The organism is Thermoactinomyces sp. CICC 10523, from assembly GCF_016055105.1.
GTDB classification, from domain to species: Bacteria; Bacillota; Bacilli; order Thermoactinomycetales; family Thermoactinomycetaceae; genus Thermoactinomyces_A; species Thermoactinomyces_A daqus.
On record NZ_JAECVX010000004.1, the window covers coordinates 114,611 to 172,281 of the forward strand.

Consider the following 57,671-nt stretch of genomic DNA (forward strand, 5'->3'; position numbering starts at 1 on the left):
ACCCAATCCGCCGCCGCGGCGTTTCAGTTCCATGATCAGCGTCAACAAAATTCTCGCTCCGCTGGCGCCGATCGGATGGCCCAAAGCAACCGCGCCTCCGTTTACATTGAGCTTTCCGGGATCGATTTCAAGCAGTTTGCTGTTGGCCAGCGCAACCGCAGCAAACGCCTCGTTAATTTCAAACAGATCGATTTGTGCGACGGTCAGCCCGTGCTTTTTCAGCAGTTTCTTGATAGCATAAGCGGGGGTGATCGGAAAATCCTTCGCTTCCATCGCCACCGCTGCGTGACCCAGGATGCTTGCCAACGGCTTGATCCCCAATTCCTGTGCTTTCTCGCTTGAGGCCACCACCAGAGCGGCTGCACCGTCATTTACCCCGGGCGCATTGCCGGCGGTAATCGTGCCATCCTGGAGATAAACCGGTTTCAACCCGGACAGTTTTTCCAGCGTGGTATCGGCGCGAACGGCTTCATCGCGGTCAACGACGATCTCCTGTTTCTTTACTTTGACGGTTACCGGAGTGATCTCATCGGCAAACCGCCCGTGATTAATGGCTTCAAGCGCCCGCTGATGGCTGCGAAGCGCCCATGCATCCTGCTCTTCGCGCGTCACGTTGTATTCCTTGGCCGTATTGCTGCCGTGGACGATCATGTGCACATCGTGAAAAGCGCACCACAAACCATCATGAATCATGAGATCGACCATTTTCCCGTCACCCATGCGCTGGCCAAACCGCCCCGACGGCAAAATGTAAGGAGCATTGCTCATGCTCTCCATCCCGCCGGCCACCACCACCCCGGCATCTCCCGCACGAATGATCTGATCTGCCAGGGTAACACTGCGCAACCCGGAAGCACATACTTTGTTAATCGTTTCCGTGCCGACTTCCCATCCCAAACCGGCAAGACGTGCCGCCTGGCGCGAAGGGATTTGCCCCGCTCCCCCTTGGAGCACCATCCCCATGATCACTTCATCGACCATTTCCACTTCCACCCCGGCTCGTTCGAGAGCGGCCCGGATCGCCGTCCCCCCGAGCTCGACTGCTGGAACGTCTTTCAATGCACCGCCAAATTTGCCAAAAGGCGTTCTTGCCCCGCCTAAAATTACCGCTTTCACCATTGGTCACTCTCCCTCACGCATTGTTCTACCGAGCGTTCGTTCACATCGCCTCCAAATGAAAGCGCCTCCAATTTTAGATTAACTGAAATCCCTACTCTTAACAATAGTAAATCTCATTCCATTATTTCGATTAAGTATTTTATTCATATTTTTTGGCATTCATCCAATCCAATTCACATTTAAAAAGACGCTCTCACATCATACCTGAGAGCGTCTTTTTCTCCCGCTTAGTGAATGCCTTCCACCACATCTGCTTCGTCCTCAAAATTGATGGAGAGAGCGAGGATTTCGGCGACATCCATCGTTTTCACTCTGTCTTCCACTTCTTTGGCCTTGGTCCCGTCGGACAACATGGTCAGGCAGTACGGGCAAGCACTGCCGATCAGAGTCGGATTTACTTCCAGCGCCTGCTCGGTTCGGGCCACATTGATGCGCACGCCCTCGGTTTCCTCCATCCACATCATTCCTCCACCGGCGCCGCAACACATGCCGTTTTCCCGGTTCCGCTTCATCTCCACCAATTCCAGTCCGGGAATGTGCTCGAGAATATAGCGCGGCGGATCGAATACACCGTTGTAACGCCCGAGATAACAGGAATCATGATAGGTGATCCGCTCTTTCACCTCTTTGACCGGCTTGATGCGGCCCTGTTTGATCAGATCCGCCAGCACTTCGGTATGGTGGTACACTTCCGCCTCAAGCCCCAAATCCGGATATTCATTTTTCAGGACATTATAAGCGTGCGGGTCGATGGTAATGATTTTCTTCACGTTATGCTTTTCAAACAATGCGATATTGTCGGTGGCCAGCTGTTGAAACAAAAACTCATTTCCCATGCGGCGGGCCGTATCTCCCGAGTTTTTCTCCTTGTTTCCGAGAATGGCAAACTTCACGCCGGCGTGATGCAAAATTTTCACCAGCGCCCGGCTGATTTTTTGGCTCCGGTTATCATAGGAGCCCATCGAACCGACAAAAAAGAGATATTCAAACTCTTTTTCCTCTTTTACCGTCGGCACCGGCACATCGGCCCCTTCTGTCCATTTCGCCCGATCCTTCCGGCTGATCCCCCACGGATTGCCCTGGCGTTCGATATTGGAGAAGGTACGGGAAGCCTCGGGACTCATCTTTCCTTCCGTCATGACGAGATAGCGCCGCATGTCAATGATTTTGTCCACATGTTCGTTCATCACCGGGCAAGCATCTTCGCAGTTGCGGCATGTGGTGCAGGCCCACAGTTCCCGTTCGGTGATCACATCGCCGATCAGATTGACCGGGTAATCGATCTTTCCGGAATCATCCCTGCTCGCAGCCGTTTCCATCAGTGCTTTGTTGGCACTGGCGAAGGCGATGGAAGGCATCCAGGGTGTTTTGGAAGTGATGGCCGCTCCTTTTGCTGTCAGGTGATCCCGCATCTTTACGATCAAATCCATCGGCGACAGCAATTTTCCCGTTCCAGCTGCCGGACAGACATTCGTGCAGCGCCCGCATTCAACGCAAGCATACAAATCGATCAGCTGTTTTTGGTTAAAGTTTTCGATCCGGCCTACCCCGTACTCTTCTGCCGATTCATCCTCAAAGTCGATGAGCGACGGTTTTGCCGGCGGCTGTTGCCGTTTCAAAAAGACATTGATCGGAGCCACGAACAGATGGAAGTGCTTCGATTGCGGCACATAGACAGCAAAGGAAAAGAGCACCAGCGCATGCATCCACCAGAATACGTAAAACACCGCCTCACCTGCACTTTGGCTCATCCAGCCTGCAAACGGCGCGGAGAGCACGGAAGAAACAGGCGTATACCAGTTCGCCGGGTGGCCCAGCCAGATTTTCTCAAAGGCAGCCGAAAGTAAAATCGATGCCATCAGCAACGTAAGGAAGATAATGACCAGCCCTGCTTTCCATCCCCGTTTGAGACGGGCGATCTTCTCGATATAACGGCGGTAAAAAGCATAGATTGTGGCCAACAAAACGAGAAACGTCGTCAGCTCCTGCAGGAATTGAAAGAAAGGATAGGCCGGCACCGGGAGATGATGCCCGGGGGCCAGACCTTTGATAAAAAGATCAATGGCACCAAACTGGATAATGATAAACCCGTAAAACATGACGACGTGCATCAGGCCGCTTTTTTTGTCCTTCAGCAGCTTTTTCTGCCCGAAAACATTGACCAGCACCTCATTGATGCTCTTTTTCATATCCAGCTTGAAATCAGCCGGCTTCCCCAGTTTCACATACAGATAGCGCTTGTAAATGACACTGACAACCAAGTACAGAGCATAAGCGGCGACTGCCAAAAAGGCGATCAGGTTGAACACTTGCAAAAACGACATGATCTTCTCTCCTTTCTCTCATTTATGTTAATTCAGAAAATGACAATTGCAAAGAAAATGAATGAATTCGCTTTCAAATGAATTTCGACACTATTTTAACATAAACTGAGCAGTCATTCATTTATTTTGCAACAAAAAAATCATCGGCAAATATTCAGACTCCCAAATGTTAATATAATCTCAATTCGGGCGTGTTCAACCCAATCTATGAAAGTGGCGAGTGGAGATTAGGAACACAGGGCTCCTGCCGCCTGACCGGAAAAGACCTGGTGAGTGACATGACATGAAAGGCAGATTGATTTGCAGGAGGTAACCATGAAAAGACAAACACTGACCCTTCATCTTCAGAACTGGCAAAGAGAATCCTTTTCCCGTATGGAAGACCCCGCCGGTATTCACTTTTTTCGTTTAAATGAAGTTCATGACACGGATGAGACAAGACACCGCCTTTACCGGCTCGTACGCGAAGGCGTTCTCGACGAACCGGGACACGACGGGCCGTTTGAGTCGTTTTCCGACTTCTGCGAAAAGTTGTTTTATCGATATTACTGGCAACATCGCCACACTCAATTCATTGCCCGTTGCAATGAGGAGTGGGTGGGTCTCAGCAGCGTCAGGATCATCTCCCCGGAAACTGCCGAATGCGGCCTCACCGTTGTGAAAAAATCGTTTCGCGGGATGGGGATCGCAACTTCGCTCAAACTTCGCGCTATCTCTCATTGCCGGGATCAGGGGGTCAAGATGATGTGCACCCATGTGAATGAAGCCAACCAGCCCATGTTATCGATCAATTTCAAACTGGGCTTTCGGATCACAGATGGAGAAAAGTGAAAGACAAACGAGATGTTCAATCTTGGAATGTGCTTTGGTTTTTGGCGGGAAAACATCTTTGTTTTGATGAATAATTCATTTTTTATATAAATATTTCTATATAAATACCGCTTTAATCCCACTATAATGGACAGTAGTCCGTACAATGTATCACTCATCGCATTTTTGTGTACTTTTGTACGGACTTCTGCCCTCTCTTTTTTATATTATGACGACCGAAGTACTGACTGCTGTCATCATTTAATGAAGTTCTGTGACAACAGTCATGACATTCGTCTTCAACATTGGGAAGGTGGTTCAAGCATGTTGGTCGCAGTTGATGCCGGGCGGGCCTATGTCAAAACCATTACCGGCAACAGAAAATTCTCGTTTCCGAGCAAGGTGTCAAAAGCCCGGCAACGCACATTTGTGCAGACGCTGGAGGAGGATATGGAGATCCGTTATCAGGGGAAGGACTATTTTATCGGGCAGCTTGCGGAAAGAGAAGGCTCGTTTACAAGACAGATGATGACGGAGAGCAAGGTGAACATAGAGACGGTGTTGCTTGTTCTGACGGCACTGTTTCAGGCAGGGGCAATCGGCGAGGTCAAACTGGTGACAGGTGTGCCGATCAATATGTATAAAGAGGATGAACGTGCACGGCTGCGGGCGAAGTTGGAAGGTGAACATGAAATTATTTTAAATGGTACATATCGCAAACTGCATATCACAAAAGCGGCGATTACAATTGAGGGAGGAGCGGCCTACTGGGTGCACCGCCGGATGGGAACGGTGCGCATCGTCGACCCGGGGGCACGAACGACCAACTACGCCACGTTCAAAGATGGCATCTTCATTGACCGCGAGAGCGGAACAATCCCCAAAGGCTGGGACAACGTGCGGGAAGCGGATCCCGAGGAAATGGCCTCCATGATCGTCGGCCATTTGGGCGGGATGTGGAATATTACCGATGTGGTTGAGCTGATTGGGGGAAAGGCACACGATTTGGTAGAACCGTTTAAGCGTGTCGGCTTCCAGTTTGCCACAACGTTTGAAGACCCCCAATTCGCCAATGCTCTCGGCTATTATGCGCTTGGAAAGGAGACGCTCGGCGAATGAGAGACTACAAGAAACGGGAACGGCGCCAGGTCTCCTTTAATACGGAAGATGCGGTCGAATTGGAACTTCTCCGGTTTGCCGACCGGGAGGATATCAATTTTTCCGGATTGGTGAAAAATCTTTTGTTCGCTTATTGTATGGGACAGCTAAACCCGCAACCCCTTTCGGCATCCGCTTCTCCGGCCAATCCCTCCGTGGGCGCGGCACCCCATCTATCCGTGGCCTTTGAAAAGATCAAGGCGAGCGGCATGCCCTTTGATTTTTAGAATGAAACATATAACGGGAGGAGAACAGCATGAAACCTCATACGTTAAGCATTCCATATTCGGTTGTCGACAAACTTCCTGCGGCGGAACGCTTCGTCTATTATGAACTGTGCCGTCTCGCCGCCTACGAGGACATGACAGACGAAGATTTTAAAATTCCTCTTTCCAAGGGAGAATTGGTCACCTCCCATTACCGTCTCGCCAAAGTACTTGACTATCCTTACTCAAAAGCGGCGCTGGCGATTGAGAGCCTGGAGAAAAAAGGGCTGATTGAGATTTCCATGATCAATGATCCCGAATTCAAGACCTATTATGTCGTCCACATCAAGAAAATTGTCCCTGATGATCAACCGATCGAAAATGAAGTGCCTTATGCCAACCAAGACTTCTACTGGGACATGAAATAATCCCGTCGATTTTCGTCAAACCTGGGAATGGTTCTCTTCCCAGGTTTTGTCTTCTTCATTTTGCTTCAATCCCCCTTGTCATCCGGTTATGGATTTCCTGCACAAAGTAAGAAGCCACCTGCGGCGCCAGCGTACCCGGCCCGAACCCGGCGTCATAGCCTAATTCCAGCGCCAGTTCATGAGTGATGCGCGGACCTCCGCAGATCAGGATAAACCGATCCCGCAATCCTTCCGCTTCGACCAGCTCCACCAACTCGGTCAGGTTGGTGATATGGACCCCCTTTTGCGTGACAATCTGCGATACGAGCAACACATCGGCATTTAACTCCAGCGCTTTTTCCAGCAGCACCTCATTTTCCACCTGGCTGCCGAGGTTATAGGCGTCGATTTCAGGATATCGCTCCAGTCCGTATTCCCCGTTATACCCTTTCATGTTCATGATGGCATCGATACCGACCGTATGGGCATCGGCACCCGTACAGGCTCCGACCACCACGATTTTGCGCCCGATCCGCTCCTTGATGAACCGATTGATTTCGTAAAAGTCCATTACCTCGCTTTTCACCTTTGCCACCTTAATCGATGTGAAATCGATGTGATGCCGGCATTTGCCATAAACGATGAAAAAGGTGTATCCCTCGCCCAAATCCTTCATATGGTAGACCTGAGGTTCATCCAGCCCCATTTTGGCGGTGAGCCGGCGGGCAGCTTCCCTCGCCTCTTCGCCACAGGGAACGGGCAGGGTGAAGCTCAGCTGCACCGCACCGTCGTCCAGTGTATCCCCGTAAGGTTTAACCCGTGTAAAATCCACGCTCATCACGATCCCCCTCCCTTGCCTGCAAACCGAGCCGCGCTCTCAGTTCCTCTTCAAACGGATTGAAATAACCCTCCGCCTTTTCGAGTACACCGGCCAGCCCTTTCCCACCGGTAAAAGAGCGCTTCACATCGGCGAACATGCCTTGTTCCAAAGCAGAGAACAACCCGATCTCCTTCACTTCCCCCAGCATTTTCGCCGCCTTGTACAGCACCTCCTGCGCCCGCCGTTCCAATCTCCCCCCTGGCTTAAAGAGAATCTCCTCGCCGAGATGGCGGGCGTTATGAAAGATATATTGCGCATTTTCTATCGCCAGCTGCCGGTCGTGGATGTGCGGGGTGTGCATCGCTTCGGTCATCATTCCGAGCAACTGGACTCCCTGCCCGGTCATAATGCTGACCAGGTTGAACAACGCATCCTGAATATGCCCTTTAAAAATATTTCCGGTCATATGCTTGGTCGGGGGCATATATTTCAGCGGGGCGTCGGGGAAAATCTGGCGGGCCATCTGCGCCTGCGCCAGCTCCATGAGAAAGCCGTCCTCCAGATCGGGGTTCATCTCAAAGGCATGACCCAATCCCATCTGCTCCGGAGGCAGTCCGGACAAAAGCGCCAGTTGCTCATTGATAAACTGGGAAGCAAGTACCGTATGCGCCGCTTCGACCGCATCGGCCGTAGTCAGGTAATTGTCTTCCCCAGTATTGATCATGATGCCGGCATAACTGTTGATCATTCGTGAAAAAGCCTGATCAATCAACGTCCGCTGCATATTGATATCGCGGAACAAAATCCCGTATAGGGCATCGTTCAGCATCACATCCAGCCGCTCCATCGCTCCCATCGCGGCGATCTCCGGCATGCACAGCCCGGAGCAGTAATTGCACAAACGGATATAACGGCCCACTTCCTCGCCAACTTCATCGAGCGCCTGGCGCATGATGCGGAAATTTTCCTGGGTGGCATACGTACCGCCGTACCCTTCTCTGGTCGGGCCATACGGAACATAATCGAGCAAACTCTGCCCCGTGCTGCGAATGACGGCAATAATATCCGCTCCCTGCCTTGCCGCGGAACGCCCTTGCACCACGTCCTCATAAATGTCGCCGGTGGCCACGATCACATAGATATACGGCTTTTTCCCTTCTCCCAGCCGCCGGATCAGCTGATCCCGTTTCAAGCGGTTGTTCCGAATCCGGTCGAGGCATTGCTGCGCCAGCTGCCTTGCAGCGTCCCTGATCCGGGCCGGTTCCGACTGCCCGATCGCCGTCAGGTCCAGGGAACCGCATGCCACTTTTTCCGCCACGTCACACGGGGACAGACCCAACTGGAGCGAGGCATTCACCACCCATCCGGACGCCCCCAGCTCCAACACTCCCTTTTCGAGCAGGTGATCAACCACGACATTGGGCAAGGGGACACCGTCGGCATCCACCCCGTCGATTCCCATTAAACGGAGATTGGTGCGTTCCACGGCTACCGTCGTCCGCCGGGCGATAAAATTGTCAACGCTGGAAGCGATCGCCGCCGCCGCTTCCCTCGCCCTGCTGATCAGAACCGGGTCGAGTCTCAATTTTTCTTCCACCCGGACTCCTCCTCCTTTCGCAAACCACTCTTCGCTTCTTCGACGATTGCGGGATCAAGCCCCAAACGTTCAGCAATCCACAGCGCCTCATGCGGAATGGTTTCACCAGGCTTCAGCGGGAGCAAACGATAGTCCATTCCCACGGCGATTGCCTGTTGCAGATCTTCCGGCAAAAGGCTCCCCTGCTGCTCCCGTGACCGTGAAAAACCGGCCACGCGGTAACCGCGAACCCCTTTGACTTCAAGCACTTCCTGATAATGGGTCACGTGAACGCTCCACAACCGGCGCCGGGTAAAATGTCCGGCAATCGCCCGCGCTAGGGCCGCTCCTTCTGCCGGATTGGTTCCTCTTCCGATTTCGTCCAACAGCAGAAGTCCGCCGTCTCCCAAGTCCATACTGTCCCGCAGGCGCGCAATCTCCGAGCCAAAACTGCTTAAACCGGCCTCTGCGTCCTGCAAATCTCCGATGATTCCCCTGACCCAGGCGAACAGGGGGAGTTTGCAGGAAGCAGCCGGCACAAAAAAACCATACTGTGAAAGAAGGGCAATCATCCCCATCGTTTTCAGAGCTGCCGTCTTTCCTCCCATATTGGCCCCGATCACCACGGTCGTCCCCTGGTGCAGTACACAGTCAATCGGAGTGCATTCCTTCCCCTCCGCTTCAAGCATGCGAGCCATCCACGGGTGAAAACCGCCACGGATCTCCATCCGGTGCGGGTCGTGAACAGGCTTCGTCCCCCGCCAGGTTTCCGCGGCACGGATTCGCGCCAACTGCAAATCAAAATGAGCCACCCGGTTGATCCAGTCTTCCAGTTTTGGCGCATAGGGAAGAAAAAACGCAGTCAAACGTTCAAGGATCTCCCGTTCCAACGCTTCCACGCGCATCGTCAATTCCCCGACTTCCCTGGATTCCTGCTCCGGTTCAGCCAAGTGATAGACGGCATCATAGACTGTTTCCCGTACCCGGATCAGCTCTGCCTCCTCCCGCAACGCCAGATCGAGGGGGGAACCGCGTTCGACGACCCATTCCCCCAGGCGGTTGCGGCGAAGGGAATAGCGAGTTTCCAGATCGACCGCTTTCTGTTCCTTCCTTTTCTCCCGTTCCCGCTCGTATTTTTTCAAGAGCTTCCGGTTTGCGGCCAGCGCCGGGTCGTACGCATCATCAATCCAAAATGAAGGAACGAGCGGACCGCCCGGATTGAGCGCGCGCAATAGCGTGTGCACATCCCGCCTGTCCGCATCGGACAATAAGCATAAAGGAGGCAATAAGTCCGAAAGCCGAAACAAGTGCCAGAGGAAAGCCTTCATATGAAACCATTCCGTCAACTGAAGCGCTCGTCCCTGTTTCAATTTCGCAACGATGGGATCGGGATCCGGCATCCGGGCCAGGTGAAGCAGCACCTGATTGCGCTCCTTTGACCCGTCGGGCAGAAGGCGCTGCCATTCAGCCTGCTCGGCCATAGAACGTTGCCACGCTTCTTCCTCACCGGGCAAAAACGGTTTCAGCTCGCGCCATGTCTCTCTGCCCATCGGAGTGACCGGCTGAAAGACATTCAGGCATTCATTCAAGTGCAAAACACGCATTGTCTCTTTATCGCAAAACATCTTCCCATCCCCCTTCAAGCAAGGGATCGCGTACAACATCAAACACCGGGAGCGGGGCGGCGACTGCAGCGATTCGCTCTTTCATTTCCGAAGGAGGAAACGCGTACCCGTCGGGGGAAACCGGGTTCACGGCCACCCCCAGGAGCCGGGTGGGATAAACCACTTCCACCGCCCCGCCCCACTGCAAAAAACGGCGCAACATGCTGTGTGTAAAAAAGCAATGCGTGGCATCCGGCACGATCAAGCGCGCCTTCACCCCTTCTTCCATCAGCATGCGGAGCATTCGGTCTGTCAGTGAGCCGGGGATGATGAGCACTTCCCAATTTTTGCTTGAAAATGCCTCTCTCTTTTCTTTCCATTCCAATAAGGTGGAGAAGGGGAGCGGTTCTCCCATGCCTTGAACCACACCGATCACTTTCTTTTCCGTTTGCGCCTGTTCATGAAAAAAACGATCGGCGGACGGAGCAGCAGGCAGGCGGAGAATGGCCAGCAATTCGGCCGCCTTTTTCACCACCTGCGGCAGACTCCGGTGCAAACAGGCCCCGACGACGAGGATCACGGCATCGCTGATGAGCGGGCTGGAAAGAGACTTGCGGTCATAGGCCCCATCGACCAAGACCAGTTCCGCACCCGCCCCCTTCAGTTTGCGGATGGCTGCCTGCACTTGTCCGGCGCCGGGGATCCCGGCCAGTTTGATCCGGCTGCCCCGCCGCGCCTTGCCGAGCAAAATCTCCCCCATCGCCGATTGGAAACCGCAGGAGCCGATCATTTCAAAACTGCCGGGATAAAGGTTAAAGCATGAAGCAGCCGACGCAACCAACATCCCCTCATCACAGCGAATGGCCGGCTTTTCTCTCCCGCTCCATGCGTCACGTTCCTCTCCGTCGACACCGATGCTCAGCACTCCCAGGCGCTTTCGCCGGGACAACTGCCGGATGAGACTGTTTAGAACCGTTGTTTTTCCGGCGTTTTTGGACATTCCGATAATCGCGACGGTTTCCGGTCTCTTCATCGTTTTGCGACGTCTCCTGCTATTGCTTCAGCTTTTCCTTATCTGCTTCCAGTCCGGCGCGACGGTCTTCCCTGGACAACTGTTTCGGTTCAAGATTGATCCGCTGATCGCTCATCAATGCGGCAATCCCTGTCTGGCTGCCGGCTGCCTGACAGTACTCGCAATGCTCGGGATCATGCGGCTTGTATTGGCTCGGTTCCGGATAGCTGGTAATCACTCCTTCAAAGTTGCGCAAAACGGTTTTGGACGGGCTTTGCGAAATGAGATAGTTGGGGCTGAGCGGAATTTTCCCTCCTCCGCCGGGAGCATCGACGACAAAGGTCGGAACGGCATAGCCGGAAGTGTGACCGCGCAGATATTCGATAATCTCCAACCCTTTCGACACCGGTGTGCGGAAATGGCCGATTCCTTCTGACAAATCGCACTGGTAGATATAATAGGGGCGAACACGCACTTTCACCAGTTCATGCATCAGCTTTTTCATCACATGGGGACAATCATTGATGCCGGCCAGAATGACTGATTGATTTCCCAGCGGAACTCCGGCGTCAGCCAGCATCTCGCAGGCGCGTCTGGCCTCCGGAGTCAATTCCTTGGGATGGTTGAAATGGGTGTTGAGCCAGACGGGATGATATTTTCGCAAAATGTTGCACAGGTTTTCCGTAATCCGCTGGGGAAAGACCACCGGCGCCCTTGTTCCGATACGGATGATTTCCACATGGGGGATGGCCCGCAGGTTGCTGAGCAAATATTCGAGAATCCGGTCATTGACCAGGAGGCCGTCCCCGCCGGAGAGAAGCACATCCCTGACCGTCGGGGTGTTGCGGATATACTCTATACAGGCGTCCATCTGCTTCTTCGGGACACCCATCCCGATTTGCCCGGAGAAGCGGCGGCGTGTACAATAGCGACAGTACATCGAACATTGGTTGGTGATCAGAAACAGCACCCGGTCCGGATAGCGATGGGTCAGCCCCTTGACCGGGGAGTCCGTATCCTCCAACAGCGGATCTTCCATATCGTATCGAGTGCGAATCAGCTCGGAAGAGACGGGAACCGATTGCATGCGAATGGGATCCTTCGGGTCATCCGAATCCATGAGCAGCGCGTAGTACGGCGTGATGTTGAGCGGAATCGTCTGTTTGCTTATTCCGACACCTTCAATCTCTTCCGGGGTCAAATTGATCACCTTGCTCAGGTCATCCAGCGTGCGGATCGTGTGCGTCAATTGCCAGAGCCAGTCATTCCACTGCTCCTCCGTGACATCTTTCCACAGCTCAATCTCTTTCCAATCGCGTTTCACTTTGATCAAATCCCCCTTCTCTGATGATCCCGTCAGCAGCTTCCATACCTTTTCCGGAACAATTCAAGGAGCGGCGGGCACTCCCGAAGCGTTTGCAATGTCAACTTCGCATGTCCCGGGGCATAACCATTCCCGATCATCATCTGCACATCTTTGCCGATTCCTTCCGCTCCCAGCGCGGCAGTCGTAAAGCGGACAGCCATACTGAAGAAATAAATCGTTCCCCCGTCCCGTGTCGCCAGAATCGACGGCAGTTCCGTTCCGGGCACATTGACACAATTGAGCGTAAGGTCGGCCATTTCCCCAGCCGTTGCACCAGACACGGCCTCATAGACGGCGAGCGGATCAGTGGCATCCACCTCCAGCACCTGATGCGCCAATCCCAGCTGCCTGATTTCGGCGCAAGCTTCCGCCCGGGATTCCAATGCGATCACTTGCCCGTTTGTCCCCGCCTTTTTCCACGCCTGACAGAGGCTCAGCAACCCCGACTTCCCGCCTGCTCCCATCACCACAATCCGCTCCCGCCCCCGGATGAGTCGAGCTGTCTGCGCCGGAGCACCGGCAACATCCAAAGCCGCCAGGGCCACCGCTTCCGGGAGATCATCCGGCAGGATGGCAAAAGGACCGCTGGCAAAAAGAACCGCTTTGCCTTTTACATCGACTTGACCCGTCTCCAGATGAACCCGGTTAATCTGTTCAAGTTTGAGCGGTGTTAAGGTCAGGGAGACCAACGTCGCGATCTTCATCCCCGGCCGTACATGGCGATGCGGATAACGCGGCCCTGTTTTTTCCACTGTACCGATCAACATGCCGCCCGATCCGGTGACTGGATTTTGCATCTTTCCCCTTTCAGCCACAATCTCCAATATGCACTGTTTTATCTTGTTCACATCGTCGCGGCACTCTTCCCGCATCTGCATGAACGATGCGGAATCAATATTTAATCGTTCCACGGCGATCAGGAGCTCATTGTCATAAAGATCACTTTCGGCATCCAGTTTCCAGGCTGGTTGCGGTAAAACCCGCTCAGGCGCCAACACGCGGTGCAGTCCGTAAGGATGTCCTGTTTGACCGTCCAAAACCCCCATCCCCCTCCCGATGGATTCATTCACTATTCATGCAATAACCATGCCAATAACCAAATCCCTGTTTCCGGCGGCCGTTCAGCGCACAAACAGAAAAAAAGTGCCCGGAATCGGGCACACCAAGAATATGGCATTTGCATGAGTGAAGAGGCACCAAGCAACAAATCTTCCGTCCGGGCGCTTGCCGCCTTGCAGGAAAGGAAACGCGGCCAATCTGTACCACCCCCCCCCGAAGATTGAAATTCCATCCATTCACATTCAAGAAAATCGGGGGAAATCTCCGACCGACATCAACCTTCGCGCTTTTTCAGTTTATATTGCAGGGTTTGCCTCGGAATTCCCAGCAGTTTGGCCGCTTTTAACACATTGCCTCCGGATTCTTCAAGCGCCAGGCAAATCATCTTTTGTTCCAATTCGCCGAGCACTTCCCGCAAACTCTTGCCGTCAAGGCCTGGGAGCGGAAGCATCTCCTTTTTCTGTTTTTTCTGCATATGCGGGGGGAGGTGCTCCAGTTTCACTGCCTTCCCTTCTGCCAGATTTAGCGCGCCTTCCAGCGTGTGTTCCAATTCCCTGACATTCCCCGGCCAGTCATAGTGGAAAAAAGCTTCCATCACCTCATCAGCAATTTCCTCAACCGTTGTCGGCAATTGTCCTTTTAATTTTCTGAAAAAATAGTGCGTCAGGCATTCAATATCTTCTTTTCGTTCCCTGAGAGGAGGCAAATAGAGACCGACGACGTGGATCCGATGAAAGAGGTCGCGCCGCAAGCGCCCCTTTTCAATACTCTCCAGCGGGTCTTCATTGGTCGCGACGATGATGCGCACATCAACGGAATGAAACCGGGTTCCTCCCACCCTTCGCACTCCGCCGTCCTCCAGCACGCGCAGCAATTTTGCCTGCAAATCAATCGGCATCGCATGGATCTCATCCAAAAACAGGGTTCCCCCGTCTGCCAATTCAAACAAGCCCGGCCGGTCCTCAGCGCCGGTAAAAGCCCCTTTGGCCGTGCCGAACAAAATCCCTTCCAGCAGAGTGGACGGAATGGCGGCACAGTTTTGGGCAATAAAGGGGCGTCCCATTCTCGGCGAGTCACGGTGGATCGATTGTACAAACAGCTCTTTGCCCGTTCCCGTCTCCCCCACTACCAAAACAGGGGAATCCGTTCTGGCCGCCCGCTTTGCTTTTTCAATCTCCCTCAACATGAGTGAGTTTTGCGTCACGATCTGCTCAAAACAGTAGTACGCGCTCTCCTTCTGCGCCTTCCTGCTCCGTGGCTCGCGAATTCTTTCCTGCAGCTGAAGAACTTGCTCCGCCAGCTCTTTGATCTGGGTGATATCCTTGGAAATCTCAGCAGCTCCGACGATCTTTCCTTCGGAGCGAAGCGGAATGGTCCGGTTGATTGTGCTAATCTGTTTCCCTTTGCGATTCATATACGTCTGGTGCTGCTCGGCGATCGGTTCACCCGTTTTCAGGACTTTCAACAGTGTGCTCGTCTTTTTCGTCAGTGAAGGAAACGCATCCAATACATGCATCCCCATCACCTCTTTGATGGACAGTCCGTCCAACCGGGAGGCAACCCGATTGTAAAATACCGTGATTCCGTCTGCATTGACGATATGGATTCCTTCATCCAGGCACTCCAAAAATTCATAGACGATTTCCCGGGTAAGATCAGGTTCATTCCTCATGGGCATCCATTTCACCTCGATCCGCGAGCTGCCAAAAAGTGATCAAATGTGCCGAAATTTCGTCATTTTTATTATTGTATCGATTATCAGTCTCGTCTGTCCAGAAACGGGCAAAAACAAAAAAGAGCCGCTTGATGCGACTCCTTGTATATCTTTTCACAAAGCGCTCGACCTGTCTTTTTTTTCCTCGACCGACTTGGGAAGCGGCCCCCACATCTGCAACAGATTGTCGGTGGCATAAATCTTTCTCCCGTTTTCTCCCAGCCGGTAAAACATGATCTTGGCAATTCCCCAATCCGGCAGGTGTTGCTCAGGGATTGTTACAGTTACCGTTTTGGTCGTGTAACGTTGGTCTGGTTTATGTTTGATGTGAACGGAAATGCCCTGATCAACTCTTTGGGAACTGTAACTGTCGACGACGAAAAGGTCATAGTAAAAAGTGTCTTCCGGAAAATCGCCCACTTTCAGCGTCACTTTGTAATTGCCGTTGCTTCCTGATACCCGGATATCGCGAAAAGCCTCATTTTCCTCTCTGCTCTCTTTGGGCAGCTCCTTCCACCATTTATGGTCTCCATGCTCTTTCGGAATTTGCTTGCCCTGCTGCACGGCTTGTACGGGACTGCCGTTCGTCGGCTGATCACTCTCCAGATATCCTGCGCCAAATGCCTGGTAACCGAGAAACAGCAGGAGCACCCCGGATACCGCCGCGACGCCCCTGAGCCAATATTTCCTTCCCCGATGGGGCGGCTGCTTTATTTCCTGGGAAACCTGGGAAACGTAATCATGTTGCGGAGGATTAAATATCATGACGGCCTGCTGCAGCGCCTGTTTCATTTCCTGAGCTGTTTGATAGCGTTTTAACGGATCTTTCTCCAGTGCCTTCATTATCACCTGGCACAACTCTTCCGGAATTCGCGGATTAAGCTCCCGCGGATCAGGCACAGGGTCATGAATATGTTTGAGTGCAACGGAAATGGAACTTTCTCCGTCAAAAGGAACTGAGCCAGTCAGCATCTCATAAATCACAATCCCCAGCGAATAGAGATCGGAAGAAAAGTGGATCTCCCCGCCGGAAGCCTGCTCCGGAGAGAAATAATGCGCCGAGCCCATCACGTATCCTTTTTGCGTGATGGTGGAAGCGCGCGGAGTATAGGAAATGCCAAAGTCCGTCACCTTGTACAGCTCATCCGGGGAAACAAGAATATTATGCGGCTTGATATCACGATGAATAATTCCGTTTTTGTGTGCATGCGCCAAAGCATCACAGATTTGGGATGCGATCATCACCGTTTTTTCCGGTGTAAGCGTTCCTTCCTTTCGAATCACTTCTATGAGGGACGGCCCTTCTACACATTCCATCACCATGTAAAAGATGTCCCCTTCACGTCCGACATCATAAATACTTACTACATTAGCATGGGATAAACTGCCTGCAGCCTTGGCTTCACGAATGAACCGTCGCACAAAGTCGGGATCGTGCCCCAACGAGTCGTTCATCACTTTTACTGCCACAAACCGATCCAGCAGCAGATCTTTTGCCTTGTAGACTACAGCCATTCCTCCTCCACCCAACAGGTGAAGGATCTCGTATCTCCCTGCCAGCCTCATTCCTTCCATTTAACCATATCTCCTTGATTCATTGTTATCCTTCACACGCCAGTTCAGCGCAAATTGCTCTCAATCTGATTCAGACAAACGATGATCCACCGTACGTCTTTTTCTTTATATGGTGGATTTTGGGAAGAAAAATATTTCCCGGTACTCCTATTATCTGCTGAGTTCAGGCAACTGGATGTTACGTTTTTTTAAACATTTCACGCAAATAGCATTCCTTTTCATGGAATTTTCATAAATTATCACTGCTCATGATTTACGGCACAAACCGGCAGAAAAATCCGAGAAAACACAGCGGAAAATCGGGTATCTGTGCCCTTGATCGAATGCGGGAAGAACAGAATGCTGCCCCGCTGTCCCCCGCCCGCGCTGCCACATTCACGGAAAGGGATTGCGCCGCAGACGAAGGCCGTTTCCCCCGATGGCGCTTTAAAACCACCCCGGGAATAAAACACCTTTACTGGATAAATGCATTTCTATTTACTTTATTCGCAAGTCATCTTAATTTTAACGCTCGATATAAAAAAACAGCCGGTTTTTCACCGGCTGATTCTGCACTGATTAAACGTTGACCCGTCGGAACTCAGGATCCCGGAAAAGGGGACACAGAGGAAATTTTGGCATTCCGCACTTTTGCCGCCTTGCCGGAACCAAATGCCGGCAATTCCTTACATACGATCCGGCGCGCTGACCCCGATCAATTTCAATCCGTTGACAATCACTTGACGAATGCCGCTGAGCAATGCCAGGCGCGCTTCCGATTTTTCCACATCATCAGTGATCACGCGGTGAGCATTGTAATAACTGTGGAATTGTGTTGCCAGATCGTAGAGATAACGAACAACCCGGTGTGGTGCCAACTGCTTGGCCGCCGTGGCGATCTCACTGCCAAACTCGCCAAGCTTCTGCAACAAATCCAATTCCTGTTCCAGTTCCAACCGGGACAGGTGCTCCTGATCCCACTTCGCCGACAACCCTCTCTCCTCAGCCTGACGGAAGACACTGGCGATCCGCGCATGGGCATACTGCACATAGTAGACCGGGTTTTCATTGGACTTGGAAACAGCCAGATCTATATCAAAATCAAGATGGGAATCCGGGCTTCTCATCACAAAGAAGTAGCGGGCTGCATCCACTCCAACCTCGCTCATCAACTCTTCCAGCGTGACCGCTTTTCCGGTCCGCTTGGACATTTTCACCAGTTCGCCGCCCTGGTACAGCTTCACCATCTGGATGATAACCACATCCAACCGGTCCCGGTCATTCCCCAGAGCCTGCAATGCCGCTTTCATCCGGGCGATGTAGCCGTGATGGTCGGCTCCCCAGACGTTGATCATCCGGTTGAAACCCCGTTCCAGCTTATTGCGGTGATAAGCGATATCCGGCGTCAAATAAGTATAGGAACCGTCCGACTTGACCAGAACGCGATCCTTGTCGTCTCCGAAAGCGGTGGAGCGCAGCCAGAGGGCCCCGTCCTGTTCGTAGGTATAACCTTTTTCCTTCAGCTCCGTCAATGTTTTCTCAATGGCTCCGGACTGATACAGGGACTGTTCGCTGAACCATACATCAAATTCGACCCGGTAATCACGCAAATCATCCTTGATCTTCTCAAGCAGCTTCTTTTTCCCGTATTCCTTGAGGAACTGAAGCCGCTCTTCCCGATCCATCCCGAGCAAACGCTCTCCCTCTTGTTGGATCAGCTCCTCGGCGATCGCAATCATTTCCTCGCCGCGATAACCGTCCTCAGGGAACTCGATCTCTTTTCCCAAGCCTTCAAAATAACGGGCTTCAATGGACTGGGCCATCATGTTCATCTGATTGCCGGCGTCGTTGATGTAATATTCGCGCGTCACCTCATACCCGGCGGCCTCGAGAATGTTGGACAAGGCATCGCCGACGGCCGACCCGCGGGCATGTCCGAGATGGAGCTTTCCTGTGGGGTTGGCACTGCAAAACTCCACGTTGACCTTCTCACCCTGACCGCTGTCCGAGCGTCCGTATGCATCTCCGGACCGTTTGATTTCCACAAGCACATCGGTCAGGAAGGAACGATCCAAAAAGAAATTGATAAAACCGGGCCCGGCAATTTGAATGTCGCGAACGCCCACTTGTTCGCGGTCAATCCCGGCAACGATCTTTTGCGCGATCTCTCTGGGGTTTTTGCGGGCAATCCTCGTCAGTTGCATGGCAATGTTGGTAGCCCAGTCGCCATGTTCCTTTTCCCGCGGCACTTCCAGCACGATCTCCGGAATGTCCGTTTCCTTTACCAAATCGGCGGCGATGACCGCCCGCTCGATTTCCTGTTTCAACTCCTCTTTCTTTCTCTCAAGCGGATTCATTTCCCAGCCTCCATCCACTTCAAACTTAATTGGTATTGGCCCAGATCCTGGCTCCCCATATGAAGCAAAAAGGTGAAGCGAATCCGGCCTTCCTTTCCGGACCAGTCACGCTCATACACCAATGTGGTCACTTCCATCTCCGTCTTACCCGCCGGAGTATGAACCACGCTCTCCATGGTTTTCCCAGGGGCATAGGTCTGCCTGTACGAAACAGGTCCTTGGCGCGCGATCGTGATTTTCTCCGGGAATGAACGAACCGATGTCCGCACTTCATCAGGCTTTCCTTCATTTTCGGTATAACGGAGAATCCATTCCTCTTCCTTCATTTGAAAACGGCCGTCCAATTCCTGCTCGATGACTTCCTTCTCTTCTCCCGGCTGTTCAATGGTCGACTCGATGAAAATCTTTACTGGAATCAAACCGTCCGCCCCTTTCAACCTAATAAATGTATCTTAACACTGGTTTTTATGCTTTGCCAATAAAGCTGACCCGTTCTTCCTCCAATATTTTGAAAATCATCCGTCAGAAAAAAGCTTCCCTCCGCAGATCGGGAGGGAAGAATGAGGTTTCTTCAGCTTGCTGACAAAGACCTGAAGAGTCATCCGTCGGGTCTCGGCGCCCGGCCTCATGCTTGGCAAAGGCCGCTGCATAAAGCATTCAACCCTTTTCGCTCCAGTTTGTCAACAGCCTCAGAATGGGCAGGGATTTATTTCACAAAGCCGAGCAACATTTCGCGAATGAGTTTGGCAGCCAAAACCGGGGTCTGCTCACTGTGATCATAAGCCGGCGCCACTTCCACCAAATCTGCACCGACCACTTTCACGCCGGATCTGGCGATCAGGTGGATGGCTTCCAGCATTTCTTTGCTCGTAATCCCGCCAGGCTCGGGCGTTCCGGTTCCCGGAGCATGGGCCGGGTCGACGGCGTCGATATCAATCGTCACATAAACCGGACGTCCTTTCAGTTCCGGCAGGCATCTCTTCAAAGGCTCCACCACGTCAAATGGATGAAAATGAATATTCGCCTCTTTGGCGAACAGCACCTCCTCCTTGGTCATCGAGCGAATCCCGAATTGATATAAATTGGGACCCCCGATCAATTCGGCGATTTTACGAAGCGGGGTGGCGTGAGAGAGCGGCTCTCCTTCATAATCCGTGCGCAAATCAGCATGTGCGTCAATATGGATGACAGCCAGGTCAGGATAATCCTTGAAAACTTCCCGCACAACAGGCCAGGTGACCAGATGCTCGCCCCCCAAGCCGATCGGCATTTTCCGCAAATCGAGCACCTTGCGCACAAAATCGGCAATCTGCTGCAAGCTCCTTTCGGGATTGCCAAAGGCCAGCGGGATATCCCCCGCATCATAAAAGGTGATTTCCGAAAGCTCCCGTTCCAGGTAGTGGCTGTATTCCTCGTGCACCAGGGAAGCCTCGCGGATGCGTGCCGGACCGAACCTGGAACCGGGGCGGAAGCTGACCGTCCAATCCATCGGCATCCCGTAAATGATCGCTTGAGCAGCCTCAAGGTCCGTACTTGCCCCGATGAACACATTTCCCGAGTATTTCTCTTCAAAGCGCATCTTATTTCACCTCGTCCGTCAGCAGTTCCTGTACGAAAGCGGGAAGTTCAAACAAGGCTTTATGCATTTCCGGACGATAATAGCGGGTATCGAATCTGGACAGTTCCGCTTCGTTGACATGAAGGGGATCATATTTTTTCGATCCGATCGTAAAACTCCACAAGCCGCTCGGGTAGGTGGGGATGCTTGCCGTGTACAGGCGCGCCACCGGGAATGTATTTGAAATGTCGCGGTAAACCTGGCGGATCAAATCGCGGTTAAACCACGGCGATTCCGTTTGCGCCACCATGATCCCATCGTCCTTCAGCGCTTCGTAAATCCCTTCGTAAAAGGGCTTTTGAAACAAACCGACAGCCGGCCCCACCGGTTCGGTCGAATCGACGATAATCACGTCATACCTGCCTTTATTTTCGGCAATGTGGCGGATTCCGTCCGTTACTTGCACATCGACGCGGGGATCATCCAATTTCCCGGCGATTTGCGGGAAGTATGTTTTTGATGCTTCGATCACCTTTCCGTCGATCTCTGCCAACACCGCACGGGTGACAGACGGGTAACGCAAGATTTCACGAATCACGCCGCCATCGCCTCCGCCGACCACAAGAACTTCCTTGGGATCAGGATGCGTATTCATCGCGACATGGGTAATCATCTCATGGTACACGAATTCATCGCGATCCGTCGTCATCACCATGCCATCAAGCACCAGCATATTTCCGAATTCCGCTGTTTCAATCACATCCAGAGTTTGAAACTCGGACTGATCATGATAGAGCGTCCTTTTGATTTTCGTCGTAATCCCGTGATTTTTCGTTTGTTTTTCTGTATACCAAAGCTCCATATCCATCTGTCATTTCTCCTTTCAAGGCCGAAAACCGGGGCCATTCCGCATTTCCCCGGATACTCTTACTAAGAATAATGCATGTCCATTTCGCAGACAATCGCTTTTCGCCCCGCCACAAAAAATTTTATAATCATTTTTTTGGCGAATGTTATCCAACCCATGTATTCTGCCGCTAAATTCCGCTTTTCTTTCTCCAGGTATATTCTTCCTGCGGCTTTCGCATAATATTCTTACCTTTAGACTTGGAAGGAACTTCCGGAAAAGGAGCAGAACCATGGGCGATAACAAAGCAGCCACTCATCCCCATACCCTTAACCAGTTCTTTCTCTGGCGTCTGGTCAGACGGACACGTCAAGTGATGCGCCTGCTCTTCTTCTCTCTCCTGATCAGCTCCCTTGCCTTCATCATTCTCCTGCTCTATCTGAAAGCGCGCCCCTTGCCCTCACCCGAGGTATATAACATCTCCACCCTCTACGATGATGAGGGAAATTATCTCGGGCAACTGGATCACAATGAGCCGCGCGATCCCGTCCATTTAAATGAAGTGCCCAAGGCCCTGATCAATGCGACACTGGCCGCGGAGGATAAAAACTTCTATTCCCATCACGGCTTCTCCCTGAGCGGAATAGCCCGCGCCACACTGGCCAACATCAAGGCGGGGCACGTCGTGCAAGGAGCCAGCACCATCACCCAGCAATTGGCGAGAAATCTCTATCTCACCCATGACCGGACGTGGACGCGAAAACTGAAGGAAGCCATTCTGACCGCGCAATTGGAACTCCATTTTTCCAAAGATGAGATCCTGGAGATGTATCTCAATGAAATTTACTACGGTCACGGAGCCTATGGAATTGGCCAGGCGGCCAAGTACTATTTCAACAAAAAGGTGCAGGACTTGAATTTGGCGGAGTGCGCACTGCTGGCCGGAATTCCGCGCGGACCCTATTTATATTCGCCTTATCATCATCTGGGCCGGGCGATTGCGCGCGAACACCACATCCTCGACCTGATGGCAAAAAACCGCATGATCACCGCCGAAGCTGCGCGGGAAGCAAAAAAGCAAACGCTCACTTTTGCGCCAAAGACCCATCCCAAACAGATGAAAGCCGAGTATTTTCGCGATTATATCGTTCAAACGCTGGTCACGCGGTACGGGCTGGATGAAGCGACGGTGCGCCACGGCGGACTCAAAATATATACCACCCTTAACGCGCAAATGCAACAGGCGGCGGAACAATCGGTAAGCCGCTATACCAAAAAGGTGGACGGGCTCCAGAGCGCCTTGATCTCGGTTGATCCCCACACCGGTGAAATCAAGGCGATGGTCGGAGGCAAAGATTACTCATCCTCTCAGTTCAACCGCGCCTTCGCCCGCCGGCAACCCGGTTCTTCTTTTAAGCCGATTCTCTATTTAAGCGCCTTGGAAAACGGATTTACGCCGCTGACCCGGATCATGAGCAAGCCGACCGCTTTTCTTTTTCATGGACAAGAATACCGACCCTCCAATTTCCGCGGCCACTATGCCAACCGGCCGATCACGCTGCGTGAGGCAATCGCCCGCTCGGATAATATCTATGCAGTGAGCACACTAATGAAAATCGGTTTGCAAAAGGAAATCGACATGGCCCGCCGGCTCGGCATCCGGGCCACGCTGAAGCCGACGCCCTCCCTGGCACTGGGCAGTTATGCCGTCACTCCTTTTGAAATGGCCGAGGCCTATGCGACGATCGCTTCCGGCGGAATCCACCATCCGCTCACCGGAATCAAAAAGGTGCTTGATCCGTTTGGACGCCCCTTGGTTCAAGAGGAGAGCAAACCGGTCCGGGTAGCCTCTCCCGCCCACGCCTTCGTCTTGACCAAGCTGATGGAAAGCGTGTTTTCTCCGGGTGGAACCGGCGGACGCGTGCACCAGATTTTTTCACGGGCCGCCGCCGGCAAAACGGGAACGACCGATTGGGACGGCTGGCTCTCCGGATTTACCCCGGATCTGGAGACTACAGTGTGGGTCGGCTATGACCATGACAAAGAACTGCCACATGATCAGGCGCATTTAAGCCAATATATCTGGGCGGATTACATGAAACAGGCCACCCGGTTTCAGCCGGCAAAAATCTTCCCGATTCCCCAGGGGGTAACGAGTGTTTATGTCGATTTGGATACGGGCTATGTGGCCACACCGGAATGCAGGCACACCCGCCTGGAGTATTTCGTCAAAGGTACGGAACCAACAGAAGTCTGTCCCGTCCATCGAACAAAAACCGGTTCTTCTCCTGAACAACCTTCTTTGTTGAAACGGGTGCTCGACTGGCTGAAAAGCTTTTAAAGTGACACAAACGGACATTTCCTGTCTCCCCAGCCGCGGGTCAAGCCCGGGCAAACCGGGAAAAATCGAGGCCTCACCCCCGACAGGCAAAGGCGGGATCGCGAAAACGCCCGACCATCCAATAACTACTGGATGTCGGGCGTTTTTTCAGCATTCATCGCTGCCGCCAATCTTCCCTTCACCGTCTGCCCAGATTCCATCATTCAAAATGGTAATCATCCCGGCAGACTCCAATTCCTTCATCACCTGAGCCATATTGCTGCGCCGGGATTCCGGCAGAGACGCAACAAAACGGTTTAATTCTTGCTCGGAAACATTGGCGCGAAAATGAACCCCGCCATGGCGGGCGAAATGGTCCTGTGATCCGATATGATGATCAGCCATTTTCTTAAACCCTCCTTTAACCCTTAGAATGAGCCAAAGAAAAGGCAAATACTCAGGAAAAAGAAAAAGCGGACCGATGGGATCCGCCAATTTGGTGTCCTAGCAAAAGATTCCGAAACCACATAATTAAGTGTACATTTGCAATTGAGAGCCGACAATGCTGAAATCCGTTTGTTCACAAATCGTTCACTTTTAAAAACTTCGGTTGGAACCCCTTTTCACAATGGCACTCACGACAACTTTACTTTCAGTTCATCCGGGCTGTTTTTCCACATCTCTTCATTATGGTTGACCAAAAAATCCCTCAGCACCGCTTTTTCCTGTTTCCCCAGCTCATCGACACGGATTCTCCGTTTCAACGCATCGTCCATGCGGTTCACGTGGAAGGGCAGGTTTTTCCACCCGATCCGTTTTTCTTTATTGATCCTCATCGGACAGGCGGCCACTCCTGCATAAAAAGGCCCGCTTTCATTGCGGTCGACGGCCACCCACACAACCCAGTAATCTTCACCATCAGGAACCTCATCCTGATGGGGGGTAAACTTAATCCCTCGTTCCACCGCGCTTTTGGCGTGAATCAGGCCGAGGTCGATTTTCGCTTGTTCCCCGGTCAGCAAGATAGAGGAAAGATTGCTTATGTTCAGCGTTCCGGTGTAGTAAGTGCCATGGGTGGTCGATTTATTGCTGATAATGTTGAATTGCGCATTTTTCTTTTGGTTGGCCATTTTTTCCCTCCTCGCTCATCATTTTACCGCACGCCGGGGCTTCGGCGCAAAAATCGTTTCCTCATAGAGGTAAAAATCCGCTTCCTCCCCGCTCTCCGGCGGATCAGCCGGAACCTGCTTCACCACCATGTGCACCTTTTGCTCCTGCCCGCTTCCTTGCCGTACGGCCTCTTCTTTCATTTTTTCTTCCACTCTCTTTTCCGCCCGGGCCATGATCTCGGCCACTTTCTCTTCAACGGAACGGCGGTCCTTTTTGCGCGGAAAAATGTCTTGCAGGGGGAGTTCTTCCTCCATAACCTTCCCTTTTCCGGCCATCAATTCTTTCTTATACTTTTTCCAGTCCGTGGTTTTTTCATGTTTCGGCTGCTCATCTGCATGCACCTCGTCCGCTTCACAGTTGCTCCCAGCGGAAGCCTGATGCCCGGTCCCATCGGTTTCCCGGCCCGCGCCTTCCTCACTCCGGTCAGGGACGGATACGCTCTCTTTCGCCTCCTCCCCCGCCTGCTCTGCTTCCGCGCTTCCGGCTTCGTCAGCGGCGATTGCGGCACTTCTCTCCTCCGGTTCCGGGAGAACTCCGCTCCCATCCGCGGCGGCAACATCTTTCTGAATTTGTTGATCCGCTGCCAGTGCCCGTGTTCTCATCCTGCCGGATCCGGCCTGGCTGAGCGGCAGATAAATATTGAAAGTCGTGCCGAGCCCGGGCTGGCTGTTGACGAAAATTTCCCCGCCATGCTCGGTAATGATCCGGTGGCAAATAGAAAGTCCCATCCCCGTTCCGTCGCCCTTGGTCGTAAAGAACGGATCAAAGATGCGGGTCATATGTTCCGGATGAATTCCATCGCCTGTATCTTTCACGGAAATATGGGCGTAATCGTTTTCACGCGCCCAGCTTACCTCCACAACTCCTTTGCTCGTCAAGGCCTCCAGCCCGTTCTGAATCAGGTTGATCATCACTTGTTTCAGCTGTTCCCCGTCCGCTTCAATCTCCATCTTGTACGGAGGGGCAACCTGTTTCAATTCATGCCCCATCAACAACGATTTCGGTTCGAGAAGGCTCAACACATCCCCCATCAACTGCTCCAGTTGAAAACGGGTAACCTGAACCGGTTTCACCTCACTCAGATTCAGAAACTGTTTGAGCAAATCATTAATCCGGTCGATTTCCGGCAAAATAATCGATTCCCATTTTTTCACCGCTTCCGACTCGGCGGCGGAAATTTGCACAAAGCCCCGAATCGATGTCAAAGGATTGCGGATCTCATGAGCCAGCCCGGCAGCCAGCTGACCCAGTGCCGACAGTTTTTCCAGATGCCGCCTGTGTTCCTCTTCTTTGTTGCGAATGCGGCGCTGTTTGAGCGTGAGCCGCTCTTCCGCGAGGCGGATCAACTGTCCTCCCGTTTTCGCCTCCTGCGGATAGGTGGCCGTCCCCAGGCAATAGTGCAGGTAGCCTTTTTCCACCTGGATCTCTTTCATGATGCAATCCACAGTCTCCAAAATCCGGCGCAGAACCTGGGAATCCCCCATCAACCCGATCGCGAATTGGTCACCGTCATAACGGGCCAGCTTTGCCGTTGCCGGCATATACTTCTTCAAAGCGTGGGCGATTCGCACCAAAATCCGGTCACCGACATCGATCCCTTCCCTCATGTTCACCTGCCGAAAGTCGGTCAAATCCAGACAGACCACGTGAAACGGCTGGTTTAGCAAATTGCGGGCCAGGCTGCGAATCACCTGTTGCTGAAACCCGTGGAAATTATATAATCCGGTCAAGGGGTCGCGCAGGTAGGTTTCCTCCAATTCCTTTTGAAAATCGCGCAGCCGCTTGTTGGACTCATTTTTCTGTTCAATCAGATAGCAGATCTTTTCCTTCTGTTTTTGCAATTCAAAATAAGCGGCCCTCACCTGCCCGCTCATCCACGCAACCCATACAAACAACAAAGAGTGACTGATCAGTTCGATCAGCATAAATTGATTCCAGACGGTAAAAGCGGAAACAGATAAATAACAAACCGTAAAGCAAAATGTGATCACATACGGGTGCTCTTCGGATGATCGGAACAGAACATAGCCCAGAACAATCAGGTAAACAGTCAAAATCGGAATGGTTTGCGTCAGGAGATCCAGCAACAAAATCGAACCCAGAACCGCCGACATGTATGTGTATAACGGAAAGCGTTCCAGCCATTTTTGATTGATAAAGAGCAAAAAGCATAAAAGGGCGGTTACCATTCCCACACAAATCCAGTGGACGGAAGGATATGTAGAAAATAATCGTTGGATGAATAAATAGAGAATCCCTTTTTTCGTGACAGCTTGAACGGTTAACACGGCGAATTCCACCCCCCGGCTCGTATTTTCAATATTTTCCATATTCCAACTCAATCATACAATCTTTGCTCATATTCTGGATGATTTCTTCCACTTATAAATAAAATAATCCTCCTCTCCTCCCCTCCTTCGACAAAACCTCACAAAATTCGCGAAGTTCCGATCCATATAAAATAGGAGTCCGCTCCCCACCATTACGGACTCCCTCTCATTCCAATCGCCGATTAATCCAATCCACGGTGTCTCCTCATTCACTTGTGATCCACCCGGTCAAGCACCGGATCACCTCGCTGTGATCGCCCCGCTTCTCTCGGGTGAAGCATCAACCGAGATAATTGACCAAATGGTTAAATCCCTTTGCCGCCTTTTCCTTGTTCTCGCTCTCGTCTTCCGCTGCGTGTTTGGATATTTTCTCCCAATTGGTGTAAGGCTCTTCCAGAGAAACGTGTTCCCGCTTGAGCAGAGTCAGCTTTTGCGACTCTTCCGAATAGGGATAGTATAATCCTTGCGCTTCATGCGCCTCCTTCACTCCATAGGGAGCTTGTCCCATCATCCGTGGCGGAAAGTGAGGTTGATCATTGAGCAGTGTATGAACAACCGTCTCCTTCAGGATATTTTTGATTTCCTCACTCCGATACCCGCTTTCCAGGCTTTTGATCCATTGGTAAACCGGTCCGTCCTCGGGTGTGAACGTCACGTTGCGCTGGGTCGGGACATACTCGCTCCGCTTCTGGATCTGCTCCTTCAACATCCTTGAATCACAGATGGACTGCAGCGGAAAGTAGTTGCTGCGCAGATAGGATTGGATGCAATATTTTACCAACATCGGGAATTGGCCTTTTGGAAGGATCTCATACCAGTAACGCACCAACCGATCTTTTTTCCCGAGATAAACGCCTACCGTAATGGAAGACATGATAACACCTCCGACAGTTGTTAAAAAATTTTAAATACCTAGAATTAATATTAATAGTAACAAGTGATCTACAAATAAGTCAACGGGAATACTTTGTCGAATCCTGTTATATATTTGCGAAAACGAAAAAAACATGCTTAGTGCATGTACAAAATCTTCTTGCAACGGAAATTTATTGGTTAAATTTTTTTATTTTTTATGAAATAAACTCCTCTGATCAAACAATGAGACTGTGAATCTTTTTAATCCTGCGATACTGCGACCGGTCTTTCAAATCACGGAACATTTTGAAATCAGGCCTTGTATTTACCTCAAAAACCCAAATTTTAAGATCGCTGTCAATCCCTGCATCAATCCCTAGCTCTTTCAACCCCTTAAAACGAGCGTTTAATGTTTTAGCAATTTCTATAGAAAGATAATGTAATTCTTTATGCAAATTTTTCATCTCCGTCAGGTTGCCGTCCGTAATTTTTTGCAATGCTGTGTGCAGTTCGATCGGCATTCCTCCTTTGCAATGATTTGTCACGATTTTTCCCGGAGCCGCCACTTTGGCACAGACCCCCGTTATTTCCCAATACTTATGCGGCTTTTGCAAATTGATGCGAAGATCAAACGGTCGTCCCTCGATCCGGGCTAATTCAATTCCTTGTTGCATGATATATTTTTTGTCCGGACGAAATTTTCGCTCAATCCATGTGGAAATTTGTCGGATTGGCAATTTTTTTCGCTCATAAAGAGTTTCGCACTTGACGATTCCGCCCCCGAGTTTCGTCAACCGGATTGCCCCGGCGCCACCGCCGCCCTTATCCGGCTTGATAAAAACGGAGCCATGGTGTTCCAGCATTCGGTAAAGCCGGTCTTTCTGATACCAGTCTGTTTCAGGGAGATAAGGCCGTAGCCTTTCATTCGCGTATAAGACCGCTGTTTTGAGGGATTTGCTGGCGACTTGTTGATACGGGAGTTTACGGGTCGTTCGCACTCCTTCTCCCCTCCTTTATGATCGTCATATCTTATTCATCTCTCTTCTGCCACGCTCGTCGGCGAACGCCCAATTTTCGACGATTTTTCAAGGGAAAAGAGGTGTTAGAATAGATAATAATGAAACAGATTGTTGCAACGGCAAAAGCGTTTGTCTTCGACCCGTCCTTGTGGGACAATGGTCTTAACTTTTGCCGGCGCCCATCGGCATTCCGGCGCAACCGGCAATCTGTTTTCCGCCAAACGCCAATCCGGCACCTTTCGGTGAAGACTCATAGAAAACAAGTATTTCGGCACAAACCGGGAATGAAAGCCGAAGCAAACTCGAAAGAGCGCTGGGACCACTTAACTGGCCATCAGGAACGTGGGGAGATCAGGAGTCCCCAACGGCCTGACCTGAAACAAAATATCACCATCAAGCTGAAGGAGGGACTGCTTTGAGCGCCAAAATCTATGTCGTCGAGGACGAGCGGCCGATCGCCGATATCATCAAGTTCAATCTGGAAAAAGAGGGATACACCGTTGATTGTATCCACGACGGATTGGAAGCGATTGAAAAGGTGATGGATTCAGCACCCGATCTCATGCTGTTGGACCTGATGTTGCCCGGCGCGGATGGAATTGAAGTTTGTCGGCGCGTACGGCAACATTTTCAATTTCCAATCATCATGCTCACCGCGAAGGACTCCGAACTGGACAAGGTCCTCGGACTGGAGATGGGAGCCGATGATTATGTGACCAAACCCTTCAGCAATCGCGAACTGCTCGCGCGGATCAAGGCAAATCTGCGCCGCACCCAATCCACGGTTAAAGAAATGAGCAAAGCGGAGAAAGGAAGCGAGATCACCGTTGGCAACATCGTCATAGACCCCGGAAGTTTTGTGGTCACCAAAAAAGGGAAAACGGTCGACCTCACCCATCGAGAGTTTGAACTTCTGCTGTACCTGGCAAAACATGTGAATCAGGTGCAAACAAGAGAACATCTGTTACAATCGGTATGGGGTTATGATTATTTCGGGGATGTGCGCACCGTTGATGTCACCATCCGTCGTCTGCGCGAGAAAATCGAAGACGACCCCGGCGCTCCCAAATACATCATCACACGCCGGGGAATCGGGTACACCATGCGCGATCCCCATTCCGAACGTTAACCCGGGTGATCAAATGAAAAAGTGGCTTCAGCTGGCAAACAGTATACAATGGAAATTGGTTGTGATCTATCTCCTTTTGATCGTGATCGCCATGCAGCTGATCGGGGTCTATTTCTTCCGGCAATTGGAAAATTATCTGACCGACAGCCTGCGCGGACAGATCAGGAATAACGCGGTGGCGATTCAGCAGACGATTAAGGACGAGCTGGCCAAACCGGAAAATGACGAGCGAAACAAAACTATTTTGTATTGGCTGAATACACTGGTTCCCCGCACCTCCAAGATGACGGTGCAGGTGATCGACCAGAACAACTTTGTCATCGCCTCCACCTCATCCAAACAGAGCAAGATCAAACAGCCCTTCAACTTTCAGCTTCCGGCAAAAGGATCGGCTTCCTTCAAGCGGCGGGACCCGGCGACCAACAAAGATTTTCAGGTCTACATTCAGAGCATCAAGGGAGAAAACGGAAAAAACCTCGGGATGATTTATATTGAAGCCCCGCTTGACGGGACCTATGCCACGATTTTTGCCATCAGCAAGATCCTGCTCAAAATTACGGCCGTCGCCGTCGTCATCTCCAGTTTCCTCATTATTATTTTGGCCCGGACGATCACCTCCCCGGTCAAAGAGATTACGGAGCAGGCCACCATTATGGCAGCCGGCGACTTTAACCGTCAGGTGGATGTGCGCAGCAAGGATGAGATCGGGCAACTGGGAATCGCATTCAATCATCTGGCTTCCCATCTGCGCAATGCCCTGGCGGAAAAAGAGGAAGAAAAAGAAAAACTGGAGTCGGTGCTGGCCAATATGAGCGACGGAGTGATAGCCACCGACAGCAAGGGGAATATCATCGTCAAAAACGCGTGGGCGGAAAAGCTCCTGGAATGCCCGGTCAAGATCGGGGACAGCTTCAATCGCGTCCTTCCCTTATCCGAACCGATTCAATTTCCCCTGCGCGAAGAAAAGCAAACTTTTCTCGAACTGAACAGCGACGACCCGGAAGAGCTGACGATCCTGAAAATCACCCTTACCCCTGTCAAATTAAAAGGGGCGCACCAGACGGGGATGGTTGCCGTACTGGAGGATGTAACTGAACAGGAAAAACTGGACCGGCAGCGAAAAGACTTTGTCGCCAACGTTTCCCATGAATTGCGCACTCCCCTGACCACCATCAAAAGCTATCTCGAAGCGCTTGATGACGGGGCAATCAATGAACCGGAGCTGGCGACGCGATTTTTGAAAGTGACCCGGCAGGAAGCAGACAGGATGACCCGCTTGATTCAGGACTTGTTGCAGCTGTCCCGCCTGGACGCGCAAAAATCCAAGTTCGCCAAGAAACCGGTCTCTGTCGAGCTGATGCTCGAGGAAGCGGTTGACCGTTTTTCCTTCCAGTGCAAACAGAAAAATATCTCTCTTACGCTGTATATCCATGAACGGATTCCGCGCGTCTATGCCGATCCGGACAAATTGGATCAAGTGCTGGACAACCTTATCTCCAACGCGGTTAAATACACGCCTGACGGAGGTTCGGTTGCCGTCGTCGCACAAGAAAAAGCGGATGGCATGGTGGAAATCGGGGTGGCCGACACGGGTATCGGCATCCCGAAAAAAGATCTCGGCCGGATTTTTGAACGTTTTTACCGTGTGGACAAGGCCCGCTCCCGCAGCATGGGAGGAACGGGGCTCGGTTTATCAATCGCCCAGCAGATCGTCCACGGTCATCAGGGAGAGATTGAAATCGACAGTGTGTACAAGAAAGGGACGCTGGTATCCTTTACGCTGCCCCCGGTGAGTGGAGGGAACGTTCATGAGTGAAAAATGGATTGAACATGCAAAAACGGCCACCCTGGTCACGCTGGTCACCATCAGCCTGGTGTTGACCGGTTTCCTGTGGTTCAGTTCCCCTGGATACCAGACCAATCCACCCTTTACCAAATATGACCTTACCTATATTTACAGCGGTACGAAATACAATGATCGGGCAGCTCATCAGCTGGCTTCCCCCTATCAGGTGATTGTCCATGCCAACAACAAAATCTCCTGGTTATTGCCGGAAGGAAATACGTATGCCCGTCTGACCCAATTGCTGCAAAAGGCAAGCTTTGACAGCTTCACCACTGTCGCTCCCACCGCGGACATGTGGAAAACCCTGTTCACTCAGGCTCCCGGCGCAGAACTGGTCTTCCCGCGCGATATTTCCGTGCAATATGCGGATGCTTTTTTCGATGCTTCCCTGCTGCAAAAGTATCCGCTCAACGGGCTCGATTCGATCAGCCGCATCTGGTTTTTTTATAACCCGGCATCCAAGGAATCTTTTGTCTGGTTCATCTCGGCGCAGGATCAGCAAATCGTGCAGGCGAAAGTGGATTTGGGGGACAAGCACCTGGAAGATGAAATCGCCAGGAGCAGCATGACCAAATCCCCGCCGCTGACAGCGGTTTTTGCGGACGGCAAAGCCCCGTGGGAGCAAAAGAACCCATCCGGCCATGCGTTTTCCCGATTTTTTTATCTGCCGACCTCTTCGTTGCCGATGAACGAATGGAGCTTTAAACTGACATCGTTCGATATCAATGAGATGAAAAAGTGGCTGATCAAAGATCCGAGCGTCGAGCCGTTCGTCACCAATAAAAATGAAGATCTCTATATGAACAACAATGAGTTTCTCACCTACAACAAAAAAGGAAACTTTATGAGTTACAGCCAGACGCCTGACGACACAGAACCGGGGACTTCCAATCTCTACACCGATCTCGCCCATATCAACAACTTTGTGCAAAGGCATCACGGGTGGACCGGCAACTATCTGCTCGACGATGTGCGGAGCAATGATAACAATCAATATTCATTCCGCTTGCTGGTGAAAGGATATCCGGTTTACTGGTCGGCCAATGTCCCGATCAATCCTGATCAAATCCAATTACAGACCAACAACAACGAAGTGATTAAATATTACCGGTCGGTTTATATCCTGGGGAGCCCCGACCGGCAGAGGACGCTTTCCCTTCCGGGCAAAGCCGAACTTCTGCAAAGTCTTGCCGACAAGAAAATCAGCCTTTCAACCGTCGAGCAAATCTATCCCGGCTATCAGGCGGACGGAATCGCCGGCAAACAAGCTGTACTCAAACCAGTCTGGATTGTCATTACCACTTCAGGCAAACGCATGTTTATCAGTTCTCCATGATGCGGGGAGGATTCCCAAATGGATTGGAGTCGTGCCAAAACCATTTTTATCATCGCTTTTCTCATTCTCGACCTTTTTCTGGGGGCACAGCTCAGCCATACGATGCAGCAACAATCACAATTTGTGGAGGAGAATGATATTTCCGCACAACAGCTACAGCAATTGCTGAAACAGGCCAAAATTAAATTCGCGGTTAAAGCGCCGAGCCCCCCGGAGCAACTGGATACCTACAAGGCAACCATCACGGCGATGGACAACAGCTGGAACCGGGATGAAAAAGGAGGCTATATCAAAGAGTTCCGTAACCCCCTTTCCTATCGTAACCAGCATGAGCTGGAAGGGATTTTGCATAAAGAAATCCCTTTTTTCGGCGAATTTGATTACATGCCGGCCCTGTCCACCCCGTCAAAAAAGCTGGTTTATTTGCAAATGGTGGGAAACCGTCCCATTTATGACGGAAAAATAGAGGTGAACCTTTCCGGTTCCCACCGGATTCACTCCATTCATGTAACCCGGTTTCAACTGGAAAAGGTGCAGGCGGTGCAGCTGGTTCCTTTCAATAATGTGCTCTACCGCTTTGTCACCGGGTGGAACAAGACGGACTTTACGATTAGCAGCGCCACTCTCGGCTATCAGGCCAAGGTTTATCCGGGAACGAGCGAAGATTACTGGTTAATCCCCTGCTGGTGTTTCCGGGTGGGGAACAGCCATCTCCTGGTGAATGCCACCAATCGCGGCGGCGATGAAGATGTGGAAACAGGGCCGGGGATCACAAAATAAAAAACAAAGGAACGAACAAGACGATGAAATTTAGCGTTCTGGCGAGTGGAAGTACAGGAAATGCCCTTTTTATCGAATCGGATAAAACGCGGATTTTGATCGATGCCGGATTGAGCGGCAAACAGCTGGAAGAGCGCATGAAAAAAATCGACATCGATCCGTCGACCATCGAAGCCATTTTTGTCACACACGAGCATATTGACCATGTGCGCGGATTAGGGGTGATGGCCCGGCGCCACCAGATCCCCGTCTATATGAATGAGGCGACGTGGCTGAGCCTTCCCTCAACCGTTGGCGAAATCCCGGAACCGTTGCAGAATGTGCTGGAAACCGGAGCGGCCCTTCAATTTCAGGACCTGACCATCGAGTCGATCCCCATCTCCCACGATGCGGCCGAACCGGTCGGCTACCAGATTCGCCAAGGCCGGGAATGCCTCGCCACCGTGACCGACCTGGGATATGTGAGCAAACGCATTGTCGACCAGGTAAACGGCGCTGACACGCTCATCTGGGAAAGCAATCATGATGTGGAAATGCTGCGCATGGGTTCTTATCCCTGGAATGTAAAGAGAAGGATTTTGAGCGACACCGGCCATTTATCCAATGAAGATGCCGGTGCGGCCCTGACCGAGATTCTGAAGGGCATCGGGGAAAACGTTTATCTGGCGCATTTGAGCCGTGATAATAACATGAGCGAACTGGCCCATCTGACGGTGAAAAACATATTGGAAGAAACGGGGATGAAAGTGGGACGCGATGTCCATCTGTGGCCGACATTTGACGACCGCCCCACTCCTCTCCGCGAAGTGCGCATAAAGGTAAAAGGGTAGCCCCCCGTTCCGGTTCCGGCAAGGGGCTGCCCTTTCCTTTCAGTAAAGCGAATGTTCATCATTTTGGTTTGCACCTGGCTCTGCCTTCACCTCTGCATCAAGTCCCTTGACCAGTTCCGCAAATTCGTTTCTTTCTATCAGTCCTTTACCGATCAATAGTTCCAAAAGGGCCGTCAACAGCAAAGTCTGCTTGTAAAAATCCAGCTTCAGATCGGCCAATTGCGCCCCGAAATTCACTTCGTCACAGCGCTTATGAGGACTTACCGGCTTACCCGCTTTCGCGCGATTTTCTTCCATTTTCTCAACTCCCAAGCAAGCAACCGACGTATAGATATTTTCTACTATCCCCCTCCTTTTTCCTATTTTATGAACTGATTTCCACCTGCAAAATATCAAACTCCGGCAGTCTCACGCGATGATTCCCCCGCTTTGCTGATCGAGAACCCCCTTCCGGTAATTTTTGCAAACAAAAAGCGGCCCCGAGGGAACGCCGGCCAAATGCTCAATTCCAATATGGTTTCAATCAAACGGAGACAAAGCCCGAATGGTTCGAGTTGCAATGAGACACAGACGGGGGGGGAAATTTTACCCAGTTTTTCATTGCAGTTTGAATCATCACCTTTTATGATTTCATTGAAAGCGGCCGGTTCTGCCTTTTCAGCAAACATTCAGCCAATCCTCAAGAAATGTTCAGTTCCTTTTAAGCAACCATTCAGCCGATCAGGATATGATGAGATTGTAAGCAAAATCGGCTGAATGCCCTCATCAAATATGAGGAGGGCGGAAAAATCTCCTCATGCCCAAGGTTAAAGACTTTACCAATTCGGGTATATTAAGGATGCAGGAGGGAATGAAATGGGATATTATGACGAATCGGACCACTATCCAAAAAGACGCCTCACCTCCCCGATCTGGACTGCTCTCATTTCAGCAATTATCGGCGGATTGGTCGTCTTGCTCTTAACCCCTTTCTTTATTTCAAGAGGGATTCTCTCTCTTCCGCCCACTTCTTACAACGGTGCAATCTCCGGACCAACCACAACGACGAGCGTCAAAGTGAACTCAGATATTACCAAGGCCGTCCAAAAAGTGGCGCCTGCAGTGGTCTCGGTTATCAACTACAACAGATCGGAAGACTTTTTTAACCCACAGGAAGTGGAGAAAGACACGGGTTCCGGCATCATTTTCCGAAAAGCAAACGGAAAAGCCCTGATCGTCACCAATTACCATGTGATTGCCGGCGGTGACCAGTTCAAAGTCGTCATTTCCGGATCAGACAACAAAAAAGAGGTTAACGCCAAACTGCTTGGCGGTGATCAACTGACCGACCTGGCAGTGTTGGAAATTCCGGACACCTATGTGACGGCTGTTGCCGAATTTGGCAACTCCGATACGCTCAAATCGGGAGAACCTGCGATCGCGATCGGAAATCCGCTCGACCTCGGGCAATCGGTTACTGTCGGGGTGATCAGCTCTCCCAAACGCTCCATCAGCGTGGATGAAGTCAACACCACCGACGTCATTCAGACAGATGCAGCGATTAACCCCGGTAACAGCGGTGGTGCGCTGGTGAACATCGCCGGACAGGTTATCGGCATCAACCGGCTGAAAATCGCCGAATCAGGGGTGGAAGGGCTTGGATTTGCCATTCCGGTAAACGAAGCTCGCCCCATCATCGAACGGTTGATTCAATACGGACATATCTCCCGTCCATGGCTGGGTGTGGGACTGGTGGATCTTTCCACTTTGCCCGGTTACACCCTGGATCAGTTGAAGTTGCCTGATTCCGTAACGGAGGGAGTGGCCGTTGCCAAAGTGGAACCGGGAAGCCCGGCCGATGAAGCGGGTTTGCAACCGCGCGACGTAATTGTAGCGCTTGACGGCAAAGCGGTCAAAGATTCATCCGGACTCCGCTCATATCTCTACCAAAACAAAAACGTCGGCGATAAAGTAACCATTACCTATTACCGTGACGGCCAAAAACAGACAGGGACGCTCGAACTGGGCGAAGCACCGCAAAACATATCACAATAGGGCTCCGTTATCGCGGAGCTTTTTCCATTTCCGTAAAAGTACAAGTTTGCCTGAACTGTCATCCCTGAGTTATCCTGAAAAAAGCACGCACATGATCCTTCCGTTTGTTTTGACTGGATTGTGGATAACTTATGAATAACTTTATATAATCATGGAGTGAAAACATGAACACAGAACACGTTTGGTACGCTTGTAATGAACATATCGACATTATTCTCGATGAAATTGTGGATAATACCTCACTCGCTCCTGAAATGGAACTTTATCGCGGAGATGACAACGAAGCAAAGTGCGGCTGGTGCGGGAACCGGCCTGCTTACCGTCTTTGGGTAAACCCCGGGGAATAAAAGGAGTTAAAGAATTTCCATGAAAATCGATGTGATAGCCGTTGGCAAACTAAAGGAAAAATATCTGCAACAGGCATGTGCTGAGTATCTGAAGCGGCTGAAGCCCTATGCGAAAGTGGAAGTGATCGAAGTAGCGGAAGAAAAGGCTTCCGATCCCGTCCATAAAACGGAAATGGAACAGATCGTCGCCAAAGAAGGGGAGCGGATCATGCGCCATCTCTCTCCGGACGCATACACGATCGCACTGGAAATTGAAGGCGAATCACTCTCTTCCCCAGCTTTTGCAAAGAAGCTCGACAAGCTGGCTACCTACGGAAAAAGCCATCTTCATTTCATCATCGGCGGTTCTTACGGTTTATCGCCACAAGTGACTGCATCCGCCGATCTGTCCTTATCCTTTTCATCCATGACCTTTCCCCATCAACTGATCCGCCTCTTTCTGCTGGAACAAATCTACCGGGCATTCAAGATCAATCGGGGAGAAACGTACCACAAGTGAACGGGACCTGTTAAAACGGCATAAAAAAACACCGGCCTTTTTGCATCAGCCGGTGCTTTTTTATGAGTCAGAAGTTCTTTACGCATAGACAGGGCGAACCTGGATCGTTTGATCACGGTCCGGCCCTACCGAGAAAATCGCAATCGGAATACCTGTCAGTTGGGAAATCCGTTCTACATAGCGCTTGGTTTCTTCCGGAAGATCACTGTAGCTGCGAACCCCGGTAATATCCGTTTTCCATCCCGGAAGCTCCTCATAAATCGGTTTGCATTTTTTCAACAGGTTCAAATTGGCCGGATAATTTTCAATCCGCTTCCCTTCGCATTCATAAGCGACGCAGATTTTTACCGTATCCAGTCCGGTCAACACATCGAGCGAATTCAGGGAGAGACCAGTGATACCGCTTACCCGGCGGGCATGGCGCACCACGACGGAATCAAACCAGCCCACGCGTCGCGGCCGCCCGGTCGTCGTTCCGTACTCACGCCCAACCTCGCGAATTTGCTCCCCGATCTCGTTGAACAGTTCGGTCGGGAACGGGCCATCTCCCACCCGGGTGGTATAAGCTTTGGCCACGCCGATCACCTGGTGGATTTTCGTCGGGCCGACACCTGAACCGATGCAAACGCCTCCGGCTACCGGATTGGAAGAAGTCACAAAAGGATAGGTTCCTTGGTCGATATCCAGCATCACCCCTTGCGCTCCTTCAAACAGCACGCGTTTCCCCTGGTCAATCGCGTCATTTAAGACGACGGACGTGTCGGTCACATAGGGGCGGATTCGCTCGGCACAAGCGAGATACGTTTCATATACTTCTTCAAATTTGCACCCTTCGGTCTCGTACAGGCGATCCAAAATGCGGTTTTTCTCTTCAAGGTTCCGGGTCAGCTTTTCCTTGAATACTTCCGGATCAAGCAAGTCGCTGATGCGAATTCCTACCCGTGCAGCCTTGTCCATATAAGCCGGTCCGATTCCTTTCCCCGTCGTTCCGATCTTTCCGGCTCCCTTGCTTTTTTCCTCAGCCAAATCCAATTTAATGTGATAGGGCATGATCACATGGGCGCGGTCGGAAATGCGGAGATTGTCCGCCTTTACGCCATGCTCTTCCAAGTAATCGAGCTCTTTTACCAGCGCCACCGGATTGATGACCATCCCATTGCCCAAAACACAGATCTTCTCTTTGTAGAAAATACCTGAGGGAATCATGTGCAGTTTGTATCGGGTTCCCCCAAACACGATGGTATGGCCGGCATTGTTTCCACCTTGGTAACGAGCAACCGCTTCTGCTTTTTCCGCCAGAAAATCAGTGATTTTTCCTTTGCCTTCATCTCCCCACTGGGTTCCTACCACTACGACCGTGGACATGATTCGTTCCTCCTAATAAGGATTAAAAACAATTCCCGAACATTTTTCACTCAACGAACTCATTTTAACAATTAAATACACATAAGTCAACGAAATACACGAACGTTATATTGACTTTCCGGCTTAATTATTCGACAAATTCCTTTTGCCGCAACTCAAGACTCAAAAATTTGTTGTAGTTCTTCAGAAAGAGCAGTTCCACTTTTCCTACCGGGCCGTTCCGCTGTTTCCCGATAATGAGTTCGGCAATATTTTTTTTCTCCGATTCCTCATTATAATAATCATCCCGGTATAAAAAGGCCACGACGTCAGCATCTTGTTCAATCGAACCCGATTCCCTGAGATCGGACAGCATCGGCCGCTTATCCTGTCTCTGTTCCACCGCACGGGACAACTGCGACAAGGCGATGACCGGCACATCAAATTCACGGGCGATCAGTTTCAGCGAGCGGGAGATCTCGGAGATTTCCTGCTGGCGGCTCTCCCCTCCCCGGCCCGTGATCAGCTGCAAGTAGTCGATCACGACCAGTCCCAGCCCGTGTTCGGCCTGCAGCCGGCGAAGCTTGGCCCGGATATCGTAAACGGTAAGACCGGGAGTGTCATCGATAAAGATCGGGGCTTCACTGAGCGTACTCATCGCCATTGTCAGCTTTTCCCAATCTTCTTCACTCAGATTCCCCGAGCGAAATCCTTGGGCATCAATGTTTCCCTCCGCTGCCAGCATCCGCATCACCAATTGGGAAGCGGACATCTCCAGACTGAAAAGAGCCACTGTTTTTCCCGCACGCACCCCGACATTCTGCGCCAGGTTCAGAGCAAATGCGGTTTTCCCCATGCTGGGCCGGGCCGCCAGTATGATTAGCTCCGAGCCCTTCAATCCGGAAGTCATGCGATCCAAATCGACAAAACCGGTGGGGGTTCCGCTGATTCCGCTTTTATTGAAATGCTGTGCCTCAATCTGCTCATAGGATTCCATCAAAACATCATGGATGGGGATAAAGCCGCTTCCCCGAACCCGACGTCCGGCGATCTCCAGAATCCGTTTTTCCGCCTCATTCAATATCTCGTTGACATCCCCGTTGCCGGAATATCCGGTCGCGGCGATTTGCGTTGCCGTGCGAATCAAACGCCGCAAAATCGCTTTTTCCTCAACGATTTTGGCATAATACTCCGCATTGGCCGCGGTGGGAACGACACCCGCCAGTTCGTTCAGGTAGGGCACGCCCCCCACTTCCTCCAACAGCTTGCGGTCACTCAGTTCAGCAGTCAAGGTCACCAGATCGACCGGTTCCCCTTTTTCAGCCAATTCATTCATCACTTGGAACAGACGTTGATGTGCTTGGCGATAAAAATCCTCGGGGCGCAATCGCTCATTGACCGAAATCAAAACCGACGGTTCGATGAGGATCGCACCGAGGACCGCTTGCTCCGCCTCATGATTATACGGGGGAAGACGGTCAGCAAACAGATCACTCACAGGTTATCCCTCCCATCGCCATAAAAAAGCACTCCATTCCAAGTGGAGTGCCATGAGCTTACTCTTCAACCACTTGCACCGAAAGTTCTGCCGTCACTTCAGGATGGAGTTTGACCGGCACTTTTGTCACGCCGAGGGTACGAATCGGTTCATCCAGCTGAATTTTCTTTTTGTCCACATCCAGTTGAAACTGCTTTTTGAGTGCCTGGCTGATTTGCTTGGAAGTGATGGAACCGAAAATTCGTCCGCCCTCGCCGGTTTTGGTCGTTAACTTGACTGTCAGCCCGCTCAGCTTTTCCCCCAGACGCTTCGCTTCGATCCGCTCTTCTTCTTTCCGTTTTTCCTCACGCCGTTTTTGGTCTTTCAGCGAATTGAGATTTCCTTCCGTCGCCATCACTGCCAGCTTGCGGGGAATGAGATAATTGCGGGCATAACCCTCGGCCACTTCTTTGACTTCCCCTTTTTTTCCGGTTCCTTTCACATCTTTGAGCAAAATCACTTTCATCGTTTCTGCCCCCCACTTTCAACTGTTTCTTTTAATGTGTCAACCAAACGTGCTTTCGCCTCTTCCAGCGACAGATTCTTCAATTGACAGGCGGCATTGGTCAGATGCCCTCCGCCTCCCAACGCTTCCATCACCAGCTGTACATTGATTTCCCCCTGCGAACGCGCGCTGATCGAGACCAAACCGTCTTCACGTCTCCCGATGACAAACGAGGCGCGAACCCCGCGCATATTGAGCAGGGTATCGGCTGCCTGGGCAATCAGCAATTGATCATATTCTTCTTCCTCATCTCCAACAGCAACGGCAATCCCACCGTCCAAAACTTCAGCCTTCCGGATGATCTCCGCCCGTTTCACATACTGGGATAAATCCTCTTTCAACAGGGATTGCACCATCATCAGGTCAGCCCCGTGTCTGCGCAAGAAAGAAGCCGCCTCAAAAGTGCGGGAACCGGCGCGAAAGGCAAAGTTTTTAGTATCAACGACAATGCCCGCCAACAGGGCTGTCGCCTCCAGCGTATCCATCGCCAGGCGACCATCCTGATATTGCAATAATTCCGTGACCAGTTCACTCGTGGAAGATGCATAAGGCTCAAGATAGACAAGGACGGGGTCTTTGACAAAGTCTTCTCCGCGGCGATGGTGATCGATAATCACAATGCGCTTGGCGCGCTCCACCAGCTTCGGTTCCATCACCAGCGACGGCTTGTGCGTGTCGACCAAAATCAACAGGGTATCGGGATCCTCAACCCAGGCGAGCGCTTTTTCCGGATGAATGAGATATTCACCCAGATAATCATGCTGCCTGATCGCGGTTAACAGACGCTCAATCGAAGAGCTCTCCTCGTCGAGGACAATGTAAGCTTCACAATCATTAATCTGTGCAAATTTCAAGACGCCGATCGCCGCACCCAGCGCGTCCATATCCGGTTGGGTGTGCCCCATCACGACGACGCGCTTGCTGTCCCGCAGCAAATTGCTCATCGCATGCGAAATGACGCGAGCGCGCACCCGCGTCCGTTTTTCAACGGCATTCGTCTTGCCCCCAAAGAAGACGATTTTCTCCCCTTCCTGGACAGCCGCCTGGTCTCCACCACGGGCCAGGGCAACATCAAGAGCGGCTGCGGCATTCTGCGCCCGCTCCACCATGCTTTTTCCGACGCTGGCCACACCGATGCTGAGCGTGATCGGAATCTTGTATTGCCTCGTCATCTCCCTGACGACATCCAGTATATCGAAACGCGTTTTCATCAATCGCTGTAACGACCGGTGGTGCGTGACAAAAAACATCTTGTCCGTATCAATTCGTTTGAGGGAAATATCGTATTCCAATGCCCACTTCGAGATCGCTCCAGACACGTTCGACAACAACAAGGTGCTCTCCTGATCGGACAACCCCTGGCCTGATTCGTCAAAGTTGTCCAAGTGGATCAAACCCAATACAGTTTGTTCATCGCGCAACTGCTGTTTCAGCGATTCCAGGCTGGTGATGTCACGGAAAAAGAAGAGACGCTCTTCTTCTTCATGGATCACTTGGTAAACCTTATCCCCGAGTTGGATCAGAAACGTCTGATCATCCTCCTCTTTCGACCGTTTCAGTTCGGGGAAGATCTCTTCCAGACTCTCCCCCACCAAACGTTCCCGATTCACCATCCGAGGGACAAAAGGGTTGTGCCATTCTATCTGTCCGTCCCTGCCATAAAGGAGTACACCGATCGGCATCTGGTTCATCGCCGCCTGCCCCGCGTTTTTCACACGATTGGACAGCGTTAAGACATATTCGGAAAAGTCCTTGCGAAAAGCGCGTTCCGCCTTGTATAAAACCAGGGCCAGCACGGCGAAAAACACAAGGCCCATAATCCCGTAGATCCAGCGATAGGTGGAAAGCAGAGCAACTAAAATCAAACTGAAACACATGGCAAAAACCATGTGATATCCGTGCCATCGTTGTATAATAAATTTCGGCATATTCGATCCCCTCAAACTAATCCTGCAAAGGCAAATTACAGTCGCATCCAACTTTTATTTTACCCTAGTTCATTTTAAGAGCAACTCCCGCTCCCAAAACAATCTCTTCCATCTCAAATCCCCCACCGCTTGTCATTTGGATAATTTTTGACGCAGCAATGTCGCCGCATCAATCATGCCCAAAAACTGGATCAACAGCGAAATTGGCGTAATGATTGAGACTGGAACCAAAAGGATCAGCCATCCTCCGCTTTTTCCCTTGCGGTGCAACAGAAAATGAATAAATCCAAATCCCTGGATCAGGAACAGCTCATGCAAAATGGTCAAAACGCTGATCCCCCCGTGTAATCCAACCACGGAAGGAAAGAAGTATAAAGCAACAAGGGTTAATAAGTAAAAATAGAAAAACACCTTCGGTAACCGCCACTCATGAAAAGCAGGCAACGTTTTTCTCTGAAATCCCTGACGCGACAACCAGCTTCTGGCGGTATAAAAGGTGATGAGAGCCATAAGACCGATAAGGTTAAAAAACACAGGCGGGACCATGGTTCCATTCGATAAGGCCTCCACCGCCTGTGCCCCTGCTCCCGATTCCTGCAATATCTCTTCCATACGAAGCGATTCTGTCTGCCAAATCGCCTTTACCCAATCGAACAGATGAAATGATTCTCCCACATACAAAAATCCCCAGGAACCAACAGCCCCAGATGCAACCCCGCTCAACACCACATCGGCTCCTGTCGTTGCCGAATGGCGATAGCAATACCCCATGATGCTTCCCATAAACCATGCGAATAAGGCGAGCAGAGCGGAGATTGCGGGGAAAAAGACAAACGCCACGCCCAAGGGGATGAGCGAAATGATCAGCGCTGCCGAAGGCCTTTTCACGCTTAGCAAAAGAAACGGCAGCGGGAGAAGCCAAAAGGTGATCATGGGAATGAAGGAAATACTGAGCGAGGCGAGCAATAAGAGAAAAAGCCCTGACATAAGAAGGCCGTCCTTTATGATCCCTTTCAGATCCTGCGGCAAATTGAATGTCACCTCTTGTTTAAATAATCATCAAGAGAGGACAAATCGCCATACCACTCTTCCAACTGGTGGCCTTCCCTGGCGTGTTCACGCAGCTTCTGCGAAACCGCTTGATCAAGTTCCCGAAAAGAAAATCCCATTCTTCTCGCCAACACGTACACGGAAATAGCCAAACTGGATAAACTATCTATGATCATGTGCTGATTGGCATAATGAATCCCCTTAAAAAGGGTGGCAATCTGGTCCAAAACCTCGGTTTTCAACCAATCAATCACTTTTATGCTTTTGGCGAATTGCACTCCCCGTTCAGGCCGGCTCATATGGTTGCACTCCTCCAAAATACTGCAAGTTTAGGAGAAATTTCCACATAAAAGAGCCGATTTCCTGCTTATTATACAAAAACAGGGGCATCAATCTCACCCCTGTTTTTGCGATCAATCATTGGTGTATGGCAACAGAGCCATTTGACGAGCCCGTTTGATGGCACGGGTCAACTGGCGTTGGTATTTGGAGCTGGTTCCCGTTACACGGCGCGGCAGAATTTTACCACGCTCGCTGATAAACTTGCGCAGCAAGTCTACATCTTTGTAATCGATGTAATCGATTTTATTGACGGTAAAGTAGCAGACTTTGCGGCGTTTGTTTCCGCGGCGACGAGCCATTCTCTTTTCCCCCTTCCTGTTTGCGATTCAGACGTTCAGATTAGAAAGGCAGATCATCATCAGAGATATCAATCGGTTGTCCGTCATCAGCAAAGGGGTCATCCATCGGCTTGTTTCCTTTGTTGTAAGTGCTTCCCCCGCCAAAGGAGCTTCCACCAAAGCCCGGAGCAGAGGATTCACTGCGGTTTTTCGGCTCAAGAAAGCGAACATCATCGGCCACGACATCTGTCGTATAGACCGTACGCCCTTCCTGATTCTCGTATTTCCCGGTCTGCAGACGGCCGTCCACACCGACCAGAGAACCTTTTCTGAGGTAGTTGGCGCAGTTTTCGGCCAGTCCCCGCCAAGTGACGATATTGATAAAATCCGCTTCGCGTTCTCCGTTTTGATTCGTGTAGTTGCGGTTAACCGCAATGCTGAATCTCGCTACGGCCACACCGCTCGACGTATACCGAAGCTCCGGATCACGCGTCAGCCGTCCTACCAGGATGACCCGATTTATCATGGATAACCTCTCCCCTTTGCATGATCAACCTTCATTTATCGAATAAACAGGCGATTATTTTTCATCGATGTTAATGATCATATGACGCATGAAGTTATCATTGATGCGAACCACATGATCAAGTTCTTTCACAACATCGGCAGACGCACGGAATGTATAAACCGTGTAGATCCCTTCACGGTAGGAATCGATCTCGTAAGCGAGACGGCGTTTACCCATGTCATCCGCGTTGATGATTTCCCCGCCGTGTTGCGCGATGGTTGCTTGCACTTTTTCGCGGCACGCTTTCACGGTTTCTTCATCAACGTCAGGACGAACGATGAACATGATTTCATAGTTGTGAGTCATCTTCCACACCTCCTTCTGGACTGTACGGCCCTGCCTGTCGCAGAGCAAGGAGAACATGAATTCTCTCTACATGTACGATTATACATTTTAGCAAACAGCCCGGAATAAATCAATGTTTGAATCGGATTTGCTCTCTAAAAATCGTGCCGACGGCGGGAAGGGATTTTGATTGTCTCCCGCTTACACATTGAATCGGAACGTCATAATATCCCCGTCCCGGACCACATACTCTTTTCCCTCTAAACGCAATAACCCTTTTTCCCGTGCCGCCGCGAGGGAACCGGCATTCAGCAAGTCCTCGTAACCGATCACTTCCGCCCGGATAAACCCTCGTTCAAAGTCGGAATGAATCACTCCGGCCGCTTGCGGGGCTTTTGTGCCCTGGCGAATCGTCCAGGCCCGGACTTCTTTTTCGCCCGCGGTAAAATATGTGATCAGGCCGAGCAAACGGTAAGCGGCTGCTATCAAGCGATCCAGCCCTGAGGAGGAGAGACCCAATTCCTCAAGAAACATGGCCCGTTCTTCCCCTTCAAGTTCGGCGATTTCCGCTTCCACTTGCGCACTGATCGGCACCACTTCGGCTCCTTCCTCCGCAGCAATCCGTTTGACGATCTGAACATACGGATTGGCTTCCGGATTGGCCAGGTCTCCCTCATTGACATTGGCGGCATAGAGAACATTTTTGAGCGTAAGCAGATTTAAACTCTTGATCAGTTTCCTTTCATCCGGATCCAGGCTAACGGTACGGGCCGGTTTCCCTTCGGCCAGCGCTTGCTGCAAACGGGTTAAAATCCCGTGTTCGGCAATCGCCGCTTTATCCCCGCTCTTTTTCTGGCGGGCCACCCGATCAAGCCGCTTTTCCACTGTTTCCAAATCTGCCAGCACCAGCTCGAGGTTAATTGTTTCGATATCGCTGGCCGGATCAACCTTTCCGGCTACGTGCGTAATATTTTCATCTTCAAAACAGCGCACGACATGAATAATCGCATCCACTTCACGGATGTGGGACAGAAATTTGTTTCCCAACCCTTCTCCGCGGCTCGCTCCTTTGACCAGTCCGGCAATATCCACAAATTGAAATGATGTGGGAACAATCCGCTGCGGATTGACGATTTGCGCCAGTTTCATCAAACGTTCATCCGGCACGTCAACCACCCCGACATTGGGGTCAATCGTACAAAAAGGGTAATTGGCCGATTCGGCCCCCGCTTGGGTAATTGCATTAAATAATGTTGATTTTCCTACATTGGGCAAGCCCACGATCCCAGTTGCTAACGCCACTTTTTGCGTTCCTCCTCCATCGTGATCCAATTCCGAATCCCATAATCAAACCCTTGTTCATTATAGCGGAAACCACGATTTCCTTCCATGCATCCCGCCGCCTTCTTTTCCATTCGGCGGTGACCATGTTGATCTCCGCCGGAGGCTTACTCTCGTTCAGCTCGTTCTTGTGCGGCAGAAACCAGAATGCGCTTCAATCGCTTTTCAAAACGGGAACGGGGCAAAAGGACACTGTGCTCACATCCGGTGCATTTCATGCGGATATCTGCACCCATGCGGATGATTTTCCAGGCATTGGTTCCACACGGGTGCGGTTTTTTCATCTCGACAATATCCCCGAGTCCAAATTCCTTTTTTTGCAAATGCGATCCCTCTCTCCTTTTTGATTGCTAACATTATAGAAACTGGCCTGCGCCAATTCAACCATTTTACTCATTCAGGCAGCAGATTCATTATCCGCCCCCGCTGCCGGCATCTCCAATGATGACAACCCGTTTAAGCGGCTCGGGAATGTATTTCCACACCGCCTTTTTTGTTTCAGCAGGGTGTGAGAAAGCCTCGATTCTTTCTTCAGCCGTTTTCATGGACAAATGTATATTTTTCCGAATACAGCCGTATACTATGAAAGAGTTTTTTGCGGAGGTCAAGAATAAATGAGAGAAATTCCGTCCATTCGGAAGCGGTCTCTGTCTCCTCTCCCATTTCGGGTTGAATATACTGATCCCGCGGCAGACCAGAGGTTCTCAACTCAGTTGGCACTAGCTCTTCACCGGTTTCTGCCCAGCCCGGAAATCGTTTGTGTCTGTATCGGGACGGACCGCTCTACCGGTGATGCCCTCGGACCTTTGGTCGGTACACTCCTCAAACAAAAAATGCCGGGTTCACTCACGGTTTACGGGACATTGGACGAGCCTGTCCATGCGCTCAACCTCGAACAAACCGTGCAAATGCTGCATCAGGAACATCGTACGGCTACTGTTCTGGCCATCGATGCCTGCCTGGGTCAATTGAAAAGCGTCGGACAGATTCAGTTAGGATTGGGGCCGGTCAAACCCGGGGCAGGAGTGCACAAAGAGTTGCCGGAAGTTGGCCAGATCCATATTACAGGAATTGTGAACGTGGCCGGATTTATGGAATATTTCGTTTTACAAAATACCCGCCTGAGCTTGGTCATGAAAATGGCCGAAATTATTTCCAACTCGATCGTCAGGGCGGTAAACCAAACCTCGCTCTCACTTGCATGAGAGCCTCTTTTTTCTTTCAGTCCGTTTCGCGAAAAAAGCCAAAAGATCTTCTCCGATCAACCGTCCGGGAGCGGATGGCCATTGGTTTGACTCCTCTCGCCTCCGAATTTCATCCTCCCGAAATAAATCAGTCACTCGTATTTAAAAGCGGCGGCGATTTCCCGAACCGCATCGATCACGGCTGTGATCTGCTCTTTTGTATTGAAATATCCGGGACTGACCCGAACAGCTCCATGCTCCGTCTTCAGACTTCGGTGTTTCAGCGCAGCGCAATGAAATCCGGCACGTACTGCTATCTGATAATGCTGGTCGAGGATCGTCGCCACCTCAATTCCATCCGCATTTTCCATAGTAAATGAAACAATCGGCAATGCGGGTGCAGCGGAAGTCAGAACCGTGACACCTTCAATCGCTTGCAATCCTTCCCACAGCTGACGGGTCAACTCCTGTTCATGCCGGTAAATCTCTCTCAATCCTGTTTTCATAATAAAATCGATTCCTGCCCCAAGCCCGGCAATCCCGGGGGTATTGGGAGTTCCGCTCTCATATCCGTAAGGACGTTCCAACGGCTGCTCCACTTCTTCCGATCGATTTCCCGTCCCGCCCTGAAGCAGGGGTTGCAAGGGAACATCCGGTTTTACGTAAAGCCCGCCCGTTCCCTGCGGGCCAAACAAGCTTTTATGTCCGGGAAAAGCAAGCAGGTCGATCGGCATTTCATCCAAATGAAAAGAGAGTAATCCCGCCGTTTGCGCCGCATCAACCAAATAGAGAATGCCATGCTTTTTCGCCATCTCGCCCAGCTCCGCAATCGGTAAAACTTCCCCTGTCACATTGGAGCCGTGAATCGTAATCAGCATCCGTGTTTCCTTGCGAATTTGCTCCTCCAGCAAAGAGGTCCAGTCTGCGCGTTCATCCTTTCCGTCCACAACCGTAACCTCAACCTTTGCTTCTTTTTCCAGCCAATAGACGGGGCGTGCCACCGCATTATGCTCCCATGCCGTGATGATCACATGATCTCCCGGCTTTAAGATGCCCTTAATGGCCATATTCAGAGCATGGGTCGTATTCTGGCAAAAGAGCAGATGATTCGGATCCCGCACCCCAAACAGCCGGGCAAGTTTCTCCCTAGTCTCTTCAATCGTTTGCGCTGCTTTTACCGCCAGCTGGTGGCCTCCCCTCCCCGGATTGGCACCAAACTCATCGATGGCCTTTTTAACAGCATCAGAAACCCCTGGAGGTTTGGGCCATGTGGAAGCAGCATTATCAAGATAAATCAATGTCGGATTCCTCCTTTTCACGATGATGAAAAGTTTAAGATAAAATCATCTCCGGTCAAGTAAAAGACAGAAGGGTCCCTTCAAGGACCCGGTTAAACTCGTATTCATCAATGAAGCCGCTCACTGCCTGCGCCGCCTACCTTCCTCCGACCACTCTTTCTTGATTTAACAATTCAATCAGCCGTTCCAACTCCCGATCGGAATAATACTCGATCTCGATTTTCCCTTTTTTCCGCCCGTGCTTGATGCGAACCGGCGTACTGAAAACTTGCTGCAACAGATCTTCATAGTGTTTAATCTGCGGGTCCAATTTTTCTTTGCTCTTTTTCCGTTCTTTCTTGGGCATTGTCTGATTGAGCTGTTGCACCCATTCCTCCAGCTGGCGTACACTTGGCTTTTCTTTTTTCACCTTCTCCGCCAGCTTGATGAGCAAATCCGCATCTTTTACGCCCAGAAGCGCCCGGGCATGTCCCATTGACAATGTTCCACGTGAAACATCATCTTGAACTTGCGGCGGCAATTGCAGCAAACGCAAAAAATTGGCGACATGGGGACGGCTTTTTCCCACTCGTTCTGCCAATTCTTCCTGGGTAACCGACAAATGCTTCATCAATTTCTGATAGGCGTGGGCCACTTCCATCGGATTGAGATCTTCCCGTTGCAAATTCTCAACAAGCGCAATCTCCATCATCTGATCGTCTGTAAACTCACGAACGACCACCGGAACTTTCGTCAGCCCGGCCGCTTTGGCAGCGCGAAAACGGCGCTCTCCTGCGACAATTTCATAGCCGCGAATGCTTTTTCTCACAACCAATGGTTGGACTATTCCATGCTGTTTAATCGATTCGGTCAATTCCTGCAGCAGTTCATCATCAAAATGTTTGCGCGGCTGATAGGGATTCGGGCGCAAATCCGTTATTTCCGCCTCGTGAACATGATCCTCCTCTGTCGTCACATCCACTTGAAACAAAGCGCCAAGCCCTCGTCCGAGGCCTTTGTTACTCATTTTGCATCACCACTTCTTTCGCCAGTTCGTTATAGCATAAAGCACCACGCGATTTCGGATCATATGTGATGATCGGCTTCCCGTGGCTTGGTGCCTCACTGAGCCGAACGTTTCGCGGGATCACTGTCCGGTAAACCTTTTGCTGAAAGTACTTTTTCACTTCGTCCATCACCTGAACGGACAAATTGGTTCTGCTATCGAACATGGTCAGCAGAACGCCTTCCACTCCCAGGTTTTTGTTTAAGTGTTTTTGCACAATGCGAATCGTATTCAACAGCTGTCCCAATCCTTCCAGAGCATAAAACTCACACTGAATCGGAATGAGGACAGATTCGGCTGCGGTTAACGCATTTAATGTAATAATCCCCAGTGATGGAGGACAATCGATAAAAATATAATCAAAATCCTGTTTCACTGATTGCAATGCCCGTTTCAGCCGCAGTTCCCGTGAGATGGCCTGCGATAATTCAATTTCAACCCCCGCCAGTTGAATAGTCGCCGGAATCACATAGAGATTTTCGACGATCGATGGAATCAGCACTTCCTCGACCGGTGCCTCGTTCATCAAAACATCATAGACACAGCGTTCGACATCGCCCTTATTGATGCCAAGTCCACTGGTCGTATTTCCCTGCGGATCAATATCAACAATTAAAACCCGTTTTCCGAGAGAGGCGATGCCGGCAGACAAATTGATCGACGTCGTCGTTTTTCCGACGCCCCCTTTCTGATTCGCAATCGCAATCACTTTTCCCATTTTTCCACCTCTTTTCCTTTAACCAGACCCCAAACCGCTCTTGCATTCCATCTCCGAGGCGACATCGGAACTGCGGCCTCTTCCTTTTCTGAAAGTTTTTGCAGTCGAGGGCGCAGGGTTCCCCCCCTGACCTTCCCGCGTTTCAAATGGTCATCAGCGAAGCACCAATCCCCTCCTGGTTTTGTCCCATCCAAATCCCGGGGGTGGTGTTTGACAAATGATGCCCTTTTCCCGAACGGATTCATTCAGACACCTGACTCAACAAGAAGAAAAAGATCCGCTGAACGGCTCCTCCCCTTCTCCCGAAACAAGCAGGGAGCAGCGCAAAAATAAAGAAAAAGAGGCGTTTTTGCCTCAATATTACATTTCGATCCTTTCTTTATTTTAATGAACGTTTTTCTCCAACGGAAGGAAAAAATCAGACAAGTGAACCAAATTATTTGGGAATACGGATGACAAGTTCCACATAATCCTGATGATCCTTCTCATCAGTCAACACATCCATCCCCGTCTGCTTTACCATATCGATCGATTGGCGAATGGTATTGATGGCAATCCGGAAATCGCGAGAGACGGACTTTCGTTTCCCTTTCTTTTTCGGTGCGGCCGGCTCCTTCTCCAGCAACCGCCGAACCCGTTCCTCGGTCTGTTTCACATTTAAGTCCCGTTCCAAAATCTCTTTCAGCACTTCCAATTGCCGGCTCGGTTCTTTCAAGGCCAACAGGGAGCGGGCATGCCGTTCGGTTATGGTCCGTTTCAGCAATTCCTCCTGAACGGCTTGGGGAAGTTGCAACAAGCGCAACTTGTTCGCAATCGTGGACTGTCCTTTGCCGAGGCGTTGCGCCAGGCTCTCCTGCGTCAATTGGTGCAGCTCAATCAGTTTTTGATAGGCATGAGCCTCTTCAATCGCAGTCAACCCTTCCCGCTGAAGATTTTCAATCAGTGCGGCAGAAGCCGCCTGGCTGTCGGACATATCCCGGATCACTGCGGGCACGGTCGTCATCCCCAACTTTTTAACCGCCCGCAGCCGCCTTTCTCCCGCAATCAATTCATATCCCTGACCCTTGCGGCGAACGACAATCGGCTGAATCACACCATGGACACGAATCGTTTGACAGAGCTCATCTATCCGTTCTTCGTGAAACAATGTGCGAGGCTGATAAGGGCTAGGGACAATTGCCTCCACAGAAATTTGTTTAATCTGGTCGGTTTCCTTCTCAACCAGACCAAACAGTCGCGAAAACGACTCTTTCATCAACACAGCCACCACCTTAGTCTGGAAACCTATTTCAAAACGGGCGTAAATGGATGGCGTAAAACGATGGACGCACGTATTTTCCAGGATTCAAAGACCCAACCTTACCGCCGATGATTTGAATTCCGCACCTTTCTGACGCCGGGCCACTTATTATTACCATTTCGCTGCCGATTACCATCTACCTCCTAATCTCCTGATCAAGATCGAAAATCAAGATATGAACTGTCATCGTTTTGTAAGAATATGCCCATCCGGCTCCCGTTCCTGCATTTGGACTGATCCGCACAACAGAGTTCTTTGTTCCACGTGGAACATTAACCATTCATCTGCGTTCCCCGGCTGAAACGCGTCAAATTTTCGAGGATTGTCACAGACCGGAAACTCGGCAGTTTAAGGGGGATCGCGCCCGGTCTGCAAATACTTTCACAGCCCAAACTTCTTCTCTGATCCGAAAATCGACGATATTTGAAGAACTTTGTCGTTATTGGTCATTCTATGTTGACCCTTGGGCTTCACAATTGATAGAATCGTGGGAAGAAGGGGATTTCATTCACTTGAGGAGGATATCTGAAAAATGAGTGCACCTGTATACATAGGGAATGACCAGGGTTATTACGGAACAAAAGTGGTTACCCGTGCCAACGGAAAGTTTTATAAAATGTTTATCCGTAACATGGTCGTACCAAACCGTGTCGGTGAAATCACTTATAATAATGACCCTCACAATATTATGTACCGCGAGCGCGAAGGGGATCGCGAATGGTTCTGCGGCAAGCTGGCCATCGAGCAAGCCGGCGATGACGAATTGTTCGACTCCCACAAGCGTCGTCTGTTCAGCCCAACCTGGTTCCGTGAACAAGAATATCTGATCATGTTCCGCGTCAGCACCGGCCTCATGCTGCAAGGAAGCACCGAACCGGTTGTATCCGTCGCATTGCCAACCGACAGCTACATCGACTACAAAGATGAGTTGAAACGCCGTCTGGTGGGCAAACACAGTTTTGAAGTGAAACAAGGAAACCTCCCCTGGCGCAAAATCGAATTTGAAATTAAGCGGGAAAATCTCTTCGTAATCAGCCAGCCGATGGCCACCTTGTTCCATATCGCCCTCGACCGTGAAGGCAAACTGTTAAACGAAGATTTGTTCATTCAAAAAGTAAGCATCAACGACCTTGGCTTTGGCACATCCGATATCGAAACATTGCACGGAGAAACGATCATTAAACGCCAAAGCTTCACGTCGCGTCACGCGATGCTGAATGTTTATCACACCCTGGCAAAACGCCTGCTCGATTTTACACGCAATGCAGACCCGGATGGTCACGGGAAGGAATATCCGATCTGGAGCCTGCCGCGCATTGTTCGTTCAGGTGAAATCAGCTTCAAAGGAAAAACGCACGACGTCAGCCCCATCGTCCAGGAATGCATCAGGGAAGTCGGGGAAGCTTTGGTGGAAGAAGTTTGGAACCGGCTCGACTACGGCGATGACATTACCTATATCATCCTGACCGGCGGTGCTTCGATTCCGTTTAAACCTTTCTACCGCGAACGCTTCGGCGACAAGCTCATCTTTGCTGAAGATTATGGCATTGAAGCACAATTTGCCAATGGTTTCGGACTTTGCAAGTTCGCCCAATCCAAAGCGCGAACCGTTCCGACTAAAGAAATGCTTGAAGCAGCTGCTTCGATTCAACAAGAATTCTCCGTCCCAGATGCCCTGGGTGAAAGCAAAAAAGAGGCGAAAGCGAAAAAGTAATCCCTGTTCCCCCCATGGGTGACCCTGGGGGGCTCACTTCTTATCAACCATTTGGGAAAAATTTTGACAAATGAGTGCTGTGCCCCTTCCAATGCAAATGGAACAACAGGCACAGCCGGAGTCAGCAAAAGGAGGGGGAGTGTATGTCACAGTTTGAATCCCGGTATGATTGTATTGTGATCGGTACGGGAAAATCAGGCCAGGCATCAGTCGAAGCCTTGAAGGAAAAGGGGTTGAACCCCCTTTATATTCATTTGACAGCAGAGATGCTGACGACGATGGTCAGCCAGCAAATAGGCCAGCAAACCAGTCCGGACGGCGATTCCTCCTCACAGACCGGCGGCTTTATGCACGCGAATGCGGACGGATGCATTTATTCCCAAAAGCAGACTTTGCAAACGCCTTTTGGTGAAACGACCACTTATACGTTCCAAGTGCAGCAACCCGCCTTAGGAGAATCGGTACAGGAGAGCAAAACCTCCACCCCTGAACCTTTCTCCCCGATCGGTTCACTGTCCGACGGAGAAGATCCGGAAGTGCTGGAAGCACAACAGGTGGAGTATGTATCCCCTTACCCGTTTCTTAATGAACGATCCCGGAGAAAAAAAGCATTCAGACGCCACAAAAACAGATTCTCTTTTCAAGAGCAACCGGAGATGGAAGAAGAATATCCCATCTATCATCTTGAGCGAATCAAGTTAGAGGATGAGGAGAGCAAGGATGAACCCGTTTCCGGTTGGCAAGAAACCCCTTATTACGACGGGAGAAATGGCCTCCAGGAAGATTTTGAACAAAAAGACGAAGTGGTTGATTCAGAGACTCCCCCGGTTTATCGGGAACGGGAATTGAAATTGCGCAAACGGTTGACTGAAAACCATCGCATGCAAGGAGTCAGTGAATCCGACCACGAGGAAGAAGAAGCGGAAGACTCCATTTCCAAAAGCTTCGACAATGATTTCTTCCAAGACTCCGGCTTTTTTCAGGACCCGATGTTCAAGCCGTTTGCCTATCCGGGCGAAAGAAACCAGCCAAACCAAACGGGGCAGCAACCATTTGAATCGCAGCAATATGAACAAAATGGTTATGATCCATCCTTTGAGCCACGCCCGTTTTCAAGCCGGACATCCTTTGATTCCGACTCATACGAATCGGACAAAAATGAACAAGCCAACCAGGAACAAGATGTTTTCCCGCTGGAACCGTTCTCTCCCAGACGGCGTTCCCGCAACCAAAAAAAAGCGCGTCTGCAATCTTTGACTGAGCAAAGGGAAAAAAAAGAACTTAACCGTCCCGCCAGCATTTTTTGGGAAGAGACACCCCAGGAAGAAGATCACAGCCTGTTCCCCAACGGACAGCCTACGATTCAGCCGTTTGGCCGCGAGCCCGAAGATGAACCCGAGAAAGAGGGGGATTCCAGTTTAAAAAGGGACGATATTGAATTCGAGGATGCTTATGGCGGCTATAATTCCTGGGAGGAATTCATGACCCCTTTCTCGCAAAACAGCCGCAAACGGCAGGAGATCGACAAGGTCGAAAAAAGGAAAATCGCTTTGCGCGGACTGCACAATCTGATCAATAACCTCGGATAAAAAAGGAAGCCGTCGTCTCTGAACAAAGGGAGATCCGGCTTCCTTTTTTAAAAGCGAATGTGAACTTAAACCAGCGGTTGCTTTGCGGGCGTTCCTGCTTTACGCGGATACGCCTTGGGCGTCTGATCCCGCTTTTTCATGATCAGAATATTCCTCGTTCCCATTCCCTCCGGCAACTGAAACTCTTCTCTCTCCACCGTTGTCTTGCCCAAGATAAACAGCGCCCGTTTGGCCTCCGTTATCTCCTCGCCCACGGAAGGCCCTTTCATCGATACGAAATATCCTCCGACTTTGACAAATGGCAAACAGTACTCCGCCAGGACATTTAATCTGGCCACGGCCCTCGCCGTCACCAAATCAAAAGACTGGCGATACCCCTTCTGTTTTGCCAGGTCTTCCGCACGGCCATGAACGCATTCCACTTCTTTCAGGCCGAGTGCGTCGGCCGTTTCCCGCAAAAACTGAACGCGCTTTTTGAGCGAATCCAACAGCACCAGCCGGAGATGGGGAAATGCGATTTTCAGCGGAATCCCCGGAAAGCCTGCACCGGTCCCCACATCGATCAGCGAATCAACCTCTTTGATATCCAAACTCTTCGCCAACAGCAAAGAATCATAAAAATGCTTGACATAAACCTCCCGCGGTTCAGTGATCGCCGTCAGATTCATCACTTTGTTGGTCTCCACAAGTCGCTCGAAATACTGCGCAAACTGCCTGAGCTGTTGATCCGAAAGGATAAGCCCCCATTCCGAGACCGCCTGCTGCAACCACTCTCCATGTTCCTGCACCGTGTTCCCTCCAAGTTTCACTTCGCATAAGCCTTTCCATTTTGCTCGATATGCACCATCAAAATGGAGATATCCGCAGGGTTGACTCCGGAAATGCGCGACGCTTGCCCCAGCGAGATCGGACGCACTTGTTCCAGCTTTTCCCGCGCCTCAGAGGAAATGCCGGCAATTTTCCCGTAATCCACCCAATCCGGAATCCGCTTTTCCTCCATGCGGCGCATTTTCTCTACCTGTTGCAACGCCTTTTTGATGTAACCTTCGTATTTCAGCTGGATTTCCACCTGTTCCGCCACATCCGGCGCAACCGGTTCCGGTGGCGGAGACATCCGGGCGATTTCCTTGTAGCCGAGCTCCGGCCGTTTGATCAGCATGGCCAGCGGCACGGCATTGTTGATTCTCGAGGTTCCCATCTCTTCCAAAATCGATTGAACCTCTTCGGTCGGACGTACCTTCGTTTCGCGTAAACGGGCAATTTCTTTTTCGATCGCTTCACATTTGGCGGTAAAGCGGCGATACCGTTCCTCAGAAATCAAACCGAGCTCATAGCCGAGATCGGTGAGGCGAAGATCAGCGTTATCATGCCTCAAGAGCAGACGGTACTCCGCCCTTGATGTCAAAAGGCGATAAGGCTCATTGGTCCCTTTGGTGACCAGGTCATCGATCAGGACGCCGATATAGGCCTGGGACCGGTCGAGAATCACCGGATCTTTCCCCTGAACTTTTCTGGCTGCATTGATTCCGGCCATAATGCCTTGCGCAGCTGCCTCTTCATATCCGGACGTGCCGTTGAGCTGCCCGGCGGTAAACAGTCCTTCCACCCGCTTGGTTTCCAGCGATGGCCAAAGCTGCGTGGGAACGATGGCGTCATATT

Annotated in this window: 53 protein-coding genes (2 of these 53 running past the window's edge); 16 read left to right on the plus strand and 37 right to left on the minus strand. The window is 51.0% G+C overall.

Features of this window, described 5'->3' with window-relative positions:
• Together I8U19_RS07175 and I8U19_RS07180 are read right to left on the minus strand one after the other, a co-directional pair.
• Nucleotides 1–1,119 carry the 5' portion of an acetyl-CoA C-acetyltransferase gene (locus I8U19_RS07175; RefSeq protein ID WP_198055563.1) on the minus strand. 63 nt of this gene lie to the left of the window's left edge, so only the first 1,119 of its 1,182 coding nucleotides appear in the window; the start codon lies at nucleotides 1,117–1,119; its stop codon lies off the left edge, out of view.
• A gap of 227 nt (nucleotides 1,120–1,346) precedes the next feature.
• Nucleotides 1,347–3,443 carry a (Fe-S)-binding protein gene (locus I8U19_RS07180; RefSeq protein ID WP_198055564.1) on the minus strand — a complete coding sequence of 699 codons (2,097 nt, stop codon included), beginning with the start codon at nucleotides 3,441–3,443 and terminating at the stop codon, nucleotides 1,347–1,349.
• Between the two features lie 315 nt (nucleotides 3,444–3,758).
• Here I8U19_RS07180 and I8U19_RS07185 point away from each other — a divergent pair, with 315 nt between their 5' ends.
• The 4 genes from I8U19_RS07185 (at nucleotide 3,759) to I8U19_RS07200 (ending at nucleotide 6,045) form a co-directional block, all read left to right on the plus strand.
• On the plus strand, nucleotides 3,759–4,274 hold the full coding sequence (locus tag I8U19_RS07185) for a GNAT family N-acetyltransferase (protein ID WP_198055565.1): 516 nt from the start codon (nucleotides 3,759–3,761) through the stop codon (nucleotides 4,272–4,274).
• A 303-nt stretch (nucleotides 4,275–4,577) separates the two neighbouring features.
• Entirely contained in the window at nucleotides 4,578–5,372 is a 795-nt protein-coding gene (locus I8U19_RS07190; RefSeq protein ID WP_033100439.1) for a ParM/StbA family protein, read from the plus strand.
• Entirely contained in the window at nucleotides 5,369–5,638 is a 270-nt protein-coding gene (locus I8U19_RS07195) for a hypothetical protein (protein WP_033100440.1), read from the plus strand. Before I8U19_RS07190 ends, I8U19_RS07195 begins: the two co-directional genes overlap by 4 nt.
• 29 nt (nucleotides 5,639–5,667) lie before the next feature.
• The gene (locus tag I8U19_RS07200; protein ID WP_033100441.1) at nucleotides 5,668–6,045 is read left to right on the plus strand and encodes a hypothetical protein; all 378 of its coding nucleotides are present in this window, start codon (nucleotides 5,668–5,670) and stop codon (nucleotides 6,043–6,045) included.
• 55 nt (nucleotides 6,046–6,100) lie between these two features.
• On the opposite strand, the gene kamE is transcribed toward I8U19_RS07200, so the two are convergent.
• The 12 genes from kamE to speE all read right to left on the minus strand — a co-directional run bounded on the left by kamE (nucleotide 6,101) and on the right by speE (nucleotide 21,506).
• On the minus strand, nucleotides 6,101–6,862 hold the full coding sequence (gene kamE / locus I8U19_RS07205) for a lysine 5,6-aminomutase subunit beta (protein ID WP_198055566.1): 762 nt from the start codon (nucleotides 6,860–6,862) through the stop codon (nucleotides 6,101–6,103).
• Nucleotides 6,837–8,441, minus strand: a complete 1,605-nt coding sequence (gene kamD, locus I8U19_RS07210; RefSeq protein WP_198055567.1) for a lysine 5,6-aminomutase subunit alpha — start codon at nucleotides 8,439–8,441, stop codon at nucleotides 6,837–6,839. The genes kamE and kamD overlap by 26 nt, the downstream gene beginning before the upstream one ends.
• Nucleotides 8,426–10,045 (minus strand): lysine 5,6-aminomutase reactivase ATPase KamC, encoded by a 1,620-nt coding sequence (gene kamC / locus I8U19_RS07215; RefSeq protein ID WP_198055568.1) that lies wholly within the window; start codon nucleotides 10,043–10,045, stop codon nucleotides 8,426–8,428. Before kamC ends, kamD begins: the two co-directional genes overlap by 16 nt.
• The gene (gene kamB, locus I8U19_RS07220) at nucleotides 10,032–11,057 is read right to left on the minus strand and encodes a lysine 5,6-aminomutase reactivase subunit KamB (protein ID WP_198055569.1); all 1,026 of its coding nucleotides are present in this window, start codon (nucleotides 11,055–11,057) and stop codon (nucleotides 10,032–10,034) included. Before kamB ends, kamC begins: the two co-directional genes overlap by 14 nt.
• 19 nt (nucleotides 11,058–11,076) lie before the next feature.
• A complete protein-coding gene (kamA, locus tag I8U19_RS07225) occupies nucleotides 11,077–12,369 on the minus strand; it encodes a lysine 2,3-aminomutase (RefSeq protein WP_198055570.1) in 1,293 nt (430 codons plus the stop codon).
• 23 nt (nucleotides 12,370–12,392) lie between these two features.
• On the minus strand, nucleotides 12,393–13,439 hold the full coding sequence (kdd, locus tag I8U19_RS07230; RefSeq protein ID WP_232331029.1) for an L-erythro-3,5-diaminohexanoate dehydrogenase: 1,047 nt from the start codon (nucleotides 13,437–13,439) through the stop codon (nucleotides 12,393–12,395).
• A gap of 296 nt (nucleotides 13,440–13,735) precedes the next feature.
• On the minus strand, nucleotides 13,736–15,139 hold the full coding sequence (locus I8U19_RS07235) for a sigma-54 interaction domain-containing protein (protein WP_198055571.1): 1,404 nt from the start codon (nucleotides 15,137–15,139) through the stop codon (nucleotides 13,736–13,738).
• 150 nt (nucleotides 15,140–15,289) lie between these two features.
• Nucleotides 15,290–16,750: a protein kinase domain-containing protein gene (locus I8U19_RS07240; protein WP_198055572.1), complete on the minus strand. Its 1,461-nt coding sequence runs from the start codon at nucleotides 16,748–16,750 to the stop codon at nucleotides 15,290–15,292.
• Between the two features lie 665 nt (nucleotides 16,751–17,415).
• Complete coding sequence (gene argS / locus I8U19_RS07245; protein WP_033100448.1) at nucleotides 17,416–19,086, minus strand: arginine--tRNA ligase; 1,671 nt, start codon at nucleotides 19,084–19,086, stop codon at nucleotides 17,416–17,418.
• On the minus strand, nucleotides 19,083–19,505 hold the full coding sequence (locus I8U19_RS07250) for a YwiB family protein (protein WP_033100449.1): 423 nt from the start codon (nucleotides 19,503–19,505) through the stop codon (nucleotides 19,083–19,085). Before I8U19_RS07250 ends, argS begins: the two co-directional genes overlap by 4 nt.
• 287 nt (nucleotides 19,506–19,792) lie before the next feature.
• A complete protein-coding gene (speB, locus tag I8U19_RS07255; RefSeq protein WP_198055573.1) occupies nucleotides 19,793–20,665 on the minus strand; it encodes an agmatinase in 873 nt (290 codons plus the stop codon).
• Nucleotide 20,666: 1 nt separating this feature from the next.
• On the minus strand, nucleotides 20,667–21,506 hold the full coding sequence (gene speE, locus I8U19_RS07260) for a polyamine aminopropyltransferase (RefSeq protein ID WP_198055623.1): 840 nt from the start codon (nucleotides 21,504–21,506) through the stop codon (nucleotides 20,667–20,669).
• A 277-nt stretch (nucleotides 21,507–21,783) separates the two neighbouring features.
• On the opposite strand from speE, the gene I8U19_RS07265 reads away from it, so the two are divergent.
• Nucleotides 21,784–23,832 (plus strand): transglycosylase domain-containing protein, encoded by a 2,049-nt coding sequence (locus I8U19_RS07265; RefSeq protein WP_198055574.1) that lies wholly within the window; start codon nucleotides 21,784–21,786, stop codon nucleotides 23,830–23,832.
• A 147-nt stretch (nucleotides 23,833–23,979) separates the two neighbouring features.
• Here I8U19_RS07265 and I8U19_RS07270 read toward each other — a convergent pair whose 3' ends face one another.
• From I8U19_RS07270 to I8U19_RS07290, 5 genes are all read right to left on the minus strand, one after another.
• Complete coding sequence (locus I8U19_RS07270; RefSeq protein ID WP_198055575.1) at nucleotides 23,980–24,216, minus strand: hypothetical protein; 237 nt, start codon at nucleotides 24,214–24,216, stop codon at nucleotides 23,980–23,982.
• Nucleotides 24,217–24,446: 230 nt separating this feature from the next.
• Complete coding sequence (locus I8U19_RS07275; protein WP_198055576.1) at nucleotides 24,447–24,941, minus strand: YwhD family protein; 495 nt, start codon at nucleotides 24,939–24,941, stop codon at nucleotides 24,447–24,449.
• Between the two features lie 18 nt (nucleotides 24,942–24,959).
• Complete coding sequence (locus tag I8U19_RS07280; RefSeq protein ID WP_198055577.1) at nucleotides 24,960–27,269, minus strand: sensor histidine kinase; 2,310 nt, start codon at nucleotides 27,267–27,269, stop codon at nucleotides 24,960–24,962.
• Between the two features lie 322 nt (nucleotides 27,270–27,591).
• The gene (locus I8U19_RS07285) at nucleotides 27,592–28,185 is read right to left on the minus strand and encodes a hypothetical protein (RefSeq protein WP_033100455.1); all 594 of its coding nucleotides are present in this window, start codon (nucleotides 28,183–28,185) and stop codon (nucleotides 27,592–27,594) included.
• Between the two features lie 217 nt (nucleotides 28,186–28,402).
• Entirely contained in the window at nucleotides 28,403–29,164 is a 762-nt protein-coding gene (locus I8U19_RS07290; RefSeq protein ID WP_052154099.1) for a YheC/YheD family protein, read from the minus strand.
• 436 nt (nucleotides 29,165–29,600) lie between these two features.
• On the opposite strand from I8U19_RS07290, the gene yycF reads away from it, so the two are divergent.
• Genes yycF through I8U19_RS07315 form a run of 5 tightly spaced genes read left to right on the plus strand, consistent with a single transcriptional unit; the run spans nucleotide 29,601 to nucleotide 35,106 of the window.
• Nucleotides 29,601–30,314, plus strand: a complete 714-nt coding sequence (gene yycF / locus I8U19_RS07295) for a response regulator YycF (RefSeq protein ID WP_033100457.1) — start codon at nucleotides 29,601–29,603, stop codon at nucleotides 30,312–30,314.
• 13 nt (nucleotides 30,315–30,327) lie between these two features.
• Complete coding sequence (locus I8U19_RS07300) at nucleotides 30,328–32,130, plus strand: ATP-binding protein (RefSeq protein WP_033100458.1); 1,803 nt, start codon at nucleotides 30,328–30,330, stop codon at nucleotides 32,128–32,130.
• Nucleotides 32,123–33,496 carry a YycH family regulatory protein gene (locus I8U19_RS07305; protein WP_033100459.1) on the plus strand — a complete coding sequence of 458 codons (1,374 nt, stop codon included), beginning with the start codon at nucleotides 32,123–32,125 and terminating at the stop codon, nucleotides 33,494–33,496. The genes I8U19_RS07300 and I8U19_RS07305 overlap by 8 nt, the downstream gene beginning before the upstream one ends.
• An 18-nt stretch (nucleotides 33,497–33,514) precedes the next feature.
• Nucleotides 33,515–34,276 carry a two-component system regulatory protein YycI gene (yycI, locus tag I8U19_RS07310; RefSeq protein ID WP_033100460.1) on the plus strand — a complete coding sequence of 254 codons (762 nt, stop codon included), beginning with the start codon at nucleotides 33,515–33,517 and terminating at the stop codon, nucleotides 34,274–34,276.
• A 23-nt stretch (nucleotides 34,277–34,299) separates the two neighbouring features.
• The gene (locus I8U19_RS07315) at nucleotides 34,300–35,106 is read left to right on the plus strand and encodes an MBL fold metallo-hydrolase (protein ID WP_033100461.1); all 807 of its coding nucleotides are present in this window, start codon (nucleotides 34,300–34,302) and stop codon (nucleotides 35,104–35,106) included.
• 39 nt (nucleotides 35,107–35,145) lie between these two features.
• On the opposite strand, the gene I8U19_RS07320 is transcribed toward I8U19_RS07315, so the two are convergent.
• Nucleotides 35,146–35,403 (minus strand): hypothetical protein, encoded by a 258-nt coding sequence (locus I8U19_RS07320; RefSeq protein WP_198055578.1) that lies wholly within the window; start codon nucleotides 35,401–35,403, stop codon nucleotides 35,146–35,148.
• A gap of 558 nt (nucleotides 35,404–35,961) precedes the next feature.
• Between I8U19_RS07320 and I8U19_RS07325 the strand changes: the two genes are divergently transcribed.
• From I8U19_RS07325 to rlmH, 3 genes are all read left to right on the plus strand, one after another.
• Nucleotides 35,962–37,140 (plus strand): S1C family serine protease, encoded by a 1,179-nt coding sequence (locus I8U19_RS07325; RefSeq protein ID WP_198055579.1) that lies wholly within the window; start codon nucleotides 35,962–35,964, stop codon nucleotides 37,138–37,140.
• Nucleotides 37,141–37,304: 164 nt separating this feature from the next.
• A complete protein-coding gene (locus I8U19_RS07330) occupies nucleotides 37,305–37,487 on the plus strand; it encodes a CxxH/CxxC protein (protein ID WP_198055580.1) in 183 nt (60 codons plus the stop codon).
• A gap of 19 nt (nucleotides 37,488–37,506) precedes the next feature.
• Nucleotides 37,507–37,986: a 23S rRNA (pseudouridine(1915)-N(3))-methyltransferase RlmH gene (gene rlmH, locus I8U19_RS07335; protein WP_033100466.1), complete on the plus strand. Its 480-nt coding sequence runs from the start codon at nucleotides 37,507–37,509 to the stop codon at nucleotides 37,984–37,986.
• Nucleotides 37,987–38,064: 78 nt separating this feature from the next.
• On the opposite strand, the gene I8U19_RS07340 is transcribed toward rlmH, so the two are convergent.
• The 11 genes from I8U19_RS07340 to I8U19_RS07390 form a co-directional block, all read right to left on the minus strand.
• On the minus strand, nucleotides 38,065–39,351 hold the full coding sequence (locus I8U19_RS07340; protein WP_033100467.1) for an adenylosuccinate synthase: 1,287 nt from the start codon (nucleotides 39,349–39,351) through the stop codon (nucleotides 38,065–38,067).
• 127 nt (nucleotides 39,352–39,478) lie between these two features.
• Nucleotides 39,479–40,828 (minus strand): replicative DNA helicase, encoded by a 1,350-nt coding sequence (gene dnaB / locus I8U19_RS07345; protein ID WP_033100468.1) that lies wholly within the window; start codon nucleotides 40,826–40,828, stop codon nucleotides 39,479–39,481.
• A 58-nt stretch (nucleotides 40,829–40,886) separates the two neighbouring features.
• Entirely contained in the window at nucleotides 40,887–41,333 is a 447-nt protein-coding gene (rplI, locus tag I8U19_RS07350; RefSeq protein ID WP_033100469.1) for a 50S ribosomal protein L9, read from the minus strand.
• The gene (locus I8U19_RS07355; RefSeq protein WP_198055581.1) at nucleotides 41,330–43,300 is read right to left on the minus strand and encodes a DHH family phosphoesterase; all 1,971 of its coding nucleotides are present in this window, start codon (nucleotides 43,298–43,300) and stop codon (nucleotides 41,330–41,332) included. Before I8U19_RS07355 ends, rplI begins: the two co-directional genes overlap by 4 nt.
• Before the next feature lie 132 nt (nucleotides 43,301–43,432).
• Complete coding sequence (locus tag I8U19_RS07360; protein ID WP_198055582.1) at nucleotides 43,433–44,287, minus strand: DUF2232 domain-containing protein; 855 nt, start codon at nucleotides 44,285–44,287, stop codon at nucleotides 43,433–43,435.
• 50 nt (nucleotides 44,288–44,337) lie between these two features.
• A complete protein-coding gene (locus I8U19_RS07365) occupies nucleotides 44,338–44,649 on the minus strand; it encodes a MazG-like family protein (RefSeq protein ID WP_033100472.1) in 312 nt (103 codons plus the stop codon).
• A gap of 114 nt (nucleotides 44,650–44,763) precedes the next feature.
• Nucleotides 44,764–44,991, minus strand: coding sequence for a 30S ribosomal protein S18 (rpsR, locus tag I8U19_RS07370; RefSeq protein WP_033100473.1), 228 nt, complete (start codon nucleotides 44,989–44,991; stop codon nucleotides 44,764–44,766).
• Nucleotides 44,992–45,031: 40 nt separating this feature from the next.
• Nucleotides 45,032–45,496, minus strand: a complete 465-nt coding sequence (gene ssb / locus I8U19_RS07375) for a single-stranded DNA-binding protein (protein WP_033100474.1) — start codon at nucleotides 45,494–45,496, stop codon at nucleotides 45,032–45,034.
• A gap of 54 nt (nucleotides 45,497–45,550) precedes the next feature.
• Nucleotides 45,551–45,844: a 30S ribosomal protein S6 gene (gene rpsF, locus I8U19_RS07380; protein ID WP_033100475.1), complete on the minus strand. Its 294-nt coding sequence runs from the start codon at nucleotides 45,842–45,844 to the stop codon at nucleotides 45,551–45,553.
• A gap of 180 nt (nucleotides 45,845–46,024) precedes the next feature.
• On the minus strand, nucleotides 46,025–47,125 hold the full coding sequence (ychF, locus tag I8U19_RS07385; protein ID WP_033100476.1) for a redox-regulated ATPase YchF: 1,101 nt from the start codon (nucleotides 47,123–47,125) through the stop codon (nucleotides 46,025–46,027).
• Nucleotides 47,126–47,271: 146 nt separating this feature from the next.
• Nucleotides 47,272–47,487 carry a DUF951 domain-containing protein gene (locus tag I8U19_RS07390; protein ID WP_033100477.1) on the minus strand — a complete coding sequence of 72 codons (216 nt, stop codon included), beginning with the start codon at nucleotides 47,485–47,487 and terminating at the stop codon, nucleotides 47,272–47,274.
• A 291-nt stretch (nucleotides 47,488–47,778) separates the two neighbouring features.
• On the opposite strand from I8U19_RS07390, the gene yyaC reads away from it, so the two are divergent.
• A complete protein-coding gene (gene yyaC / locus I8U19_RS07395) occupies nucleotides 47,779–48,369 on the plus strand; it encodes a spore protease YyaC (protein ID WP_033100478.1) in 591 nt (196 codons plus the stop codon).
• A 131-nt stretch (nucleotides 48,370–48,500) separates the two neighbouring features.
• Here the strand turns inward: yyaC and I8U19_RS07400 are convergent, their stop codons facing one another.
• From I8U19_RS07400 to noc, 4 genes are all read right to left on the minus strand, one after another.
• Entirely contained in the window at nucleotides 48,501–49,646 is a 1,146-nt protein-coding gene (locus I8U19_RS07400; protein ID WP_198055583.1) for an aminotransferase class V-fold PLP-dependent enzyme, read from the minus strand.
• A 136-nt stretch (nucleotides 49,647–49,782) separates the two neighbouring features.
• The gene (locus I8U19_RS07405; RefSeq protein WP_033100480.1) at nucleotides 49,783–50,652 is read right to left on the minus strand and encodes a ParB/RepB/Spo0J family partition protein; all 870 of its coding nucleotides are present in this window, start codon (nucleotides 50,650–50,652) and stop codon (nucleotides 49,783–49,785) included.
• The gene (locus I8U19_RS07410) at nucleotides 50,645–51,409 is read right to left on the minus strand and encodes a ParA family protein (protein WP_033100481.1); all 765 of its coding nucleotides are present in this window, start codon (nucleotides 51,407–51,409) and stop codon (nucleotides 50,645–50,647) included. Before I8U19_RS07410 ends, I8U19_RS07405 begins: the two co-directional genes overlap by 8 nt.
• Nucleotides 51,410–51,845: 436 nt before the next feature.
• The gene (gene noc / locus I8U19_RS07415) at nucleotides 51,846–52,670 is read right to left on the minus strand and encodes a nucleoid occlusion protein (protein WP_033100482.1); all 825 of its coding nucleotides are present in this window, start codon (nucleotides 52,668–52,670) and stop codon (nucleotides 51,846–51,848) included.
• 571 nt (nucleotides 52,671–53,241) lie between these two features.
• Between noc and I8U19_RS07420 the strand changes: the two genes are divergently transcribed.
• Nucleotides 53,242–54,423, plus strand: a complete 1,182-nt coding sequence (locus I8U19_RS07420; protein WP_033100483.1) for a ParM/StbA family protein — start codon at nucleotides 53,242–53,244, stop codon at nucleotides 54,421–54,423.
• A gap of 143 nt (nucleotides 54,424–54,566) precedes the next feature.
• On the plus strand, nucleotides 54,567–56,012 hold the full coding sequence (locus I8U19_RS07425; RefSeq protein WP_198055584.1) for a hypothetical protein: 1,446 nt from the start codon (nucleotides 54,567–54,569) through the stop codon (nucleotides 56,010–56,012).
• 65 nt (nucleotides 56,013–56,077) lie between these two features.
• Here the strand turns inward: I8U19_RS07425 and rsmG are convergent, their stop codons facing one another.
• Together rsmG and mnmG are read right to left on the minus strand one after the other, a co-directional pair.
• On the minus strand, nucleotides 56,078–56,800 hold the full coding sequence (gene rsmG, locus I8U19_RS07430; protein WP_181735396.1) for a 16S rRNA (guanine(527)-N(7))-methyltransferase RsmG: 723 nt from the start codon (nucleotides 56,798–56,800) through the stop codon (nucleotides 56,078–56,080).
• A gap of 17 nt (nucleotides 56,801–56,817) precedes the next feature.
• Nucleotides 56,818–57,671, minus strand: the 3' end of a protein-coding gene (gene mnmG, locus I8U19_RS07435) for a tRNA uridine-5-carboxymethylaminomethyl(34) synthesis enzyme MnmG (RefSeq protein ID WP_033100485.1). 1,030 nt of this gene lie beyond the right edge of the window; only the last 854 of its 1,884 coding nucleotides appear in the window; its start codon lies beyond the right edge, outside the window; its stop codon occupies nucleotides 56,818–56,820.

Bases quoted from the DNA above. Each gene is read 5' to 3' on its own strand.
- I8U19_RS07180 (WP_198055564.1), bottom strand. From the start codon at position 3,443: ATGTCGTTTTTGCAAGTGTTCAACCTGATCGCCTTTTTGGCAGTCGCC.
- I8U19_RS07185 (WP_198055565.1), top strand. From the start codon at position 3,759: ATGAAAAGACAAACACTGACCCTTCATCTTCAGAACTGGCAAAGAGAA.
- I8U19_RS07190 (WP_033100439.1), top strand. From the start codon at position 4,578: ATGTTGGTCGCAGTTGATGCCGGGCGGGCCTATGTCAAAACCATTACC.
- I8U19_RS07195 (WP_033100440.1), top strand. From the start codon at position 5,369: ATGAGAGACTACAAGAAACGGGAACGGCGCCAGGTCTCCTTTAATACG.
- I8U19_RS07200 (WP_033100441.1), top strand. From the start codon at position 5,668: ATGAAACCTCATACGTTAAGCATTCCATATTCGGTTGTCGACAAACTT.
- kamE (WP_198055566.1), bottom strand. From the start codon at position 6,862: ATGAGCGTGGATTTTACACGGGTTAAACCTTACGGGGATACACTGGAC.
- kamC (WP_198055568.1), bottom strand. From the start codon at position 10,045: ATGTTTTGCGATAAAGAGACAATGCGTGTTTTGCACTTGAATGAATGC.
- kamB (WP_198055569.1), bottom strand. From the start codon at position 11,057: ATGAAGAGACCGGAAACCGTCGCGATTATCGGAATGTCCAAAAACGCC.
- I8U19_RS07235 (WP_198055571.1), bottom strand. From the start codon at position 15,139: ATGCCCATGAGGAATGAACCTGATCTTACCCGGGAAATCGTCTATGAA.
- I8U19_RS07240 (WP_198055572.1), bottom strand. From the start codon at position 16,750: ATGGAAGGAATGAGGCTGGCAGGGAGATACGAGATCCTTCACCTGTTG.
- argS (WP_033100448.1), bottom strand. From the start codon at position 19,086: ATGAATCCGCTTGAGAGAAAGAAAGAGGAGTTGAAACAGGAAATCGAG.
- speB (WP_198055573.1), bottom strand. From the start codon at position 20,665: ATGCGCTTTGAAGAGAAATACTCGGGAAATGTGTTCATCGGGGCAAGT.
- speE (WP_198055623.1), bottom strand. From the start codon at position 21,506: ATGGAGCTTTGGTATACAGAAAAACAAACGAAAAATCACGGGATTACG.
- I8U19_RS07265 (WP_198055574.1), top strand. From the start codon at position 21,784: ATGGGCGATAACAAAGCAGCCACTCATCCCCATACCCTTAACCAGTTC.
- I8U19_RS07270 (WP_198055575.1), bottom strand. From the start codon at position 24,216: ATGGCTGATCATCATATCGGATCACAGGACCATTTCGCCCGCCATGGC.
- I8U19_RS07275 (WP_198055576.1), bottom strand. From the start codon at position 24,941: ATGGCCAACCAAAAGAAAAATGCGCAATTCAACATTATCAGCAATAAA.
- I8U19_RS07285 (WP_033100455.1), bottom strand. From the start codon at position 28,185: ATGTCTTCCATTACGGTAGGCGTTTATCTCGGGAAAAAAGATCGGTTG.
- I8U19_RS07300 (WP_033100458.1), top strand. From the start codon at position 30,328: ATGAAAAAGTGGCTTCAGCTGGCAAACAGTATACAATGGAAATTGGTT.
- I8U19_RS07305 (WP_033100459.1), top strand. From the start codon at position 32,123: ATGAGTGAAAAATGGATTGAACATGCAAAAACGGCCACCCTGGTCACG.
- yycI (WP_033100460.1), top strand. From the start codon at position 33,515: ATGGATTGGAGTCGTGCCAAAACCATTTTTATCATCGCTTTTCTCATT.
- I8U19_RS07315 (WP_033100461.1), top strand. From the start codon at position 34,300: ATGAAATTTAGCGTTCTGGCGAGTGGAAGTACAGGAAATGCCCTTTTT.
- I8U19_RS07320 (WP_198055578.1), bottom strand. From the start codon at position 35,403: ATGGAAGAAAATCGCGCGAAAGCGGGTAAGCCGGTAAGTCCTCATAAG.
- I8U19_RS07325 (WP_198055579.1), top strand. From the start codon at position 35,962: ATGGGATATTATGACGAATCGGACCACTATCCAAAAAGACGCCTCACC.
- I8U19_RS07330 (WP_198055580.1), top strand. From the start codon at position 37,305: ATGAACACAGAACACGTTTGGTACGCTTGTAATGAACATATCGACATT.
- rlmH (WP_033100466.1), top strand. From the start codon at position 37,507: ATGAAAATCGATGTGATAGCCGTTGGCAAACTAAAGGAAAAATATCTG.
- I8U19_RS07340 (WP_033100467.1), bottom strand. From the start codon at position 39,351: ATGTCCACGGTCGTAGTGGTAGGAACCCAGTGGGGAGATGAAGGCAAA.
- rplI (WP_033100469.1), bottom strand. From the start codon at position 41,333: ATGAAAGTGATTTTGCTCAAAGATGTGAAAGGAACCGGAAAAAAAGGG.
- I8U19_RS07355 (WP_198055581.1), bottom strand. From the start codon at position 43,300: ATGCCGAAATTTATTATACAACGATGGCACGGATATCACATGGTTTTT.
- I8U19_RS07360 (WP_198055582.1), bottom strand. From the start codon at position 44,287: ATGTCAGGGCTTTTTCTCTTATTGCTCGCCTCGCTCAGTATTTCCTTC.
- I8U19_RS07365 (WP_033100472.1), bottom strand. From the start codon at position 44,649: ATGAGCCGGCCTGAACGGGGAGTGCAATTCGCCAAAAGCATAAAAGTG.
- rpsR (WP_033100473.1), bottom strand. From the start codon at position 44,991: ATGGCTCGTCGCCGCGGAAACAAACGCCGCAAAGTCTGCTACTTTACC.
- ssb (WP_033100474.1), bottom strand. From the start codon at position 45,496: ATGATAAATCGGGTCATCCTGGTAGGACGGCTGACGCGTGATCCGGAG.
- rpsF (WP_033100475.1), bottom strand. From the start codon at position 45,844: ATGACTCACAACTATGAAATCATGTTCATCGTTCGTCCTGACGTTGAT.
- yyaC (WP_033100478.1), top strand. From the start codon at position 47,779: ATGAGAGAAATTCCGTCCATTCGGAAGCGGTCTCTGTCTCCTCTCCCA.
- I8U19_RS07405 (WP_033100480.1), bottom strand. From the start codon at position 50,652: ATGAGTAACAAAGGCCTCGGACGAGGGCTTGGCGCTTTGTTTCAAGTG.
- I8U19_RS07410 (WP_033100481.1), bottom strand. From the start codon at position 51,409: ATGGGAAAAGTGATTGCGATTGCGAATCAGAAAGGGGGCGTCGGAAAA.
- I8U19_RS07420 (WP_033100483.1), top strand. From the start codon at position 53,242: ATGAGTGCACCTGTATACATAGGGAATGACCAGGGTTATTACGGAACA.
- I8U19_RS07425 (WP_198055584.1), top strand. From the start codon at position 54,567: ATGTCACAGTTTGAATCCCGGTATGATTGTATTGTGATCGGTACGGGA.